Raw genomic sequence first — 57,671 nt, 5'->3', positions numbered from 1 at the left:
TGGTGGGGGTCAGCAGCGTGGCGCAGCTTGATGAAGCTTTGGACGCGGTTGACGTGGAGTTGACCGCTGAGCAGCGGTCCCGGCTCGACCACGCGGGGTGAGCTGCGGGGAGTTCTGTACTGCGGTGCGGGAGACGTCGTCCCCGGGGCCGGGCGGGTGTGTCGACTGGGCCCGGGGACGGGTGCACGGTGCAGACGAAAAAGGGAAAATCACACCGCTCCGTGGGCTCCCATGAACCGTGTGTTACACGCTACACTTCTGCGCATGCGACCGGCACTGACTTTCCAGCAGTGGTGGCGCCGCTGGTAGGCGGCGCTTCTGGTTCGCATTCCTGAGACCTGGCGACCGCCCGGACCGGCGGTCGTTTCTGTTGTCCGCGGTTCGGGCGCTGACAGCAACCAGACCAGCCCGAAAAGGACCAGCCCGTGGACGACAACTCCTACACCACCAGTGGTGGTATCACCGTGCACCGCACGGCAGTGCCGTGCGATCCCCGTGCGCTCGCCGATCTGACGGTCAACGTGGAACAGCGCCGAGGCGGCGTGCTCTCCTCCGGGATGGAGTATCCCGGCCGCTACAGCCGTTGGCATTTGGGATACGTGGACCCGTGCCTGGAAGTTGTCGCGCGCGGCCGCACGATCGGGGCGACGGCCCTCAACGACCGCGGCCGTGTCCTGCTGCCCGCGGTAGCCCGGGCGCTCACCGCGCACGGCGCGGTGGTGGAGCACACCGACGACACGGTCGCTGTCACGGTCCCTGAACCGGATCCCACCGAGTTCTTCACTGAGGAAGAGCGCAGCCGCCGGCCCAGTGTTTTTTCTGCGCTCCGCGCCCTCGTGGGCGTGTTCTTCCACGCGGAAGAACCCCACCTGGGGTTGTACGGGGCGTTCGGCTACGATCTGGCGTTCCAGTTCGAACCGATCGAGCAGGTGCTGCCGCGCGACCCGGAGGACCGGGACCTGGTGTTGCACCTGCCCGACGAGATCATCGTCCACGACCGGAAACGGGAGATCTGCCAGCGCTACTCCTACGACTTCACGCTGCCGGAGGAGTTGCGCGGCCCGGCAGGGGCGACCACGCGGGGCCTGCCACGCCGCACCGAGCCCACACCCCCGGTGACCCCGGCTGCCGAGGTGCCGCCGCAGCCGGAACCCGGGTCGTATGCGCGGATCGTGGCTGAGGCCAAGGAGCGGTTCCGCCGCGGCGACTTGTTCGAAGTGGTGCCCAGCCACCGCTTGTACGCGCCGTGTGCGTCGCCTGCGCGGTTCTACGAGCGGCTGCGGGAACGCAACCCTGCCCCGTACGAGTTCTTCCTCAACCTGGGGGAGGGCGAGTACCTGGTCGGCGCGTCCCCGGAAATGTTTGTGCGGGTCACGGGCCGTCCCGGAGAGGGGCAGCGGGTGGAGACCTGCCCGATCTCCGGCACGATCAAGCGTGGCGCGGACGCGGTCGGCGACGCGGAGAACATCAAGGAGCTGCTGTCGTCCGCGAAGGAAGAGTCGGAGCTGACCATGTGCACCGACGTGGACCGCAACGACAAGTCCCGGGTGTGCGTGCCAGGCAGTGTGCGGGTGATCGGCCGCCGGCAGATCGAAATGTACAGTCGGCTCATCCACACGGTCGACCACATTGAGGGGATTCTGCGCCCCGAGTTGGACGCTATTGACGCGTTCCTCACCCACATGTGGGCGGTGACCGTGACGGGGGCGCCGAAGACGTGGGCGATGCGGTTCATCGAACAGCATGAGAGTTCGCCGCGCCGCTGGTATGGGGGCGCGGTCGGTGTCATCAATTTTGATGGTTCGATGAACACCGGGTTGACGTTGCGGACCGCGCACATCCGGGACGGGGTGGCGACGGTGCGGGCGGGCGCCACACTACTGTACGACTCTGATCCGGAAGCTGAAGAGCGGGAGACTTTCCTCAAAGCCCGTGCCCTGTTGGAGACCCTCACCGACGAGGGTGAGGAAACCCCCAAGGCTGCGCCTGCGGTGGAGCAGGTGGGGGCGGGGATGCGGGTGCTGCTCGTCGACCACGAAGACTCGTTCGTCAACACGCTCGCGGACTACGTCCGGCGGCACGGCGCCGAGGTCACCACGGTGCGCTACGGGTTCGACCCGTCCCTGCTCGACCAGATGCGTCCCGACCTGGTGGTGCTCTCCCCGGGGCCGGGGCTGCCCGCCGATTTCGCGATGAGCGCGCTGTTGAAGGAGTTGGACGCGCGCGGCCTGCCTGTGTTCGGGGTGTGCCTGGGGCTGCAGGCGATGGTGGAGTACGCGGGCGGGGAGCTGCTCACTTTGGACACGCCGGTGCACGGTAAACCCGGCCGGGTCCGGGTCACCGGGGGCGCGCTGCTGGCTGGGCTGGGAGAGGACGGGGAGTTCACCGCGGCCCGCTACCACTCCGTGTACGCGACCCCGAACCGGGTGAAAGGGTTCGAGGTGACGGCGGTGACGGAGGACGACGGTTTCCCCGTGGTCATGGCGATCGAGAATGCTGAGGCGCGGCGGTGGGCGGTCCAGTTCCACCCTGAGTCGATCCTCACCGGCCGGGTGGGGGAGCAGATCGTGGCGAACGTGCTGCGCTTGGCCAGGGAGAGCAGCTGACCTCGGGGGTACGCCCGATTGTGCCCGGTCCGCTGCGTTGCGGGGGCGCGTCGTTGCGTAGCGGACCGTCCGGTTTCGGCCATTCAGCGGCCTGAGTGGGCGGAGATCCCTGCTGGCTGCTACGTTCTTCTGCGGCCCCGGGACGGGTTCGGAGTGTGCCGGGGCCGCAGACACGACACGAGCTGGGGGATGCAACCGGTGGTGAAGCACGTCGAGCCCGAGGTCCACCTGATCGCGCGGCCGCAGTTGGACTACGACGAAATCGCGCGCTACCTCGCCGACGTGGGCGGGAGCAGTTGGCTGGAGCGGCTGGATCGGGGGGAGCTCGACGAGGTTCTCAACGATCCGCAAAACCTTGCGGAGTTCGCTGGTCGGTTGTGCTACCGCTCGTGGGAGCCGGGGCTCAACCCCAACGTGACCCGGGTGCGCACCGACCAGACCGCGTATTTGACGAACATTCTGGCGAGCATGCACGGGTCCGTGTTGGAGCACGTGAGTTTCAGCTTCGTGTTGCACAACGTGTCCCGGGTGGCCACTCACGAGCTGGTCCGGCACCGGCCTGGCGTGGCGATCTCGCAAGAGTCGCTCCGGTTTGTCCGGTTGACGGACCTGCCGTTCTGGTTCCCCGAGTGGGCGCAGGAAGACCCCGAGCTGATGAAGCGCGCCACTGACCTGCTGGAACGCATGGAAGAGTTCCAGCGGTGGATGGCCGACCACTTCGGGTTGGACGAGGAGGGCGTGCCGTTCGCGGTGAAGAAGCACCGTACCTCTTTCATGCGGCGGTTCGCACCGGAGGGGGTGGCGACCGGACTGGTGTGGACGGCGAACGTGCGTACCCTCCGCCACACGCTGGAAACGCGGACGGCTCCCGGCGCGGAAGAGGAGATCCGGCTGATCTTCCACAAGATCGGCGAGATCATGGTGCAGGAAGCGCCCGCCTTGTTCGGGGACTACACGGTCACGGACGGCGCCTGGGTGCCGAAGTGGCGCAAGGTCTGATCCCGCGGGCCTAGGAGGACAGTCCGGCGCGGGTTTCCGCAGCGGTGATGCCCTGCTGGCAGGCGCGGACGAGGGACCGGTGGGCGTGGAGGCGCGCCCACAGTCCCAGCGGCCGCAGCCGCGGGGCGGGGGCACCGGACGCCTCAGCGACGGTGAGCGTGGCTGCGTGGAGGGGGCCGCGACGGTACCAGTGCTCCCACTGGTCGAAGTCGGGGCTGTGCTGGTGGGCGAACACGCAGCCGTCCCCGTCAGCCGTGGTGAGCGGGGTGCCGTCGAGGCTGCGCAGCGGGATGCGGGCGCCGGGGGTGTGCGGCCAGGCAGGGGCGGTGACCACGTTCACCGCGGGCCCGTGCGGGCGGGCGGTGAGGAGGAGGGCGTGGTCGGCGCTGGTGCGTGGCGGCAGAGTCCACTCTTCGACGGTGTCGCGGAGGGTGACGATGATGCGCGGCAGCCACCACCAGTTTTCTCGGCGGGCCAGCAGGCCGCCGGCGCGCTGCCGGGTCGGCGGGTGTTTGCGGATCTCCTGGGCGAGCAGCGCGTCGACGAAGACGTCACCGGACAGGTCGTGGGTGACGGTGACCCGGCCGGTGGCGGCGACGGCAGGAGAACCGGGTGGGAGGGCACGGGCGTCCGTGACACTGCACACGGCCTGCCCGTCGGTGAGCGTGTCGAGTAGGGCGAGGTGGGAGAAGGGCAGTGCGACGCAGGGGTGTCCTTCCCACATGAGGGGGACGGCGGGGACGCCGACGGGGCCTGACGGGCTGAGCCATGACAGTTCCGCGGTCGTCGAGTTCTCCCAGACTGTGGCAAAAGAAGACACTTCGCTCCTTTTTGTGACGTGGATCTCATGTTACGTTCAGTGAGTCCACTCAGTCGACAGGCGGCGTCACGGAACGTGTGGGGCAGCCCCTCAGTCTCGCGGACGCCGCCGCGACCGAAGGAGCGACATGCCTGCCGTTGTCGTACTGGTCGCTGTTCTCGCCCTCTTCGCTCTGGGATACCGCTACTACTCGTCGTATCTGGCCCGCCGCGTCTACGGGCTGGACCCCAACTATGTGACCCCCGCCCACCGCTACTCCGACGGGGTCGACTTCGTCCCCACCAACCGTTACGTCGTTTTCAGCCACCATTTCATCTCCGTGGCCGGAGCCGCCCCCATCGTCGGCCCCGCGGTCGCCGTGTTCTGGGGCTGGGGCCCGGCCCTGCTGTGGGTGGTGCTCGGCACGATCTTCGCTGCGGGCGTGCACGACTTCGGGGCGCTCGCGGTCTCGGTCCGCCACCGCGCGAAAAGCATCGGCACGCTCGCCGGTGAGGTGGTGAGCAGACGCGCCGGCACCCTCTTTCTGATCATCATCTTCTTCCTGCTGACCCTGGTGAACGCGGTCTTCTCCGTGGTCATCGCCAACCTGTTCGTTTCCACCCCTAGCGTGGTGCTGCCCACCTTGGTCACGATTCCCTTGGCGATCGGTGTGGGCCAGTACGTCTACCGCACGCGCAGCGCGGCACTGCTGCCGTCCCTGGTCGTGCTGCTGCTGGTGTACGCGTCCATCCCGCTGGGCCTGCTGTTCCCGATCACTATCGACCCGCTGGCTGCCGCGGTCGGCCTCACCCCGAAAACCCTGTGGATCATCCTGGTCTTCGGCTACGCTTTCGCGGCGTCCCGGCTGCCAGTGTGGCTGCTGCTGCAGCCGCGCGACTACATCAACCAGCAGCAGATGCTGGTGGCGTTGGCGGTGATCCTGCTGGGCGTGGCCGTAGGCTTCGACTGGATCGTGGCGCCTCTCATCAACGACGTGCCCGACGGATCCCCGCCCTGGTTCCCCCTGCTGTTCATTACCATCGCCTGCGGGGCGATCTCCGGGTTCCACAGCCTGGTCTCCTCGGGGACGACAGCGAAGCAGATCGACCGGGAAACCGACGCCCGTTTCGTCGGCTACCTGGGTGCTGTCGGGGAGGGCACGCTCGCGCTGTGCGCCATCCTGGCCTGCACGGCGGGCGTGGCGGCGACCCGCGCCGACTGGGATGCGCTCTACACGGACTATGCGACCGCGTCGGGCAGCGCCACCGACAACTTCGTCAACGGGGTGGCGAACTTCGCGTCCCACCTGGGCATTCCCGAAACCGTGGGTGTGGTGTTCGCCGCCGTGGTGATCATCAGTTTCGCGTCCACCACCATGGACACGGGGGTGCGGCTGCAACGCTACATCGTGCAGGAGATCGCGGAGACCGCCCGGATCCGGCCGCTGGCACGCAACCTCACCTTGGCGACCCTGGTGGCGGTGGCGGTGCCGTTGGCGTTGGCGCTCACCCCGGGCGACTTCGCGTTCGGCACCCTTTGGCAGCTGTTCGGCACCACCAACCAGCTCACCGCCGGACTGGCGTTGGCGGTGATCGCAGTATGGGTCACCAAGAGCAGCCGCAACCCGCTCGCGGTGCTCATCCCCCTGGTGTTCCTGCTCGTCATGACCTCGTGGGCGCTGGTCCTCAACCTGGTCCGGTTTGTGACCGCTGACGACCCCATGCAGGTGTTCCTGCTCGCCCCCTTGGACGCGGTCATCTTCGTGCTTGCACTGTGGCTGATCGTTGAAGCGTCGCTGGCGCTGCGGACCGCGTGGCGGGCCCGCACGGCTGCCGCCGGCACTCCAGCAGTCCCGGCAGCGGACCCGAAGACCGGTACGGATGCGGCCCCGCCCGCGGGGGACAGCCCGACGGATCCGGCGGAGCCTGCGGGAGCAGGGGAGCAGTGAGCACCGGGTTTGCGGGGCGTGCCGTGCGCGCCTGGCGGCGGCTGGAAGCGTTCCACGAAGAGTGGTTCGCTGCACGCTGGCGGCATGCGCTGCAGCGGGAGGACCGCCGCCAGGCCGACACGTTCCGCGCCATGCTGCTGTTGCACTCGCTCGGCGTGGACGTGCCCGTGGCCTACGAAACCCTGGACCTCATCCCGTACCTGGTTGCGGACGTGCACGACTGGCATCGCCGCATGGGGCGCGACCGGTGGGGTGATGCGGGGGTGTGCTGTTGACCAGGGCAGCGATCACGCTGTTCGGGGGTAAGGGCGGCGTCGGCAAGACCACGCTGGCCGCCGCCCACGCCCTCGCCTTAGCGGACAGCGGGCAGCGGACCCTGCTCGTCTCCACGGACCCCGCGCATTCGCTCGGCGACATCCTGGACGTGCGGTTAGGGGACCGGCCGCGTCGGGTGACCGGCTGCCTGTGGGCGGTGGAACCCGATGCGGAGGCGACCGTGCGCCGCAGGATCATCCAGGTAGCGGACGAGGCGCGCACCGTCGTGCCGGACGAGGTGATGCCCGCGGTGCGGCGGCACCTGCGGCACGCTGCCGCTGCACCCGGCATGGTCGAGTCCGCGCTCCACGACCGGCTGATCGACTATGTCGACCAGGTGCCGGAAACGTGGGACCGGCTGGTCGTGGACAGTGCGCCCACCGGACACCTGCTGCGGATGCTGGCCTTGCCCACCCTGCTCGCCCCCTGGGTGCACGGCCTGATCCAGCAGCGGGAACGTGCGAGAGCAGTGGACGGGTTCGCTGCCAGCGTGTTCGACCCGGAGCCGGGACGGGATCCCGTGGTGGAGAAGCTGCGGGCCCGGCAGCGCCGCTTGGCGGCGGCCGCGGCCCGACTGCGCACTGACGCGGCCGTGTGCCTGGTCACTGTGCCCCGTCGGGCAGTGGTCGCGGAGACGCGCCGCGCAGCAGCGGCACTGCGCGACGACGGGATCCCCCTGGGCGTGGGGGTGGTCAACCAGGTTCCTTCCCGCGTGGATACCGCGGTCCTGGCGGAGCTCCGCGCCTTGTTCGCCCCGGTCGGCTGGGTGGAGGTGCCGTTGCTTGACACGGAGCCCATCGGGGTGGCGGCACTGCGCGCCCTACCGCGCCTCACCGGGGCAGAACCCGGCCCGTGACGTGCCGCCTCGCCAGGGCGGCCCTGTGGCGGGCGGCACGGCGAGGCGGCATGTGTCCGACGCTACGGCGGGAGTGAGCGACAGCACGGCGAAATGTTGTTAACGTCAAGGAGAGTGTGAATTCCCGCACACTCGCGGGATTTCGCGCTGCTCCCAACTGCCCCTGCCATCCAGGAGGACGCATGCCCCGGCCGCTCATCGGTATCACCAGCTATCTCGGACCGGCACGCTGGGGACACTGGGTGCGTGAGGCGTCTGTTGTCGCCACCCCGTTCCTCCGCGAAGTGGACCGAGCGGGCGGCCTGCCCGTCGTGCTCGCTCCCGTCCACCCTCGGCGCATCCCCGACCTGCTGCACCGGATCGACGGCTTCGTCTTCACCACGGGGGCACCTGTGGGGGCCGACACGGAAGCGGAGAACGCTGATCCGCGGCGCGACCGTTTCGAAATCGAACTCATCCGTGCCGTGCTCGACGCGGGACGGCCGTTTCTCGCGGTCGAACGCGGACTGCAGGTTCTCAACGTCGCCGTGGGCGGCACGCTACTGCCCGCCGCCGACACCGGTCCGGGCCTCGCCGACGCCGAGGTGATCATCAACGTCAGCAGCATGCTGGGCAAGGTGCTGGGTGACCGTGCCCGGGTGCGCTGCGCGGCCAGCCCGGGCATCAACCGCATCGGGTCGGGCCTGATGCCGGTGGCGTGGGGCGCCACCCAGACCGTGGAAGCGGTGGAAGCGGTCGGCCACCCCTTCGGGGTGGGGGTGCGGTGGCGTCCCGAAGAGGGGACGGACCGTCGCCTGTTCTGCGCGCTCGTCGACTACGCGGCGGGGTGACCCCGTCCTCGCGGATATCCCCGCAGCCACGCGGGGATATGGCACGAAGAGAAGTCCGCGATGCCGGGTAGGCTCACCTCAAACGGGGAGGTGAGATGGCGACCGCGACGAACCAGGGGGAACGCGACGACACCGTAGACCGGATCTGGACGATCCCGAACATGATCAGCGTCCTGCGGCTGCTCGGTGTCCCGTTGTTCCTCTGGCTGGTCCTCGGCCCGCAGGCCGACCTTTGGGCACTGGGTGTACTCGCTGCCGCCGGGCTGTCGGACTGGCTGGACGGCAAGATCGCCCGGGCATGGAACCAGACCAGCCGGCTCGGCACACTGCTCGACCCGATGGCCGACCGGCTCTACATCTTCGCCGCACTGCTGGGACTGGTCGTCAGAGACATCATCCCCTGGTGGCTGATGGCGATCCTTGTCCTTCGTGACGTCCTCATCATCGGCGCGCTACCGGTGCTGCGCTACTACGGGTACGGGCCGCTTCCCGTGAACTTCGCTGGAAAAGCCGCGACGCTGTGCCTGCTCTACGCGTTCCCCCTGCTGTTCCTCGGCGGGTATTCCGGAGCCGTGGGATATGTGGCGCAAATCGTTGGTTGGGCTTTCGCAATATGGGGAACAGCCCTCTACTGGTGGGCCGGACTGCTGTACTCGGTCCAGGGCTCACAGTTGATCAGACAGAGTCGTGCCCTGGAACGCGAAGAGGACACGAACCCTGGGCGTGGACAGCGGACGGACCGGCCGGCACCGCAACGGCGGTGACACCCCAGACTCAGGCAGCGTCGCCTGAGCGGTCCGTAGCTGGTCACTCCGGGCCACCACGTCGTGACAATGAAGGGAGCAGCATCCCCACCATGAGACCCCGTGCTATGGCGGTTCGCCGAACGATTTCCGGGGCTTGGAGGTGGCCGCGATGAAGGCCGTCGTAATGGCTGGCGGGGAGGGCACCCGACTCCGCCCGATGACCGCTAACCAGCCCAAACCACTACTTCCCGTGGTCAACCGGCCGATCATGGAGCACGTGCTCCGGCTGCTGAAGCGACACGGGTTTGAGGACACGGTCGTCACCGTGCAGTTCCTCGCCACCCTGATCCGCAACTACTTCGGCGACGGTGAAGAACTCGGCATGAGCCTGCGCTACGTCGCCGAAGAAGTGCCGCTCGGGACCGCGGGCAGTGTCAAGAACGCCGAAGAGCACCTGCGGGGCGAGCCGTTCATCGTCATCTCCGGTGACGCGCTCACCGACATCGACCTGACCGACATGGTCCGGTTCCACCGGGAGAACGGTGCCCTGGTGACCATCGGTCTCAAACGGGTCGCCAACCCCCTCGAGTTCGGCATCATCATCGTCGACGACAACGGGCGCATCCAGCGGTTCTTGGAGAAACCCACCTGGGGCCAGGTGTTCTCCGACACCGTCAACACCGGCATCTACATCATGGAGCCCGAGGTCCTGGACCATGTCGCACCCGGCGAGAACGTCGACTGGTCCGGCGACGTCTTCCCTAAACTCCTCAAAGCCGGCGCCCCGCTCTACGGCTACATCGCCGACGGCTACTGGGAGGACGTGGGCACCCACGAAAGCTACCTGCGCGCCCAGGCCGACGTGCTCTCCGGCAAAGTCGACGTCGAAATCGACGGCTTTGAAGTGTCCCCCGGCATCTGGGTGGCGGAAGGCGCCGAAGTCGACCCTGAAGCGGTCCTCAAAGGCCCCCTCTACATCGGGGACTACGCCAAAGTCGAGCCGGGTGCGGAGCTGCGCGAGTTCACGGTGCTCGGCAGCAACGTGGTCGTGCGCTCCGAAGCGTTCCTGCACCGGGCCGTGGTGCACGACAACGTGTACGTGGGCACCCGCGCCAACCTGCGCGGCTGTGTCGTCGGGAAGAACACCGACATCATGGCCGGGGTGCGGATCGAGGAAGGCACGGTTGTCGGTGAGGAGTGCGTCCTCGAATCCGAGGCCTACCTCGCCAACAACATCAAGGTCTACCCGTTCAAGACGATCGAAGCCGGCGCGGTCGTCAACACCAACGTCATCTGGGAGTCCAAGGGGCAGCGGTCGCTGTTCGGGCCCCGCGGCGTGTCCGGGCTGATCAATGTGGAGATCACCCCGGAGTTGGCGGTCCGTTTGGCCAGCGCGTACGCCACCACGTTGAAGAAAGGCGCGGTGGTGACCACGGCACGGGACGCTTCCCGGGCCGCGCGCACCCTCAAACGGGCGGTGATCAGCGCGCTCACCGCGGCCGCCATCAACGTCCAGGACTTGGAGGCGACCCCGCTGCCGTTGGCGCGCTTCCACACCTCCCAGCCGGGGTTGAGCGGCGGTATCGCGCTGCGCACAACCCCGGGCGACCCGCAGTCGGTGGACATCGTCTTCCTCGACTCCAGTGGCGCCGACTTGTCCCCGGCCGCCCAGCGCAAACTGGAGCGGGTCTTCTCCCGGCAGGAGTACCGGCGGGCCTTCCCCGGTGAGATCGCGGAACTGTCCTTCCCCTCCCGCAGTGTGGAGGCCTACACCCGGGAGCTGTTGCAGAGCATCGACTTGAGCGGGGTGGCGGAGGCCAACCTCAAAGTCGTGGTGGACTGTGCGGGCGGTACCGGGTCGTTGATCCTGCCGGCCCTGCTCAGCCAGATCGACGCCGATGTTCTCACCGTCAACAACCGGCTCGATGAGGCGTCCCCCACAGACACGCCGGCCAAGCGCACCCGCGACTTGCAGCGTCTCGGGGAGCTGGTGGCGTCGGCGCGCGCCGACTTCGGGGTCCGCTTCGACCCGGTGGGCGAGCGGATCCAGCTCGTGGACGGCAGCGGGACACTGGTGGACGACGAGCGGGCCCTGCTTGTCGTGCTCGACCTGGTAGCCGCGGAACGTCAAGGCGGCCGGGTGGCGCTTCCGGTCACCACGACCCGGGTGGCGGAACAGGTCGCTAACCGTCACGGCGTCGACGTGCAGTGGACCCCCACGTCGCTCGACGCGTTGACCAAGGCTGCACTCGCTGACGACATCATCTTCGCTGCCGACGGCCGCGGCGGGTTCATCCTGCCCGAGTTCTCGCGGACCTGCGATGGAATCGCCGCATTCGTGCGACTGATCGGACTGGTGGCGCGCACTAAGATGTCGCTCAGCCAGATCGACCAGAGGATTCCGCAGGCGCACCTGCTGCGCCGTTCCGTACCGACTCCCTGGGCGGTCAAGGGCAGCGTCATGCGTGAAGTGGTGGAGGCCGCACAAGGCCGTGAGATCGACACCACTGACGGGGTGCGGGTCATTGAACCCGACGGCTCCTGGGCGCTGGTGCTTCCCGACACTGCCGAGGCGGTCACCCACCTGTGGGCCGAAGGCCCCGATGATGAGACCGCCCAGCGTCTGCTGGAGGAGTGGTCGGCCGTGGTCGAGCGAGCCGAGGGTTGATCCCGTGACCGGGCGCGCGGCCGGGGACACCCTCGACCGCGCGCCCGGCGTATGCGGAGTTTGAAATCGGTCTGGTTTCACGGAAGACTCCATCACTGCACGGTTCCACTGCCGTGCGGCTAAGGTTTAGAGCTGACTGCTCTTGGTGTAAGAGATGGTGAAAAAAGAGGTGATTATGGGGAAGAGATATGGAAAGGACCTGAACTGAAAACCAAGGTCCATGAACCACCATCTCCGTCCTCCGTCACCTGTAAGTCACCCAGCCGATTCAAGGACCGCCCCGTGCGGTAGGAGGCCGAGCCGACCTATGTCGAACTGCACGCAGTGCGGTCACGCCGTTGCGGATGATGCCCGCTTCTGCTCCAACTGCGGTTCCCCCGTCAACCGGTCGCGATGGGATCACTCGCAGTCGCGTGGCCGCGACCGCGTCGGCGAGACGACGTCCACGATTTCTCTCAGCGGCATCCAGGCGCTGGAGGCTGAAGCCGACGGCGTCGACCCCGTCGGCCCTGATACGGCCGCGGTGGAAGCCCTGCCCCCTGGGACTGCCTTGCTCGTCGTGAAACGCGGTCCGAACGCGGGGAGCCGTTTCCTGTTGGACAAGGACCTCACCACGGCGGGACGGCACCCTAACAGCGATATCTTCTTGGACGACGTGACGGTCTCCCGGCGGCACGTAGAGTTCTACCGGCGAGGCGGCTCTTTCGGTGTCCGCGATGTGGGTAGCCTCAACGGCACCTACGTCAACCGGGAACGCATCGACGAAGCGGAGCTCGGGGGCGGAGACGAGATCCAGATTGGCAAGTTCCGACTGGTGATCCTCACCAGCCCGCGCCGTGGCTGACCGGTAGTCGACGCTGACACGACTGTGCGGCGGGCGGGGTGCCCTACTCAAGAGGTCCCGTCCGCAAAAATAGAGGTTTGTCACGCCTCGGAGCGGAGAGCTTTAGAGGAGGACCCGCTTCGGATACGCCGCCCGCCCCTGACGCGGACATCCCCCGGCGGTGTACCGTGGGGAATGGAGCAGAGCGCACTTCGGCGTGTGCCCCTCCGAACGCGACAAGTCGTGGGACGGAGCCGCAGTGAAGCATATGGAGGTCGTCGGCGTCCGAGTCGAGATGCCGGCAAACCAACCGATTGTCCTGCTCAAGGAGACTGACGGGAAGCGCTACCTTCCCATTTGGATTGGCACGGTCGAGGCTACGGCCATCGCACTGGCCCAACAGGGTGTCAAGCCTGCGCGTCCGCTCACCCATGACCTTCTTCGCGACGTGATCGAGGCGTTGAACACCAGCCTGGCCACGGTGAACATCACCGCGCTGGAAGACGGTGTCTTCTACGCCGAACTGGTCTTCTCGAACGGGGTTCAGGTCAGCGCGCGCCCGTCGGACTCGATCGCGCTGGCGTTGCGCACGGGAGCGCCGATCTACGCGCGCGACGACATCCTGGACGAGGCCGGCGTAGCAATCCCGGACGAGCAGGAAGACGAAGTGGAGCGTTTCCGAGAGTTCCTCGACAACATCACTCCCGAGGACTTCGGACGCATGACCTGAACGATGGTGAACGGTGGTCGACGGGCGCGTTCACCGGCAGCAAACCAATGTTGTGCACGACGCGCCGACGGCTGTCGTTGACGCTGCCCACGCTCCGGCTTACCGTCGGGGGAGTGAGGCCGCCTGCGGTGTCGAAAACAAGTCGTGTTGTCTCCCCATAGTCCGGTATCGCCGCAGGCCAGGAAGCCGGAGGTTCGGCGTGGCGGGTATCAGCGGCAAGCAGAACGCCTCCGAGTATCGGCGGTCACCCGTGCGATGGACGGGTGAAGAATGCCTGCTGTGTGACGAGGACGTAGTGGGGCTGCCGATGAACGTCGGATACCGTGGTCCCACCGCCTGTATGGCAGCGGGAATCACGTATCGCCAGCTCGACTACTGGGCTCGTACTCAGTTGGTCGAGCCCAGTGTGACCGTGCCCGGCAGCTCGCCGGCGCATCGGCTGTACAGCTTCCGCGACATCCTCATCCTCAAAGTCGTTAAACGGCTGCTCGACACGGGGATCTCTCTGCAGCAGATCCGCACCGCGGTCGAGCACCTCCGACAGCGCGCCACTGCTGATCTCGCCCACATCACGTTGATGAGCGACGGGGTCAGCGTCTACGAATGCACCTCCCCCGACCAGGTCGTGGACCTGCTGCAGGGCGGCCAAGGCATGTTCGGGATCGCGCTGGGACGCGTGTGGCGGGAACTGGAGGGCAAGCTCAGCGAGCTGCAGGGGGAGCCGCTCACCGAGCAGGCCCGCATCGCCATGGAGGCGTATCCGAGGGACGAGCTGGCGCAGCGCCGCCGACAGCGCCGCACCGGCTAGTCGACCCGTGCACCGCGGTGCTCCCGGGGCAGGGGGCCCGGGGCCGGTAGCATGAGAACGACACGGTGGACCGGACACACCCGGCCGCCGACACGCGCCGTTGACACCACACGGGAGAGACTCCGCGCCGCGGAGCGCCGACGGGGCAACCCTCCCCAGCAACCTCTCAGGCACCAAGGACCGTGTGGGATAGGCACTCTGGAGCACGGCGGCACACCAGTCGCAGGCGACAGAGGGGGAGACCTAAAGGAAGCACACCGTTGATCGGCCCAGCGACCAGGAGGTCTCCATGTCGGACCGTTCTGTTTCCCGTCCCCCTGCGCTCACGTTCCCGGACCGGCACATCGGCCCTGACCCGGCGGAACGTGCCGCCATGCTGGAGACGGTGGGATACGCGTCCACCGCAGACCTCATGACCGCGGCCCTGCCCGCCGACATTCTCACCGCCCCTGATGCTCCCGCGCCTTTGCGCCTGCCGGAACCGGTGGGGGAGGCCGAGGTGCTCGCGGAACTGCGGGCTCTTGCCGCCCGCAACCGCCTGCTGGTCTCCATGATCGGCCAGGGCTACTACGGTACGGTCACCCCTCCGGTGATCCGCCGCAACATCCTGGAAAACCCTGCCTGGTACACCGCCTACACCCCCTACCAGCCGGAGATCTCCCAGGGGCGGCTTGAGGCGCTGCTGAACTTCCAGACCATGGTCGCCGACCTGACCGGGCTGCCCATTGCCGGAGCCTCCCTGCTGGACGAGGCCACCGCGGCGGCCGAGGCGATGACGTTGGCCCGCCGGGTGGACAAAGGGAAGCGGTCGGTGTTCGTGGTCGACGCCGACGTGTTCGGCCACACGCTGGCCGTGCTGCGGACCCGGGCCGAACCGTTGGGGATCGACCTGGTCGTCGCTGACCTGAGTGCAGGACTGCCGGATGTGGACGCGTTCGGGGTCCTCGTGCAGTATCCGGCGGCCAGCGGCCAGGTACGGGACCTGCGCCCGGTGGTGGACGCCGCCCACGAACGGGGCGCGCTCGTCGTCGTGGCCGCTGACCTGCTGGCGTTGACCGTGCTCCGCAGCCCTGGAGAGTTCGGCGCGGACGTGGCTGTGGGCTCCACCCAGCGGTTCGGGGTGCCCATGGGCTTCGGCGGCCCGCACGCCGCCTACATGGCAGTCCGGGACGGGCTGCAGCGGCAACTTCCGGGCCGCCTGGTCGGGGTTTCCGTGGACGCGGCAGGGAAACCCGCCTACCGGTTGGCCCTGCAAACCCGGGAACAGCACATCCGCCGCGAGAAAGCCACCAGCAACATTTGCACCGCCCAGGTGCTGCTCGCCGTGATGGCGGGCATGTACGCCGTCTACCACGGCCCGCACGGGCTCCGCGCGATCGCGGAACGGGTCCACCGCCGCACCGCGGAACTCGCCGCCGGACTGCGGAAGCTCGGGGTGGAGGTGCTCACCGACGCGTTCTTCGACACGCTGCGGGTGCGGGTGCCGTCCCAGGCCGCGGCCGTGGTGCGCGCCGCGCGTGACCTCGGCATCAACCTGTTCTTCGCCGACGAGGACACGGTCGGTGTCTCCTGCGATGAGACCACCACATCCGAGCATGTGGCGGCTGTGCTGCGCGCGTTCGGGGCCACCACCCCGCCGCAGACCGGGGACGTCCCGTCCGCGCTGCCGGAAGGGTTGCGCCGCGACGTCGACTACCTCACCCACCCCGTGTTCCACACCTACCGCAGCGAAACCGCGATGCTGCGCTACCTGCGGCGGCTCGCCGACCGGGACCTGGCGTTGGACCGCACCATGATCCCGTTGGGCTCGTGCACGATGAAGCTCAACGCCACCGCGGAAATGGAGGCGATCACCTGGCCCGAGTTCGCGGAACTGCACCCGTTCGCCCCCCTCGACCAGGCGGAAGGCCTGGTGCAGATCGTGCGGGACTTGGAGACGTGGCTCGCGGAGATCACCGGATACGACGCGGTCTCCCTGCAACCCAACGCGGGCTCCCAAGGCGAGTTCGCGGGCCTGCTCGCTATCCGCGGCTACCACCGCAGCCGCGGTGAAGAGCAGCGCGACATCTGCCTCATCCCGAGTTCCGCGCACGGCACTAACGCGGCCAGCGCCGTTATGGCGGGCATGCGGGTGTCTGTGGTGGCGTGCGACAGTGGCGGCAACATCGACCTGGCGGACCTGCGCGCCAAGATCGACGCTGCCGGGGACCGGCTGGCCGCGCTCATGGTCACCTACCCTTCCACCCACGGGGTGTACGAGGAGACCATTGCCGAAGTGTGCCGGCTCGTGCACGAGGCGGGCGGCCAGGTCTACGTGGACGGCGCCAACCTCAACGCGCTTGTCGGCTGGGCCAAGCCTGGGAAGTTCGGGGCAGACGTCAGCCACCTGAACCTGCACAAGACGTTCTGCATCCCGCACGGCGGCGGTGGCCCCGGCGTGGGACCGGTCGCGGTCCGCGCCCACCTCGCCCCGTTCCTGCCGAACCATCCGGCGCACACCGAGGCGGGGCCGCACACGAGCGCGGGCCCGGTGGCTGCGGCCCCGTTCGGTTCCGCGAGTATCCTGCCGATTTCGTGGGCCTACATCCGGCTGATGGGGGAGCAAGGGCTGCGTGCCGCCACCGAACAGGCGGTGCTTGCCGCCAACTATGTGGCCCGGCGGCTGGCCCCCTACTATCCGGTGCTGTACGCGGGACGCAACGGACTGGTGGCCCACGAATGCATCATCGACCTGCGCGGCCTGCAGAAACGCACTGGAATCAGCAACGAGGACGTTGCTAAACGGCTCATCGACTACGGCTTCCACGCGCCCACCATGTCCTTCCCGGTGCCGGGCACACTGATGATCGAACCGACGGAGAGCGAGGACCTCGCCGAACTGGACCGGTTCATCGACGCGATGATCGCGATCCGTGGCGAGATCGACCGGGTGGCGGAAGGCAGCTACGACCGGGCAGACAACCCGTTGAAGAACGCTCCGCACACGGCAGAAGAAGTCACCGCGGACGAGTGGAAGCACGCCTACTCGCGGTCGGAAGCCGCCTACCCGGTGCCGAGCCTGCGCGCCAGCAAATACTGGGCGCCGGTGGGCCGGATCGACCAGGCCTACGGGGACCGCAACCTCGTGTGCGCCTGCCCGCCCCCGGAGGCTTTCGCGCAGTAGCGGCCCGCGACAGAAGGCTCCGGTCGAGGCAGCCCGGCCCGTCCGTGAGGCTGCGCGGCCGCCCGCCGTTCCCGGCGTGGCCGGGAACGGCAAGACCGGTACAGGGGGCGGGGAGGAACCGCTAATCTCCGAAGGGTCCTTCATCCCCGGACGGAAAGCAGTGTGCGACCGTGCAGTCCTCCCGACCAGCCTCCCCGCCCCGGCTCGACGACCCTGCGGCAGCGACCCTGTGCAGCCAGGCCCGCGATTTAGCTGAGGCGGGGCACGCGGACCGGGCCGCTGAACTGTATGAGCGGGTCGTCGCCGACGCCGGGCCCCGCTACCGGGCCCAGGCCGCGCTCGGGCTCGCAGTGGTGCGCGACCACCTCGGGGACACTGCGGGCGCTCGGCAAGCAGACGAGACAGCGATTGCCGCCGCCGACCCGGAGTTCTCCCCACGCGCCGCCTACCACCTGGCGCTGCTGTGCGAAAAAGAAGGGGACAGCGACGCGGCCGCCCGTGCCTGGCAGACCGTGGTGGAATTCGGTAACCAGCGCTACCTGGGGGCGGCCCATCACGGGCTGGCGCGCCTCGCGGAAGCCCGCGGCGACGATGAGACCGCGCGCAGCCACTGGCAGTACGCGTTGGACGCTGCCGACCCGCAGACGGTAGCGGATGCGGCCCGCGACTATGCGCGACGGCTGTTGGAACGCGGCGCTGCCGCCGAGGCAGCGGAAGTCCTCGCCCGCGGGCTCGCCGCCCACGACACGCCGGACCTGCGGCTCCTGCTCGGCGCGGTCCGGGTGGAGCAGGCCATCGCCGAGTTCGACACGGCCCTCGCCCAGCAGCCGGCAGACCCCCACGACACTGCGGTGGCCCGGGAGCTTTTGGCCCGCCTGCTCGCCGTGCGCGGGGATTCCGCCATCGCGGAACGCGTGTGGTACGACGGTCTCACCCACGACGACCCCCAGACCGCTGCCGAGGTGCGCGCCCGCCTGCGGCGCGGCTTCCTCACCCCCGACCCGGACGTCGCCGCAGAAACCGGGGAGGCCACGTTCTGGTGGGACCCCTACCTGGAAGCAGCCGTGGCCTCCGACACCACGCCGATGCTCGCCGGGGAACTGTTCGCCGCCCTCAGCCGAATCTACGCCCTGCTCGCCCAGGCTGACGGTCCTGCCCGCGCGGACGATGCTCTTGCCGCGGCGCTGCAGGTTGTCGACGACTACGTGTGGGGTGCGGCCCTCCGCGACGATGTGCACGCCCAAACCGGCCGCACCACCACAGACCTCGACTGAAACCGGGTCGGGGGACTGGCGCGGTCACGCGCGGCCGGATGCGGCCAGTTCCCGGCGTGACAACTGGTCGGCGCGGCGGATCGGCTCACAGATCCGGTAGCGCGGCGACAGCCGTAGCACCAGCTCGCACGCGGAATCCAAGTCCACCCGGTGCCCCACCGACACGTACACCGGTTTGACCCCGTCGTGGACCCGCAGGCAGCGGCCCACCACTTCACCGCGGTCCACCAGGTCGGTGGCTGAGCCCCGCCGCGGGCCGGGTTCGGCGGCGTCACCCACAAACGCGGTCTTCGCCACCCCGAACACCGGCCGGTCCACCAAAACCCCCAGATGGCAGGCCAGCCCGAACCGGCGCGGATGCGCCAGCCCGTAACCGTCGCAGAGGTACACGTCCGGTTCGACAGGCAACTGTTCCAGTGCGGCGAGCAGCGGCGGCAGTTCCCGGAACGCGAACAGGCCCGGCACATACGGGAACGTCGGCGTTGCGCGCACCGTGGCCTGGGCGGTGACCTCCAACGTGGCGGCGTCCACGGCGACCGCGGCCGCCACCAGCTCGGTCGGACCGTAGCTCACATCCAGGCCTGCGACCAGGTGCACCGCATCCGGGTCGCAGGGGTGGACACGTACCCGGGACGCCAACCGGCTTTGGAGGGCACGTGCCGCATCAGGGTCGGTAGGCCACAGTTCCATGGCCGCCAACTCCGGGGTGATGTGGGGCATGGCACCTTCCCGTCGGGTGAGGCGAGGGCAGACCTGACTACCGTGCCACGCTTTCAGTGTCGGCGGTACCTCGGGAAGGCAGCACCGCTTCCACACACCCCCACACGAACACCACCGTGTTGATCACCGTGAACCCGGCAAGCGGCGGGAAGAACCCCTGCAGCTCCGCGGTGCGCGCCGGGTCCCCGACATACCAGATCAGTCCGGCGAGCACGGCCGCGCCCACGCCCGCGGCCACCAGGCCCCGCACCCATCCCACCGTCTCGTAGCGGAGTGCGGCCCAGCCGCGGCGGGGCCGCTGCGGCGGTGGCGGGCCGCCCATGAAGCGGTGCGCGAACCGCGCGTCCGCCCACGCGATCATGCTGTGCCCGTACGCCACGGTGAAGCCGAGGTAGAGGGCACCGAACCCGTGGCTGGCGTCAGCGTGGCCGCCCGACCGCAGATGCCAGGCGATGATCAGCAGCAGCGCCACGTCCAACACGGGGACGAGCAGGAGCAGCACCGTGCTCAACCAGCGCAGCCGCAGCAGGTAGCGGGCGCTCAACCCGCCGAGCAGCAGCACCCAGAACAGCACTTCGCAGGCGACGATTGCGGCCACCACCATGACGGTTTTCCCTTCCCGGCCCTTGTGTGACAGCTCCTGTCCCCACTGTGTCGCGCAGGCCCGCGGTGGCGCGTCCGCGGAAGGAACGAATCGATGTACTGCTTTCGGACGACGCTCTAGGCCCGGCATGCGTGCTGAGATGGGAATGTGCGACAGAAGTGGATGGAGTTCCTGGACCGCGACATCCTCGGCGGTTTCTCCCGCATGGGCAGCCTGCTGTGGGCGGCTGCGAACACCGCGGTGGGACTGCTGCTGTGGGCTTTGGGCGCGTTCGTGGACCGTCCCGGAGTCCACCGGTTGTGGCTGCTCGTTCCGCTGCTTTTCGTCTGCGCGGCACTGCTGCTGCGCCGCACCCGCCCCGGGGTGGGGCTGACGATCGGCACGATCGGTCTAGCTCTCGACCTTGTCGTGGTCGGCCCCTCGGTTTGGCCAGTAGCGGTCTACGGGGACCTGCTGTACGCGGTGACCGTGTGGGGCGGCAGCCGTCTCGCCTACGGGGTGGTCGCCGCGGTAGGTGCGCTCGGTGTCCTCGGCGTGGGCGGGGCCGTGCTGGTGTGGCCGGAGGAGCTCCTCGCTGAAGGGCTGCTGGGAGTGCTTTCGCTGGTCGGCCTCTACGTTCTGGTGTTCGTCACCCCGATGACCAGCGGGTTGAGTGTGCGCGCCCACCGGGCACGGGCCGAATTGGAACGCCAGCGGGCCGTGCAGGTCACGCGGATGGCGGAACTGGACCGGGCCAACGCGATCGCGGCCGAACGGGCTCGTATGGCCCGGGAACTGCACGATGTGGTCGCCAACCATTTGAGCGCGGTGGCGCTCCAGTCCACGGCGGCTCTCGCGCTCCGCGAGTTCGACCCGGAGCGGGTCCGCGGGGTGCTGCGCACTGTGCGGGACAACAGTGTGCGCGGGCTGGCGGAGATGCGCCGGATGATCGAAGTGCTGCGGGCCGGGGAGCAGTATGAGGCCGAACGGGTCGCTCTCTGCTTGAGAGATGTGGGCCAGTTGGCCGCCACCGCGCGGGACGCGGGCCTTGACGTGGTGCTCTCCGGGGTCGAGGAGGCCGGGGAACTGCCGGCGCGGGTGGACGCGGCAGCGTACCGGACCGTGCAGGAGTGCATGACGAACGCGTTGCGCTACGCTTCGCCGCCGCGGCTGCGGGTCACGGTGCGCCGCACAGCCGACGCCGAGGACGCAGGGGAGTGGCTGGTGATCGAGGCGGAGAACCCGGTCGCAGAGCCGGCGGAGCCGTCCCGGACCGGAGCTTGGGGGTCGGGGACTGGGCTGGCGGGGATGCGGGAGCGGACCGTGCTGCTTGGCGGTCGATTCCGCGCCGGACTCAACGGGGACGGGCAGTGGCGAGTACGGGTCGAGCTTCCCATCGAGTCGTAGCAGGACAGGGTGGAGGACACGTGGTCAGGGTCGTGGTGGCTGAAGACCAGGCGGCAGTGCGCGCCGGGCTGGTGATGATCTTGGAGACCGATCCCGGCATCACGGTGGTGGCCGAGGCAGCCGACGGGCAGGAAGCGGTGGACACGTGTCTGCGGCTGCGGCCTGACGTGGCGCTCATGGATGTGCGCATGCCGCGGCGGGACGGGATTTCCGCCACCCAGGAGCTTGCCGCGGCCGGGATCGATGTGCTGGTGTTGACCACTTTCGACTTGGACGAGTACGTGTTCGGGGCGCTGCGGGCGGGGGCCGCGGGTTTTCTGCTGAAAGACGTGGAGGCTGCGGACCTGCTGAAAGCGGTGCACACGGTGGCGCGGGGAGAGGGCATGATCGCGCCCGCGGTGACTCGACGGCTCATCAACGAGTTCGCCGCCACCCGGCCGCGGGAGCAGGAGAAAGCAGACCCCGCCATCCTGGAGCGGCTCACCCCCCGGGAGCGCGAAGTGCTGGCCTGTATCGGGGAAGGGCTGTCGAACCAGCAGATCGCGCGGCGCCTCTACATTACCGAGACCACGGCGAAAACCCACGTCAGCCGGATTCTGACCAAGCTGGACCTGCGTAGCCGGGTCCAGGCGGCCATTGTCGCCCGGGAGGTCGGCTTGGGCTGACCAGGGGTGGCCGACGGGGCCGGCCTCACCGCTCGCCGTGCTGGACCCGGGGGGCGGTGAGACCGGCCAGGAGCGCGTCCAAGCCGGTGCGGAAAACCCGGTCGTGGTCGACGTCGATCGAGCTCAACGCCATAACAGTGGGGAACCGCCCGTCGAGGACGGCAGGGTCGCTGCTGGGCAGTCCTTCGGAACGCACCTGGTGGATCACCGCGCCCAAGACATAGGAGGTCAACGCGGCTGCCGCCCCGGGAACCTCCTCCGGGGGCAGGCCTGCTTCGGTGAACGCCGCATAGTGCAGTTCCGTGGCGCGCAGGGCCGCCACCGTGTCGGGACGGCGGTGGATCATGAGAGGCAGCGCCCCCGAGTGGCGGAGCAGGGCGGCACGGTAGTCGCACGCCCAGTCGCGCAGCCGCTGGTCCCACGGCCGCGGCTCGGGTTCAGGATCGGTTTCGGGGGTAGCCTCATCCTCCGGGGCGGTTTCGGCTGCAGGGGAGGCGAGAGCCCGGGCAGGGTCGCTGATGTACTCCACGATCGCGCTGTAGAGCTGTTCCTTGCCCAGCGGGAAGTGGTGGTAGATGGCCATCGCTTCGACGTTGAGGGCGTCGCCGAGCCGGCGCATGGTGAGGCTGCGCAGGCCCATGCCGTCGATGATGCGGAGAGCCTCGGCGACGATCCGTTCCCGGCTGAGACCAGCGTTGTTGCGACTCACACCGCCATCCTAGACTTACTACGTAAAGTCAGGTGCGGATGGCGGTCGGGTGTCGGAAACCGGACCACTGCAGCCCTCTAAAGTGGGTGCTAACCATCCAAGACAAGGGAGCGAGCATGGTGCTGGGAGCCCGCAAAGTCGGAGCAGAGGCGCGTGCGCGATACGCAGAGGACACCGAGAAGGCGCAGCAGCTTCCCGAGCTGCTCGAAGCAGCCCGGAAAGCGGAGGAGGAGCTGCTGCGGGCCCGCCGGGAGGGCGCCGACGTGGTGGAGCTCAACCGGTTGGGGGTCGCCTACGATGCGGCTCTCACCGAGGCGATGCGCGCCGCCTACGCCCACCAGCGGGTACTGGTGGGCCTCCGCGGCTACGAGGACCGCATCTACCGGCGGCGTCGTCTGGCCCGCCCAGAGGTGAAGAAGGCCACGGAAGTCGCAGAACGGCTGTTGAGCCTGCGGGAGCAGCACCGCCTGCACGGTATTGAGCGGGTCCCGCGCAGCCCAGTGACAGCCTGAGGGGCGTGACACCATGGCGACGGACTTTGTGCGTATCGACCCGAATTCCAAAGTTCCGCCGTACGAGCAGATCCGCGCGGCCGTCGCCAACGCCGCTGCGAGCGGACGGCTGCCGGTCGGCTACAAACTGCCTACGGTGCGTGCCCTAGCCAGCGAACTGTCGGTGGCAGTGAACACGGCGGCGCGCGCCTACCGGGAGCTGGAACAGGCAGGCGTCGTGGAAACCCGGGGCAGGTCGGGCACGTTCATTGCGGCCGGCGGCGACCGGCAGCGCGCCGAAGCGCTGGCGGCGGCACGCCGCTACGCCGAAACAGTGTCCCGGTTGGGGATCTCCCAGCAGGAGGCTGTGGACATCGTGCGGGCGGCAGTAGAGAACCTCACCCGCTGACGGGGCACGAACCAGCAAGGCAGCCGTCCTCGCAACAGGCACAGAACGACCGTCAGCGCCCCGCCGGGTGCTGCCCCGCGTTCGCCGGGCAGGACGAGTCCCGTTCCCCAGACTGGGGGCGTGGCGGGCTCACAGCTCAGCGGCCACGCCGTGACAGGGCACGTGTCGACGCTGCCGGGGATGCCTGGACGAGCAGCGGCTTCTCCCGCGCGTCGCGGCGCCGCGCACCACCCGTCTGGTGCGGGAGCCGCGACGCGCGGCCCATACCGGATCAGCTAGCGAAGTCCAGCAGTTGCCGGGCGCGGCTGGGATGCCGCAGCTTGGACAGGGACTGCTTCTCCAACTGTCGGATCCGCTCCCGGGTCAGGCCCAGGTGCTTGCCGATCTCGTCCAGGGTGCGCGGACGCCCGTCAAATAGGCCGAACCGCAGCGACATGATGGTCGCTTCACGGGGCTCCAGGTCGTCGAGCGCGCGACGCAGTTGGTCGGCCATCAACTGGCGGTCCACCACCTCGGACGCCTCGGACGCGTCCACGTCCTCGATGAGGTCGCCGATCCGGGTCTCCCCGTCTTCGCCGATCGTCGAGTCGAGACTGATCGGCTGGCGGGTGATCCGCAGCAGCTCTTCGATCTGCGCCGGGGTCTTCCCGAGCTCCTGGGCCAGCTCGTCGGGGGTGGGTTCGCGGCCCAGCGTCTGGTGCATATCGCGCTCCAGACGGCTGAGCTTGCTCAGCAGCTCCAGCACGTGGACCGGCAGCCGGATCGTCCGCGCCGAGTCCGCGAAACCGCGCTGAATCGCCTGGCGGATCCACCACATGGCGTAGGTGGAGAACTTGTAGCCCTTGGCGTAGTCGAACTTCTCCACGGCGCGGATCAGCCCGAGGTTGCCTTCCTGCACCACGTCAAGCAGGGGCATGCCGCGGTCGCTGTACTTTTTCGCCACCGACACCACCAGGCGCAGGTTCGCTTCCAGCATGTGCGCCTTGGCGCGGCGGCCGTCCTCAGCGATCCACTCCAGCTCTTCGCGTTCGGTCTCGCTCATCTCCTGGGGGCCGGGAGACTCCTCCAGCCACCCCAGCTTGTATTCGGCGTACAGGCCAGCCTCGATTCGCTTGGCGAGCTCGACCTCCTGCTCCGCGGTGAGCAGTTCCCGGCGTCCGATAGCCTTGAGGTAGGTATGGACAGAGTCGCCCAGAGCCGGTGAATGGTCGTCAAGATCGGCCTCGGGGGCGTCAGTAGTCTCCGCCCCGGCCTGGGCTGGCTGCTTCTTCCAGCTTCTTTTCTTGGCAGAACGGCGTCGACCGCTCCCCTTCGAAGTCGTCTCCAGAACAGCTTCCAGCGTGTCGTCGTCACCGGGGTCCACCGGAGTATCCTCGTTGTTGGCGATCCGGACTCCGGTGTCGGACAGCTCCCGGAGAAGAGAACGGCCTTCGGCAGGGGTGATCCCGGCCTCGGAGAACGCAGTACGCAGCTCGGAGAGAGACACGTGTCCCCGGGCGCGTCCCCGTGCGATCAGCTCATCAAGCGTCGCCGAGGCGGCCTCGATCTCCGCCGTTACGGGAGAGGCGGCTTGGGCAGTGCGCGACATGAGAGCACCTCCCTCCCTTCAAGACAGTCGGGCACGCGGCGGAAGAGGAAAACCGCCGTCTTGGGCGCGCCACTATGTCCAACGTGTGAAAGAGTCAAATGTTCCCGAATCTCGATTGGATATCGACCTAAGTGACCGCGGTCACCAGCGTGGTAGGGGATGGCGAGGTTCCGGGCGGGGAAGAGAAAAAGACTTGGACGGCAAGGAGGGAGGGGTTAACGGCCCTCCCTGGCAACAGATATGACGCTGGGTGACGCCGGGAAGTTCCCGGTCATCCCTGGCTCAACTGGCGCACGTCCGGTTTTCCGGAGGGAAGCAGCGGCAGCTCCGCGCGAAGGTCCAGTTCCCGGGGCGCGGCATAGCGGGGCAAGTGGGCGCTCACCCACTCCCGGATCTCCGCCAGAGTCGGGGGATGCGTCGGATCGGCGGGAACCACGACCGCGGTGACCCGCTGCCCCCACTCCGGGTCGGGACGGCCCACCACGACAGCGTCCGCCACCGTGTCCAACCGGGTAAGGAGCGCCGCCACCTCCCCGGCTACCACCTTGTGGCCCCCCGTGTTGATGACATCGTCGGCACGCCCGCGGACCCGCAGCCGCCCGTCGTCCACCACGCCGAGGTCCGAGGTGCGGAACCAGTGGCGGCCCGCACGCTCCGCCCGATGGGCAGCGGTCAAGTCCGGGCGGAGCCGATAGCCGCGGTACAGCACAGGCCCCGCCAGCAGGATGCGGCCTTCCGCGTCAACGTCGACGGCGACCCCGTCCAACGGCAGGCCGTCGTACACACAGCCGCCGCAGGTTTCACTCATCCCATAGGTGGTGACGATGCGCCCGCCCGCGCGGCGGGCCTCCGCGAGCAGGCCGGGATCGGCGGCAGCACCCCCCAGCAGAATGGTGCGGAATTGCGACAAGTCCACGCCTGCGGCAAGCAGGCGGCGCAACTGAGTGGGCACGAGGGACACGTGCGGGCGCTGCCTGGCCGCGGCCTGCACCGCTTCAACCGTGAACGGGCGGAAGAGCACCGGCGCGTCCAGCAAGCGGGCCCGCAGCAGCACTTGCAGCCCGGCGATGTGCGCGGTGGGCAGCACGCACAGCCACGGCTCGCCCTGCTGCGCACCGATCCGCGCGGTCGAGGCCCGGGCGGACGCGAGGAGCGCGTCCGCGCTCAACTCCACTCCTTTAGGCTGGCCGGTCGACCCCGACGTGCTGACGACCACTGCCACGTCGTCGGCCACCGGGACCCCGTCGGCAAGCGCGACCACCCCCTGCGGGGTGCGCATACTGGTGGGGCGCAGCGTCTCAACCAGGCGCCGGAGGTGGGAATCGGGAACGTCCCCGGGGATCGGCAGGAGGGCGGGCCCGTGCCCGGCCACGGCGGCGTCGACAAGCTCGGCGAGACGCTCAGCGGCAAGGCCTACCACGGCCTGCAGGGGACGTCGGTTCCGCATGGTTGTCCAGGGTAGTGCGCAGCCGGTTCCACGGGGGGATTAGGGTTGACCCCCGAAAGTACAAGGTTGGACAGACCAGGAGAGGCAAGAACGTGGGCAGCGTGGTGGACTGGAAGCGGTCCGGGGACTACACCGACATCATCTACGAGACCGCGGAGGGCATCGCCAAGATCACCATCAACCGCCCGGAGGTACACAACGCTTTCCGCCCACAGACCCTGTTCGAGCTGCAACACGCCTTCAACGTGGCCCGAGACGACTCCTCCATCGGTGTGATCATCCTCACCGGGGCCGGGGACAAGGCGTTCTGCTCCGGCGGGGACCAGAAGATCCGCGGCGACGACGGCTACCTGGGCGACGACGAAGTGGCCCGTCAGGGGATCGGCCGGCTCAACGTGCTTGACCTGCAAGTGCAGATCCGGCGGCTGCCGAAACCGGTGATCGCTATGGTCGCGGGCTACTCCATTGGCGGCGGCAACGTGCTGCAGATCTGCTGCGACCTGACGATTGCCGCCGACAACGCCCGTTTCGGACAGACCGGCCCCAAGGTCGGCTCGTTCGACGGCGGCTACGGCTCCTGGCTGCTGGCGCAGACCGTGGGCCTGAAGAAAGCCCGGGAGATCTGGTACCTGTGCCGCCAGTACACCGCGCAGGAAGCCCTGGAAATGGGCATGGTTAACGCGGTGGTGCCGTTGGAGCGGCTCGAAGAGGAGACCGTCGCCTGGGCGCGGGAGCTGCTGGAGAAGTCGCCGCTGGCGATCCGCATGCTCAAGGGCGCGCTGAACGCGGTCACGGACGGGGCCGCGGGCATGCAGCAGTTCGCCGGGGACGCCACCATGCTCTACTACATGAGCGAAGAAGCGCAGGAAGGACGCGACGCGTTCAAGGAGAAGCGCCGTCCCCGGTTCGACAAGTTCCCGCGCCGCCCGTGACCGGCCGGGCATTCGCCATCCCGCTGCGCACCCGCTTCCGGGGGATCACCGTCCGCGAAGGAATGCTGGTGCGCGGCGCCGCAGGATGGGGAGAGTTTTCACCGTTCGCGGAGTACGGTCCCCGCGAATGCGCCCGCTGGTGGGCGGCCTGCTACGAGGCGGCGGAACTCGGCTGGCCAGCACCGGTGCGCGACACGGTTCCGGTCAACGCCACCGTCCCCGCAGTGGGCCCGGAGGAGGCCGCGCGTATCGTGGCCTCCTCCGGATGCACCACAGCCAAAGTGAAGGTGGCGGAACGCGGGCAGAGCGAAGCCGACGACGTGGCCCGGGTAGAGGCGGTGCGGGACGCGCTCGGCCCGCGCGGGCGGGTCCGTATCGACGTCAACGGTGCGTGGGACGTCGACACCGCGGTCCGCATGATCCGGCTGCTCGACCGCTTCGAGTTGGAGTACGTGGAGCAGCCGTGCGCCACGGTCGACGAGCTCGCCGAGGTACGGCGGCGCGTGTCGGTGCCGATCGCAGCAGACGAGTCGATCCGGCGTGCCGAAGACCCGCTGCGGGTGCGGGACGCGGAAGCTGCCGATGTGGTGGTGCTCAAAGTCCAACCCCTCGGCGGGGTGCGGGCCGCGCTGCGGCTCGCTGAAGAGTGCGGGCTGCCCGTCGTGGTCTCAAGCGCCGTGGAAACTTCGGTAGGGTTGGCCGCCGGAGTAGCGCTGGCCGCGGCACTCCCCGAACTACCGTACGCGTGCGGGCTGGCCACGCTGCGGCTGCTGCACGCCGACGTGTGCGACGACCCGCTCCTGCCCGTCCACGGGGTGTTGCCCGTGCGCCGGGTGGACGTGTCCGAGCAGCGGCTAGCGGAGGTGGAGATCGACCCTGCGGCGTGGCAGGCGCGGCTGGCAGCGGCACGCGCCGCCTGGGAGCAGGTCGAGCGAGAGCCGGGGCCGTGAACTACGGTGGGGCGCGCCTGTGACACGCGGCAGCAGCGGACACGAGAGCGGGTGACGGACCGGTACCGGTGACGAACCGGTCGACACGGGGGCATATTCTCGGGTTCGTCACGGTCGGCTCGTGGTGGCGTTCCGGGGAAAGCCGACCAGAACACCTAGGCGCGGTGTCAAGGTGTTCGCGGATACGACTGGCAAGTAGGTCTTGCGGTGAGAGAGTACGCATGAATCCGTCTACCGCACTGGCGCGTGTCCTTGTCGACGAGCTGGCTCGGCTGGGGCTGACCGAGGCAGTGATCGCGCCGGGCTCCCGTTCCACGCCGCTGGCCTTGGCCCTGGTGGCCGACACCCGGATCCGCACCCACGTCCGCATCGACGAACGTTCCGCGTCCTTCCTGGCTGTCGGTCTGGCCCGCGCCTCGCGCCGCCCGGTTGCGCTCGTGTGCACCTCCGGTACGGCCGCAGCGAACTTCCACCCCGCCGTGCTGGAAGCTGACCAGAGCGGGGTCAGTCTCATCGTGCTCACCGCGGACCGGCCTCCCGAACTGCGGGGGACCGGCGCCAACCAGACAGTGAACCAGATCGGCCTGTACGGTTCCGCGGTCCGGTTCTTCGCGGAAGTGGGCGTGCCGGAACGCGAAGCAGGCATGGTCGCCTACTGGCGGTCCCTGGTCTGCCGGGCCTGGGCTGCCGCCCAGGCGAACAAGCCGGGTCCCGTCCACCTCAACCTGGCGTTCCGGGAGCCGCTGGTTCCGGAACCGGGAGGGCAGCCCTGGCCGGAACCGGTGACGGGGCGGCCCGACGGGAAACCGTGGATCACCGTCGACCTCCAGCGGAACGAACCCGAACCGGTGGAACTGCCGTGGGTGGAGCGGGGCGTCATCGTCTGCGGTGACGGTGACTACGACCCGATCCCCCTGCTCGCCCTGTCCGCCCAGACCGGCTGGCCGCTGCTGGCCGAACCCACCTCGAACGCCCGCAGGGCGGAAGCCCTCTCCAGCTACCGGCAACTGCTCGCTGTCCCCGAGTTCGTCGCCGCCCACGAACCGGAACTGGTGGTGAGCGTGGGACGGCCGGGCCTGTCCCGGCAACTGCTCGCCTACCTGCGCCGCGCCCCGCGGCACGTAGTCGTGGGGGACCCGGTGGCATTCGCCGACCCGGTGCGGACCGCCACCGATGTGGTCGGCGCGGTCACCGCCCCGCCGTCCGCCACCCCCGACACGGCGTGGGCCGCATCCTGGGCCGCAGCGGAAGCAGCCGCCCGGGCCGCCGCCGACCGGCTGCTCGACAGCGACGAGACGCTCTCCGAGCTGCGGCTGGCCCGCGACCTGGCCGCCCACCTGCCCGCAGGGTCTCTCCTGTTCGCTGGGGCCAGCATGCCGATCCGGGACTTGGACGCGGTGATGCGGCCGCGGTGCGGGCTGCGGCTGATCGGCAATCGAGGCGTCAGCGGGATCGACGGCACCGTCTCCACCGCGGTGGGTGCAGCCCTCGCCCACCAGGCCGACGGCGGAGGGGAAGCGTTTGCCCTGCTCGGCGACCTGGCGCTGCTCCACGACCAGAACGGGCTCCTGCTGGGCCCGGACGAGCCCCGCCCCAACCTGACGATCGTGGTGGTCAACAACGACGGAGGCGGGATCTTCTCCGAACTGGAGCAGGCCGGGCACCCCGACTTCGAACGGGTTTTCGGCACCCCCCACGGCGTGGCCGTGGAACAGGTCGCCGCCACCGCGGGACTGCCCTACACGCGCGTGGAGTGGGCCACCGACCTGCCCAAAGCCCTCATCGGGGACGGGCTGCGCCTCGTGGAGGTTCGCACAGACCGCGCTGCTTCAGCCCGCCTGCGCCGCGCTCTGCAGGAAGCAGTCGCCGCCGCGGTGCGGTAACCCCGCGGACCGGACAGGACCCGGAGAGCTTTCGCGGGAACCACGCCGTCCCGGCCGCACAGGTCCGGCTCCTGGGGTGACGCACAGTAGTGTGCTGCTGGCCCGGCCACCATTGTCGCGGCGGGACACGCGCGGCCTGCCGGGCCCGGAGCCGCCACGGAGCAGCCGGGTAGAAAAGGCGAGACGCCGACCAGGGAAGGAGAGCGCATGTCGGACCGAGAAACCGTGCCGGGCACGGTCGTGGTCGGAGTGGACGGCTCGGAAGGCAGCCTGCACGCCTTGGACTGGGCGATTGACGCTGCCGCGGGGCGCGGGGCCACGCTGCGCCTGGTGTATGCGATGGGGCTGCCGCTCGTCACCGTCCCGCTGGGAGGACCGATCCGCACCGCCCCTTCCCCGGAAGTCTCTCAAGCAGCAAAAGCGCTCCTTGAAGAAGCGCTGCGGCGCGTCCAGGAGGCCGCACCCAGCTTGCGGGCCGTCACCGAAGTGTCCCGGGCCGAAGCCCACCACGCCCTGCTGAAATCCGCGCAGGACGCGGAACTGCTCGTCGTCGGCTCCCGCGGGTACAGCGGGGTCGCGTCGCTCTTCCTCGGCTCGGTAGCGCAGCGTGTCGCCTCCCACGCCACCTGCCCGGTCGTGGTGGTGCCGCCGACCAGCCAGGAGGCCGCGGCCCGCCGCGGCCGTGTCGTCGTGGGCGTGGACGGCTCCGAGCATGCCGCTGCCGCGCTGCGGTTCGCGCTGGTCGAAGCGGAACGGCTGCGCGCCGAACTCGTCGCTGTATACGCGTGGCAGGCGCCGGACGCCCCCGTCGACCCGTTCACCGTGCTGCAGGCCGACGTGGCAGTCGACCGGGAGCAGCAGGTCGCTCGGGCCCGCGAATGGCTGCTCCGCACCGTGGATGAAGCCCGGACCCCGCTCACCCAGCGGGTCCCGGTCCGTGTAGAAACCCCCGAGAAGCATCCCGCGGCAGCGCTGCTGGACGAAGGCGCCGACGCCGACCTGATCGTCGTCGGGTCGCGGGGCCGCGGCGGGTTCACCGGGCTGCTGCTCGGCTCGGTCAGCCAGCAAGTCCTGAACCACGCCGTCGTGCCCGTCGCTGTCGTGCGCGTCTCCTCGGCTGGTTGAGCCCGAGGCGCCCCGCTGCGGGGCGCCTCGCAGCGTTACCGTCCGGTGAGGGCGGCGCGCACCGCGCGGAACTTCGCCACGGTTTCCGCGAGCTCCGCCTGCGGGTCAGAGTCGGCGACGATCCCTGCCCCAGCGAAGAGGCGGGCCCGCGGCCCGGTGATCTGAGCGCAGCGCAGCGCGATCCCCCACTCCCCGTCGCCGCGCGCATCAATCCACCCCACCGGCCCGGCGTAGCGGTCGCGGCGCATTCCTTCCAATTCGCCGATGACGTCCATCGCTACCCGGGTCGGGGTGCCGCCCACCGCGGCAGTGGGATGCAGGGCCGCCAGCACTGGCAGGGTCGCCGTCTTTGCGGGGAGTACGGCCCGCACCGGGGTGGCCAAATGCTGCACGTTGGCAAGACGCAGCAGTTCGGGGTGGCGGGGCACGTCCAGTTCCGTGCAGAACGGGGCCAGCGACTCGCGCAGCGACTCCACCGCATAGGCGTGCTCTTCGACATCTTTCGCGGAAGTGAGCAGCGTTTTCGCGAGCACAGCGTCGTCGTCCGCGGTGGCCCCCCGCGGCGCGGTCCCCGCCAGCACCAGCGACTCCAGGCGGGTGCCGGTACGGCGCAGCAACAGTTCCGGGGTAGCCCCGGTCAGTCCCACCACCGAGTAGACGTAGCAGTCCGGATAGTCGGCGGCCAGCCGCTGCAGCGGGGTGCGGACATCAATGGGATGGTCCGCTTCCGCGACAAGGTCGCGCGCCAGGACCACTTTCGCTAGCCCGGTGGTGTGGATGCGGTCCACGGCCTGGCTCACCACTGCGCACCACTCTGCTTCGCTGAGCGTGCCCGGCCGCCACCGCAGTGCCCCCACCGGGCGGGGTGGCGGCACGGCCGGCAGCGGGTCGGCTTCGTCACCCACCACGGTGAGCCACGTCTGCCCGTCCCGCCGTCCCACGACGACTCGCGGCAGGATGAGCGTGGATCCGGCGTCGCGGCCGTCGAACGTGAACGAGCCGAACACCACAGGTCCGCTACCCGGCACCCCCACGTCGTCGTCCACCACGATCGTCGAGAACAGCGATTCAAGCCATTCATCTGCCGCCGTGAACCGTTGAATGCCGGACCGCTCCGGCTCGGCGGGCAGTTCCAAGCGCGCCGCGACTCCCCACGCCACCAGTCCCTCACCCCGCCGAACCCACGCCAGCGGTGCGGCGGGAGGCAGCAGGTCGAGCAGAGCGCGCTGGTCACGCAAGGCAACGGTGCGTGCGGTCACACGTGCACCGGAGGTCGGAGAAATCACGAGGATGGAGTCTATGCTGCCGCCCTCTCCGGCCGACGCCGCCCCGCTGCCTCGCCCGGCTGTCCCGGCATGGGAGGGGGCGAAAGCCGTCTAGGCTTGCCAACGTTTACCCCTCTTCTACCGAAACGTGTCGTGGAGAACACCCCATGGGATGGTTGACCCGTGCCACTGCTGCCGTGATGCTGCTGTCTATGACGGCCGCATGCGGACCAGTCCCCGAGGGGGCCGTCCCCCGCGTGACTACTCCGACCACTGAAACAGGCGACGCCGCCGCATCTCCCGCACCGAGTGCCGCGGCAGAGCTCACGCCGATCCCCGAGGACTGCGCAACAGACCCGGCCTATCCGAAACGGCAGATGCGCGGCGTATGGCTCACCACCGTCCGCAACATCGACTGGCCTTCCGAGCCCGGGCTGAGCCCCCAACAGCAGCAGGAGGAGCTCACCGCTTTTCTGGACCGCGCTGTCGAACTCGGGTTGAACGCGGTGTTCTTCCACATTCGCCCCACAGCGGACGCGGTCTACGCCTCAGACAAGGAACCGTGGGCCCGCTACCTGACCGGCACCCAGGGCGGCGACCCCGGCTACGATCCGCTGGAATTCGCGGTCGCAGAAGCCCACACACGCGGCCTGGAACTGCACGCCTGGTTCAACCCCTACCGGGTGGGGTGGCGGGAAGCCGACCTGGAGCACCTTGCCGACGACCATCCAGTGCGCCGCAACCCGGAGTGGATGATCGTCTACGACGACCAGGGCTACCTCGACCCCGGCAACCCCGAAGTCCGCGAATGGGTGGTCGACGTGGTCGCGGATGTCGTGGAACGCTACGACGTCGACGGGGTGCATTTCGACGACTACTTCTACCCGTACCCTGCCTCAGGGGAGACGTTCGACGACGACGCCAGTTGGCAGGCCCACGGCGACGGTTTCCCCGACCGGGACGCGTGGCGGCGCGACAACGTCAACCAGCTCATCCGGCAGGTGCACGAACGCGTCCACGACATCAAACCGTGGGTGCGGTTCGGGGTGAGCCCGTTCGGGATCTGGCGCAACCGCAGCAGCGACCCTTCCGGGTCGGCCACCAGCGGCCTGCAGTCGTACGACGCGCTGCACGCCGACACCCGCACGTGGATCCGCGAAGGCTGGATCGACTACGTGGTCCCGCAACTGTACTGGCCGCAAGGGTTCGCCGCCGCTGACTACGCGGTCCTCGCGCCGTGGTGGGCCGAGGAAGTGGCGGGCACGGGAGTGGACTTGTACATCGGCCAGGCCGCCTACCGGGTGGGGGAGGACGGCTGGAAAGGTGCGGACGCCCTCGCAAAACAGCTCGACTTCAACACGCAGCACCCGGAGATCACCGGCGACATCTATTTTTCGATGAAGGACCTCAACGGCCGGGCCCGCACAGCCATAGAGCAGGTGGCTGCCAACCACTATGCGCGCCCTGCGCTGCCCCCCGTCGCGAGCGGCGCGTCAGGACAGCCCGCCCCGGTGCGCGACCTCGTCGCCGACACCGGTGAAGACGGGGTGACCTTGCGGTGGGAAGGCGACGCAGACCACCGGTGGTACGCGGTCTACCGGGTGCCCGCAGACACGGACGCGTGCGCCCTCGCCGACGCCAAGCACCTGGTCGCGGTGCTCGGCGGCGACCAGCACACCTACCGCGATCCGGCACCGGGAAATGAAGCAGTGCGCTACCACGTGACAGCGGTGGACGCGTTCCGCGTGGAAAGTGTCCCCTCCGCGGGGGTGGTCGTGAACCCGAGGTGAGCGAAGACCAACCTTTCAGTTAGGTCTGGGCGGCCTAGGCCTGGTATCGCCCCGTCGCCGAACGGATAAGAAACTGGGTAACACCGCACACACGCGCAGACGCGCACCGGTGCTGGTCCCCAGTCGGTGAAGGAGGGCGCCATGTCGTTGCGGGAGAACGAGAGACGCATCCTGGCGGAGATCGAACACCAGCTCAGTACCGACGATCCGGAGCTCGCTGAGGCACTGGCCTCTTTCGACGGGGGCGACCGCTTCTCATCAGAAGAGATCGCGGAGACGTGGAAGCCGTGGGCGATCTGCGCGGCGATCGCGTCCGTGGTGGCAGGGCTGCTCGTCGTCCTGTTCCTCGCGATCCCCGGCCCGCAGCCCAGCGGGGAGGATGCGCCGTCGCCGCGCCCCAACGGGATGGTGATGCAGATGCGCGTCCGGTAACCGGGAAGCAGGCCCGTGACGGTGCCGGCCTGCCGTGCCTCCCGGTCACAGCCCTTCCAAGAAGCGCCGGGCCACCGGAGCGGCGGCTTTCGCCCCGCTACCACCGTCCTCGACGAGTACCGCGAAGGCCACGTCGCCTTCGAAACCGACGAACCAGCCGTGCGCGGACATTTCCTCGTCTTCCACGTATTCACCGTATTCGGCGGTGCCGGTCTTCCCGTGCACGTCCCCGGAAAAGCCGACGTTCTTAGCGGTGCCGTCAGTGACGACCGCACGCATCAAGGTGCGCAGCTGCTCGGCAGCGGGCACCGGGACCGGGTCGGGAAGGCCCGCCGGGGCCGGGTCGGTGACCAGCACCGGGGGACGCCAGTGCCCGTCGGCCACCGCCGCGGGAATCGTCGCCATGTGCAGCGGCGAGGTCAGGATCTGTCCTTGCCCGATGCTCGCGGCAGCCAGCAGGGTGTCGCTGTCCGGGGTCGGGAACGACGGCGTCAACGCGGGCACCCCGAGGCTCAGGTCGCGGTTGAACCCGTACCGTTCGGCCGCGGCAGTCAAGGAGCCGCCGTCCAACCGGTGGACCACCTCGGAGATCAGCGCGGTGTTGCAGGAGGTGGCGAACGCTTCCGTGACGCTCTGCTCACCGTAGGCGGCGTCTCCCGCGTTCTTGAACGGCCACCCTCCCACGGTGACGGTCTCCGCGCAGTCCAGGGTGGCGTCCATGCCCATCCCGGCGTCCAGCAGTGCGTCGTAGGAGACGATCTTGAACGTGGAGCCAGGAGCGTACTGGCCTTCCAAAGCCCGGTTGAACCCGCCTGGAACATTCGCCACGGCCAGCACTTCCCCCGTCGACGGCCGGACCGCTACCAGGGCAGTGGCTTTACGCTGTCCGATCACGGCGTCGACCGCGGCCTGCTGCACCGCCATGTCGATGGAGAGGGTGACGTCCTGGCCGGGACTGCCTTCGATAGTGCCGACCACCGCCGCATCCTCCGGCTCCCCTTCAGGCGGCGCCCCCTGGTCGACGACGTGGATCACCGTGGTCGGCGTCCCCGCGAGCCGATCCTGCTGCGACCGCTGGATGCCGCTCTTCCCCACCGGGTCGCCCTCCTGGTAGGCGGGGCCGAGCTCCGCCGCGTCCTCAGCGGTGGCGGGGCCGACCTCCCCGACGATCATCTGGATTGACCCGGACACGTCAGAGGTGTCCACGGGGGTGCCGTCGGCGGCCCGCACCCGGCCGCGCTCCCCCCACGCGTTGGTGCGCGCCAACGTCTGGCCGGGACCCAGCTCCGGGTGCAGCACTGCGGGACTGAAGTCGACCTTCCACTGGCCGTCGATCCGCTGGAGCGGCAGCTCCCCGTCGTAGGTCCACGTCCCGCTGTGGCTCAAGGTGAACGTGGCAGTAAAGGGAACAGTGGCTGTGTCCCCGTCCACCACCGCTTCCCCCGTGGTCACCTCGACCGACTCCACTCCCAGGTTCTCTGCCACCTCGGTGTAGAACGCGGACGCCTCCGAGGAGGTCGCCCACTGGTCGAGCGTGGAGTAGTCCCCCGACGTCCAGGCCGCCACATACGCGTCAGCGGTCTCTTCGGGGACCGGGCGGGAGGACAGGTACCAGTAGACGCCGCCGCCCAGCAGCGCCGCCACGAGGACCGCGGCGAGCACGGAGAACAGGAGGCCGCGCCGGGACCGCCGCGGAGCTGGGGCGGGACGCGCACTCCCTGGGAGAGGTCCCTCCCCGCGAGCGGGCCCGGCGCTCTGAACGTGCCAGGAAGCGGGAGTCTCCCTAGGGAGGCGGTACGGGCTGTGAGGGAAACCGTGTGAGGGTGCGCCCCCCGGCGCAGGACGGTGCCCGCTGCCCGGGGCAGGGGGCGAGGGCTGCGGCTGGTAGGGACGTTCCCGGAAGATCCCTTCGTCGTCCACGCTCAAAAGTAGTGTCCTTAAGATCGGGGTCGGTATGGGGAGCAGGCCCCGCGGGGAAGGACATACGGGGCGGAAGAGCGCACTGGTGCGGCTGCTGCGCAGCAGAGAGCACGGCGCCGTCCCCTGGGACCGTGCGGACCGCGCCCGGAGTTTCCGCGTCAGAGCCCGGGCACGCCACGACCCGGAGTACCACACCAGTCAAGCAGAGATTAACCCATGGCCCAGGCGGGGTGCGGCCCCGCCGTCCCACTGCAGGGCGCGGGCAGGGGAGTGGCGCCGGGCTATGCGGCCAGGCCCCGCTGCTGGGCGAGCTCCGCTTTGACCGAGGCGGCGAACCGCGGCACCTGCTCTTGTCCGGAGAGTTTCTGGATCGCGGCCATCACCGCATCAGTGGCTTCCCGCCGGGCCCGAGCCCGGCCCGCCTGGCCTGCCCACGGCGACAGGTCCACCGGCTCCCCGAACCGCACCCCGATCCGGCGGAACGAGGGGATGCGGCGCCCCGCGGGCAGGATACGGTTCGTGCCCACGAGGGCCGCCGGGACCACCGGGGCGCCGGAGGTCAGCGCCAGCCACGCCAGCCCGGTCTGCCCCTTGTAGAGGCGGCCGTCAGGCGAGCGGGTCCCCTCAGGGAAAATTCCGAAAACTCTGCCTTCGGCGAGCACGGCGAGACTGCGGTCCATTGCCTCCTGGGCGCTCTGCCCGGGGCGGCGGTCGACGGACACGTGCCCGACGGCACGCAGGGCACGGGTGAAGAGCCGCTGGGCCAGGTTGCCTTCGGCGAACAGCTCCTTTTTCGCGATGAAGACGACGGGGCGTGGCACGACCACGCTCAAGAAGAGCGGGTCGAGGTTGGACAAGTGGTTGCTGGCGAGGATCACGGGGCCGTGCGCGGGAATGTGGTGCAGGCCCTCCACGTGCAGGGGCCACAGGGCCCGGGTGGTCGGGGCTACAACGGCTTTCGCGGCATCGTAGAGCGTCAGCGGCACGGCCGGTCCCCTTCTGTTGTCACGTGCGCCACCGCGGAGAGCCGCGGGGGATTGACCTCGGCTTGGGCGGCACTTTACCGGGTGGGGGCAACAGCGCGGTCACGGGCAGCGGGGAAAGCCGGAGGTTCCTTCGCGCTACAGTGGTCTAGACCTATCGGGAAGAGACGAGGATCCACACCATGGCGCGTCTGATCGATGTCAGCCACCAGATCGTGGCTGGTATGACCACCTATCCGGGGCTTCCCGGCCCGGTCATCGACGACCACTTGTCGTTCGAGGACTCTCACGAGAACTACGCCCCAGGCACAGAATTCGAGATCCGCCGCATCTCGATGGTCGGCAACACGGGCACCTACCTGGACACTCCCTCCCACCGCTACCGCGACGGCTCCGACCTGGCCGACCTGCCCCTGGAGAAGGTCGCCGCGCTGCCGGGGAGGGTGATCGACGCCCCGGGCCGCGCCATCGGCCCCGAGGCTTTCGCCGGAGTGGACCTGGCCGGCCGGGCCGTGCTGCTGCGCACCGGATGGGACCGGTACTGGCGCACGGAAACCTACGGCTCCCCGGACCACCCCTACCTCACCGCGGAGGGAGCCAAGGCACTGGTGGATGCCGGAGCCACCCTGGTGGGGATCGACTCGGTCAACATCGACGACACCTCGGAGGCCAGTGGGGGAGCCCGCCCCGCGCATTCGATCCTCCTGGCTGCGGGAATCCCCGTGGTGGAGCACTTGTGCCTGCTCAACCAGCTTCCCGAGGAGGGATTCCAGTTCTTCGCGGTCCCGGTGAAAGTCCGCGGCATGGGCACCATGCCGGTCCGCGCCTTCGCTCTCGTCCCCTCCCCGTAGGAGGCCTCGGCCGGCTTCCGCGACAGCATACGGGCCGCGGCATCCTGCCCTGCGGGGGAGCAGCGCCACAGGTCACGGCTGTGCTGGCTGCCCCCCGTGGGGGTCGTCGGCCGCGGGCGCGGCCGGTACCGCGGCCCGCAGGCGGCGGAGCTCCGCCAGCGCCTCGTCGAGCTGCGCTTCGGCGCGTTCGGCGCGCCGCAGGGTCTGGGTCCGCGCCTCCTCCAACGCGGCCAGGCGTTCCGCGGCGGCCTGGCGTGCTTCGGCCAGCGAGGCGGTGAAGGCTTCGCGTTCGGCGCGGGCGCTGTCCCTGATGTGCGCGACTTCGTCGGTGAGCCGGTCGCGTTCCGCGCTCACCCGGGCGAGTTCCGCCGACAGGCGCTCCACCCGCTCTTCGGCCTGCCGGGCCTGCTCCGCAGCCCGATCGGCGTGCTCCTGCGCCGCTTGGCGGGCGGCCACGGCTTCGGTCAACTGCTCTTGCAACCGGTCCAACCGGGCCACGAGCTGCGCCCGCTCGGCCGCGGCTCGCTGTTCGACGTCGGCGATACGCTGCTGGGCCTGCTTGCGCTCCTGGGCGACGAGTGCTTCGGCTTCCGCGCGCGCCGCTGCCACCTGCTCCCGGGCTTCGATGCGGGCCGCCTCCCGGTCGGCGAGGGCAGCGTCGCGTTCCTCGGCACAGGACTGGGCCTCCGCGAGCGCCGCATCACGTTCCGCGACCGCGGCATCGCGTGCGGCTATCGCCTCGTCTGCCATGCGTTCCGCTGCCCCCGCCGCAGCCATCGCTGAGGCGGCAGCCTCCCGGGCCTGCTGGGCGTCGGCTTCCGCGGCGCGACGGGCCCGCTCTGCTGCCCGCCGCTTCTCCTCGGCGGCCAGGCGGGCCGCTTCCGCGTCGGCGACCTGGCGGGCCGCGGCAATACGCGCCGCCTCCACCTGGGCCTCAGCCGCGGCAGGATCCGTCATCGTGGTGAACGCCGCGGTGGCTTCCTGCAAGGTTGCGGTGAGCTGCTCGGCTTGGACCGCGAAACGCGTCAGGAGGTCTTCGGCGCGCAGCCGTGCTGCGGTGACCGGGGCGGCCTCGGCGTGGGCGGGTGCGGCCGCGGCCGCAGCGGCCCCGTCGGCCGGTCGCTGGGATACGGTCTGCTCACGCCGCTCCTGTGCGGCCTGCGCCTCCTGCTGGAGGCGCTGCCGCTCCCGCCAGGCACGCCACCGCGTGTGTTCGGGAAGGTCGCAGTACTGCGGGGGGCGTCCCGGGGAGGAGGAGCGCATGACGGGACGGGTACAACCGGGGAAGTTACACAGGGCGGAGTCGGTTTCGGCCACGCCGACGAGCCTAACGGCTGCGGGGGGACTGCGGGGGCCAGCCACACCGGGCAGCACAGCCAGGCGCGGGGGAGCAGCGGGGAAGCAGCCCGGCGGTGCTCCTGGGATTCCTGTAGACAGGCCGCGGCGGCCGAAGCCAGCCTGGTCTTCGGCCGCCGCACACAGCTCACTGCGTGCTGTTTAGTCGTGGGGGCCCACTCCGATACGCGACACCATCGTGGTCACAAACGGGCGGAAGCCTTGGCTTTCGTAGAAGCGGATGGCCGCCGAGTTCCCGGACACGGCAGGCAGCTCCAGGTCCCGCACACCGGTCTCGGCGAGCTGCCGACGGACCTCGTCAAGGAGGCCGCTGCCCACCAACTCCAAGGAGTAGTCAGGGTGCACCGCCAGGGTCTGGACGACCGCGACCCGGTCCCCGCGGTCCCACGAGCCGTGGTGCTCGTCGCGGATGGTCACCATCGCGTAGCCGACGTCGACCCCGTCGCTCTCCGCGATCACGGCGATCGTCTCCGGCTCGGACAGCCACTCCACATACCGCCGGCTGCGGCGACGCCACGATTCTTCCGCGCTCACCGTGCCGAGCAGGTCCTCCAGGTGCGAGGCGATCGTCGTGTGCTGCTGATGGAGGGGTTTCCACAGCTCGGCCAGCTCGTCTACCTCAAAGGGACCGATGTAGCGGAAACGCAGCACGCCCGAAAACCCGGAACGGGTTTTGGTGTCCAACGAAGTTTGCATTTTTTCTCACCTGCTCCTGATGGGGTGATGCGTGTCGCGCAGCGGCGATCGTCCCTTTCAATGCCTGTATGAGCGCTGGTTATGAGCCTACTTGCTTGTTTCTGCAAGAGTGGCGACGGGGCTTGGAAAAGGATGCTCCTCGTACCTAAAAGAAAAATTTTGTCATTTTTAACAGATGGTTGGGTGTGAGGGGGATCTCTTCGGGCTCTCTCCGTCGCCGCGCAGGAACGGAACGTTGCGGTGGGCGTGCAGTGGATCACGTCTGCACTGCTCAGCGGGAAAACGCGAGCTCCTCAGACGGCTGGCCGTCTGCCGGAAAACCCGCCCAGCCAGCAGACCGGGGCGGGGTGCAACCTTTCCGGCAGTCGCGGGGTTACCCGGATGTGAGCACTATCGCAGCGACCGTCGTCGGTGTCGCCACGGAGCTACCGAGCTGGCCGCCCTGCCTCGCCCTCGCTGCCCGTGGTGGCCAAATCCTCCCGGAGGAGCATGCGGATGTGGCCGTGCTGAGCAGGCCTGCGACGGCGCCCGGCGCCGCGCAGGGGCAGGAGTGCACCACCGCAGCGGTGCGCCACTGTGCACCGCGCACGGTACGCCCGGCGGAGCGCCGTGCACGGCGCACGGAAACCACCAGCAGGAAATTTCATAGGATGAGCCCATGATTGACGTCCGGCGGTTGCAGGTGCTGCGCGCCTTCGCCGAGCACCACACCGTGGCGGCGACCGCGGAAGCGCTGGGGGTCACTCCCTCAGCGGTCTCCCAACAGCTCGCCGCATTGGCCAAGGAAACCGAAGTCCCCCTGGTGGAGCGGAGTAACCGCCGATTCGTGCTCACCGGGGCGGGGCGCGTCCTGCTGGAACGCGCTCAGGTCATCTTCGCTGAACTGGAGCGCGCCCAAGCCGACCTCGCCCGGTACGCCGAAGGATCACTCGGATCCGTGCGGGTAGGCGCTTTCGCCACCGGCATCTCCAACCTCGTCGCCCCCGCCGTGGCCCGGCTGCGCCACACCCATCCGGGTTGGGACTTCTCTGTCATCCAGGCCGAACCCGAACACAGCACCGAACTGCTGTGCACCGGCGAGATCGACATCGCTGTCACCATGTCCTCGCCGCATCTGCCCGCGACCGGAAGCCCCGGGTTCCAGTTCCACCCGGTGATGGTGGAACCCCTGGACGTGGTCCTGCCCTACGAGCACCCGCTGGCGACCAAGATGGAACTCGACCTGGCCACCGACCTCAACGACGCCGACTGGATCATGTCCGCCCCCGGCACCGTCTGGTTCGACACCGTGGCCGCCGCCTGCCACCAGGCCGGATTCCATCCCCGCAGCACCCACGTCGTCACCGACTTCAGTGCGGCGTTCGCTCTCGTCGCCGCAGGACTGGGCGTGTCCATGGTGCCCCGGCTGGCCTGGCACGGGATGGCGATCGCCCACATGGTGGTGCGTCCGGTCCGCAACGGTCCGCGCCGCCACGTCCTGGCCGTCACCCGCAGCGGGGCGAACCCCGAGCCGCTACTCACCGCGATGCGGGAAGCCGCGCACCGGATCACTGTCCCCGCGGGCCGGTTCGTCCTCAGCGCCTGACCCGTCCGCAGCCGCCCCCTCGGAAAACCCACTCGCCACCGGGTCCAGCACGTGGCGGGCAGCCCGGTGGATCGCGTGGGCGACGACGTGCAGCGGCCGCCACGCCCACGCCCCGGTACGGGCCACCAGGGAGATGCGGCGCTCTCCCGCCAGCTCGCCCAGCGGGGTATGCACCACCCCGGGGTGGGGCGGGGACGCAGCCAGCTTCGGCAGGAGCCCCACCCCCCATCCAGCGGCCACCACCGCGCTGAGCGCCTCCAACGTGTCGATGCGATGCCGGATCTGCGGTCGGAAGCCCGCGTCCGCGCACATCCGGAGCACAAGCTCGTCGTCGTCGCTTCCGCGCGAGTTGGCGATCCACGACGCGTCGGCCAAGGCACGCAGCCGCTCCCGCGTCATGGTCGCCCCGCTCGGGTTGCTCGCCGTCGGCTCGGCGAGGAACAAGGGTTCCCGCCCCACCGGGTGCACGGTGAGCCCTTCCGGAATGCGGCGGGGGACCAGCGTGTACTCGTAGATCAGCCCAAGGTCGGCCTCCCCGCTCAGCAGGAGGTCCAACGCCTGGTCCGGTTCGTGCTCGATCAGGCGCACCTCGAGTCCCGGGTGCTGCTGGCGCAACTGCTCCATGGCGGGCAGGATCACGGGGACCGTCATGCTGACGAACGTCACCAGGTTGATGCGGCCCACCGGCGGCCCTTCACCTGCCATTTCGGCTCGCGCCGCCTCGACGCGCTCCAGGATGTCCCGCGCATGCTCGGCGAGCCGGCGCCCCGCGGGGGTCAACCGGACCCGACGGCCGTCCGGAACGAGGAGGCGCACCCCTGCTTCCCGCTCCAATACGGCCAAATGCTTGGACACCGCCGAGGTGCCCATGCCCGTGACCTCGGAGACCGCCGTCATCGTCCCCAGCCGCCGCAGTTCTACCAGCAGTCTCAGCCGTGTCAGGTCCATCCTTCAACCGTAGAAGAAGGCGTGCGCAAGGCGGAATGTTTCGACCCCGCGCACGCCTTCTTCTACGGATGAAAGACCTCAGGCAGCGAGCTGGAAGAAACGCGCCCGCAACAGGTTCGACAGCGCCTCGTCGAGCCGGCTGAGGAGCGCCGTGTCATCGAGGCGGCGGAACGCCCGGACATCGGGGTGGGTGGGGTGGGAAGTGAGCCAGTCCTCACCCACCAGGTCAACCACGGCAGTGCGGAGGGCGTCCAGTTTCTCCCGCAGGGTGCCGGGAGCTTGGGAGAGCGCGGTCTCGCACGCAGCGAGCGCGTGGAACAGGGAGAGCAGTCGCAGATGAGTGACGTCGTCCTTGGCCTCGCGCAGGGTGTGCTCGGCGATCGCGCGCGTCCGGCGGAAAGGGTTCAGCGTTCGCGTCGCCGATGGCTCAACCTGGGTCAGCACCATTCTCCTCTCTCATCGTGGTGGGGCAGCCGTCCCGCGGTCGCGTGGCCGAAACAGCCGTGCGCGCCGCGTCCGAGGCGCTGGCACCTCCGGATCCGAGAGGTTTGCGGTCCGCAAGGGGGCCTCCCGCGGCGGACCGGCCATCGAGTGGACATCGAAGGGGTGTGTCGGTCGGTCCGCGCGGTGCGCGGAGCCGCCTCCCGGTAGCTGCTCACCAAAGTTGATGTCCACCAACTCAATTTTTTACCGCCTCTTAAGTACGGCTAAACCTGGCACAGAGGTCAACACAATCCGCTGCACGACGTTCTGTTGCGTTCCGTTGCGCTGAGTGGGGGTGAAGCGCGGGTGTGGACGCTAGATCTTCCGCTAAAGAGAAACGATTCATCAACTAACGGTGCCTGGACGGAAACAGAGAACAGGAGACACAGTGGTGGGATGATCCTCTCTTTTGTCTCGTTGGTTCGGCATGCCCACCTGAGGGTCCCAGCCCCGCTGCTCACCGTCCTCAGCCTGGTCCTGCTGCACATGGGCAGCGCGGGAGCCGTGCACCTGTTCGCCATCGCGGGACCGCTCGAAGTCACCTGGCTGCGGCTGAGCTGGGCTGCGCTCCTCCTCTTCGCCGTCGGCGGGCGCCCCCTGCTCCGCGCGGCACGGGCCGCAACCTGGTCGGATCTCGCCGCTACCGCCGCCCTCGGCGTAGTCAGCGCGGGGATGACCCTCCTGTTCTCCCTCGCCCTCGACCGCATCCCGCTCGGCACCGCAGCCGCGATCGAGTTCCTCGGCCCCCTCACCGTCTCCGTGCTCGCCCTGCGCCGCCGCCGCGACCTGCTGTGGATCGTCCTCGCCGTAGCCGGAGTGCTCCTGCTCACCCGCCCGTGGCACGGGGAAGCCGACCTGCTCGGCATCGCCTTCGGCCTAGGCGGGGCCGTCTGCGTGGCGCTCTACATCGTCTTCTCCCAGACCGTCGGCTCCCGGCTGGGCGTCCTCCCCGGCCTCACCCTCGCAATGACCGTGTCCGCCCTGGTCACCGCCCCGCTGGGTCTGCCGGGGGCGATGGCGGCCGCCGACCGGCACCTGGTGGCAGCCACCCTAGGGCTCGCACTGATCTACCCCCTGCTGCCCCTCCTGCTGGAGATGGTGAGCCTGCAACGGATGAACCGCGGCACCTTCGGCATTCTCGTCTCCGTCGACCCCGCCATCGGGCTGCTCATCGGCCTGCTCCTGATCGGCCAGGTCCCCGTCCCCCTCCAAGTGGCGGGCATGGCCCTGGTGGTCGCCGCCGGGCTGGGCGCCACCAGAGGCACCAGCGGACGCACACGCGGAGGCGCAGACCCGCACGCCACCGACGGGGAGCCGGAAGACCGCACCCCGGACCGCCCTGCTCCCGACGACGCCGGACACCACACCACCGACCCCGTCACAGTGTGACCATCATTACATCCCGGTGCGGGGCGGGGTGTGCCGCCCGGGTAACCGCAGTGTGTGCTGCAGCGGTACCAGGCCACCGAGGCGAAAACAGCCCGTAGCGGGCAGGGGAGCACGGAGTCAAGGCCCGATACGTCCGCGGACACCCCACACATCCGTTAGGGTCAGGCGCGACCATGAGCGCTAAAACTGACCTGGAACTGCTGCGCGCCTACGAACCCGTGCTGATGTTCACCCGGGGGGAGCTGTTCTTCCCCACGGACGTCGAAGCCTACGTGCGCTGCTGCAGTCTGTGGCTGGACCTTCCCGAAGGCGGGGAACGCGAAGTCGTCCCCGCCGGGGAACTCACCCTCGACCGGCTCGCCCGCGCCGACGCCGAATGGCCGGGCTACCGCCAGCACCTGCGATTCGTCCAAGAATCGTCGCTGCGGGCCGAAGCACGCCGCTTCCGCAGACGCGAACGGCCCGTCATCCCGAAAAGCGGACGCCTCGCCGCGGTCGGGGTCCTCGGCCGGATCGTGGACGTGCTGATGCGGCTCTCCCTCCTCATCCGAGGAGCCGTCCCCGGCGGGGTCGCAGCAGCCGCAGCCACCCGCTACCGCGACCGCATCGACACCGGCACCACCGCCACCTACTACGGCCGTGTCGTGCGGGAAGGCGGTTACGTCGTCCTGCAGTACTGGTTCTTCTACGCCATGAACGACTGGCGGTCGGTCTACGGCGGCGTCAACGACCACGAGGCCGACTGGGAGAAAGTCACCGTCTACCTGGTCGAAGAAGAGAACGGGGAGTACCGCCCCGTGTGGGTGGGCGCCTCCTCTCACGAATACCTCGGCGACGACCTGCGACGCCGCTGGGATGACCCGGAACTGCACCGCGACGGCAACCACCCGATCATCTACGTCGGGGCCGGATCCCACTCCCACCAGATGCTCCCCGGGGACTACCTCATCCAAGTCGACCCCGCCTTCCTCCGGGGAGTGCTGCGCGCCTGGCGGCGCTTCACCGCCCGCTTCCTGCCTTCCTCCAGCCGCCTCCGCGGCATCGGCGTGCCCTTCGTTGACTACGCGCGCGGCGACGGCGTCCGCGTCGGCCCCGGTGGAGAACGCACCTGGACCCCGGTCCTCATCGACGACACCACTCCCTGGGTCCGGGGCTACCGCGGACTGTGGGGCCGCAACACCCGGGACTGGTTCGACGGCGAACGCGCTCCCAGCGGCCCCCGATACGAACGCGACGGCACCGTCCGCCGCTCCTGGGCCGACCCCCTGTGGTGGGTCGGGCTCCACAAAGTCCCGCCGACCCCCGAGGATACGCGGGCCAGCCTCCAAGCCCACCTGGACGATCTCGACGCCCGCATCGCCGAAGCCGACGCCAAGATCGAAGAAGAGCGGGCTGCCCTGCGCCGCCTGGCCGCAGCCGAAATGGTGCTGAGTCGCCACGCCAGCGCTAAAGCGCGCGCCAAGGAGTACCGCGCCCGGATCGCCGAACTGGAACGCTCCCTCGCCGCCCGCTACCGGGAACGCACCCACCTCGTGGACGAGCGGGAAATGCACCGCGCCGCACTGGCCAACGGCGACGTCCTCGAACCCCCGCCGCAGGCCCACCTCCGCTCCCCCCACCTGCCGTACGCCTCCGGCCGGCAGCACACCACCCGGTTCCTCCACGTGTGGGCGGCGATGAGCACACCGTTGCTGCTCACCGCGCTGGGCGTGGTCATGGTGGTACTGCGCGGCAGCCTGGCACTGCTGGCCGCGGTCGGCGTCGTCGTGCTGTTCGCCGCCTTCGACGCGCTCGCCCGCCGCCGCTTCCTCACCTTCCTGATCGGCTCGGCCTTCCTCGCCCTCGCGCTCGGCGTCGTGGGCGCGGTGATCGCGGCCTTCCTCATCAACTGGCGGATCACCGTCCTCGTGCCGATGACTTTGGCGGTCGTCAGCCTGCTCTACCTCAACGTGCGCGACCTGCTCCGCCGGTGAGCAGCCCTCAAACCGCTTCCGAGGACGACGCCCCGGCTGGGCCCCGCTCAGCCGGGGGCAGCCCGGAAGCACGCACGGTGATGTTGATCCGCCCCGACTCCAATCCGAGTGCCGGGTTGGCTGTGCCAGCGAAGACACGCGGCACGCCGTGGTAAGCCCAGCGGGACGGGCCGCCGAAGACGAAAAGGTCGCCGCTGCGCAGCTCCACGTCGGTGTACGGGCGGGTGCGGGTAGCGGTGTTCCCGAACCGGAACACGCAGGTGTCCCCCAGGCTCACCGAAACCACCGGGGCATCGGTGCGTTCGTCCGTGTCCCGGTGCATCCCCATCGTGGCTGTGGCCGCATAGAAGTTCACCAGCGCAACATCGTAGGCGGGAGCCGGGGCAGGGACCGTGCCGTAGGCGGCGGCCAGACCCCGCAACGCCAGCGTGGACAGCACCGGGGGCAGCGGGGGCACCGGTCGGCCGTCCGGCAGGGTCGCCGAATAGCGGTAGGGGCGCCAATACCAGCCCAGCGAGGTCATCGCGACACTCATGGTCCTGCCCCGGGTGCGGTGCCGGGTCATACCGCCGGGGCCGCGCATCCACTCGCGGCACAAGTCCACTAAAGCGCGCTGCTCCTCCAGGTCCAGCCATCCGGGAACGTGGACGGCACCCGGGGCGACCTCGACCCGGCCCGGGGAGAAGAGCGGTTCGTCCATAGCGAGCGGCCTCCTCAACCACCAAAACAAAATTGTGACGCATATCACTTCATTGCTGGGTGGCGTGGCGAATTCCACACCGCAGCGCAGAAAGGCCGGACCCCTCCACCGGAGGAGGAAGCACACGGCCCCGCTCGCCGCGCCGCGCACCGGCCCGCCACAGCCCGCATCCTTCCTGGTGGGCACGGGGACCGGTCCCGGAAACGTCGCGCAGCGCGGCCCCCGGCACCCTACTGCCCGCCACTGACGATCACGCCGCGGCGCCGGGCCGCTGTCCCGCACGCTGCTGCGGACCATCCCTCACGGAAGCGAATCCGCGCAGCTCCCATTACCACAGGGGCCGTATTAAGGTTGGGCATAGCGAGACTCGAGGCCGTCGGCCGTGGACTGTAGGAGGTGAGGCCAACCATGAGCCAACCTCCTAGTACCAACTAGTGCGGTGCCCCATTTCTCACGTTCCGCGCTGGTTCTCTCCAGCCCACACAGACTTCCGCTGTGATATCCGCCCCCGTCTCCGGAGGGCGTCGCAGGGCACGGCACTAGTTCCCTAGCCCTTTTCTCCAACTCTCTCTTTGTGGCGTGCGTCCCGTTTGCTGCGGTGGAGACGCACCCCACCGGTTGTCCCGAACCGTCGAACTCATCCGGGAGCTCCCATGTCGCAACGTCGTATGCGTTCGTGGCTGCCCAGCCTGCGTCCCGTTGCCTCGGTAAGCAAAGCGCACACCGACACGCCCGAATACGTCATGGACCCTCGAAGGGACCACGAAGCGACCACCCCGCCAGTCGAAGCCAGCGTCGTCGACGCCGCGATCTACATCGACGGCCGCCGCCAACCCTGCGAAGTCGAACTGGCCCGGCTGCGCGACCAGGTCGCCCAGCAGCCAGGAGCGATGGCCTGGCTGGGACTGCACCAGCCCTCCGAAGCCCAACTGCTCGCTCTTGCCGACCAGTTCGGTCTGCACGAGCTCGCCGTCGAAGACGCCATCGTCGCCCACCAGCGGCCCAAGCTCGAACGCTACGGCGACACCCTGTTCGTCGTGCTACGGGCAGCCCGCTACCTCGACACCACCGAAGAGGTGAGCTTCGGGGAGATCTACCTGTTCGTCGGCACCGACTTCGTCATCACCGTGCGCCACGGTCAGGCCCCCGACCTGTCCGCGGTACGCCGCCGTCTCGAAGACGACCCTGACCTGTTGAAGCTGGGCCCCGAAGCGGTGCTGTACGCGGTGATGGACGCGGTCGTCGACGGCTATGCACCGGTCATTGCCGGACTGCAGAACGACATCGACGAAATCGAAACCCAGGTGTTCAACCGGGACCCCCGGGTGTCCCGGCGCATCTACGAACTGTCCCGCGAAGTCATCGAATTCCAGCGGGCGGCCCGCCCTCTGCTGGGCATCCTCTCCGACCTGGAAGCCGGATTCGACAAGTACGGCACCAGCGAAGAACTCCAGCGCTACTTGCGTGACGTCGCCGACCACGCCACCACGGTCGCGGAACGGGTCGACGGTTTCCGTCAACTGCTCAACTCCATTCTCGCGGTCAACGCCACCCTGGTCAGCCAGGCCCAGAACGAGGAGATGAAACACCTCACCGAAGCCAGTTACGCCCAAAGTGAGGAAGTGAAGAAGATCTCCTCCTGGGCGGCTATCCTGTTCGCTCCTACCGTGGTCGGCGGTATCTACGGCATGAATTTCGACGTGATGCCGGAAACCCACTGGAAGTACGGCTACCCGATGGCGATCGGCCTGATGGTGGCGGTCAGCGTCGCCCTGTACGCGATCTTCAAACGCCGAGGCTGGCTATGAGGCCCGCCCTTGTCCCGGTGCGGCGACCCTACGCGCCGCACCGGGACAAGGGCGCCGTTTGCAGGAGAACACGGCTGAAGAGAGCGGCGGCAGCCGCGCTGCCCCTTCCCCTGGCCACGAACCCCAGGCGGGCTCCCGCAGCCCGGAGCTGCCGGCCCCGGCAAAGACTTTCCGGATGCGAGATAAGGGACTGGTCCGTTCCGCAATCCTCCCCTTGCCCTGCTGTGCTCTCCCGTCACTGAAACGGTCCGCAGGTAATGCGCCATTCCGCGAGTAACCATGGCGCAATAGGTGAGCAAAGCCTCGAAGGGGCGATCCTTGTCCTCCGAATAACAGGACCGAAAACCACCTCTGAAGAGCGTTAATGCAGAATTCTCCGGGCAGGAAGACGCCGCAGAAACGCAAGATAGCGGACGAAACAGACAAAATTCTGTGCTCGAGTGTGTGAAAGCCGCACATATTCCTTCAGTTTCGTGCTTCTTCCTGTGCACCGTCCTCCAGCCAGATACGATCATGGGGCACGGGGGGAGGGAATACGTTGTTACAAGGGAGGACGCGGCGGCGTGTCCGGACACACCCAGGAGTCTTTTCCGTGTGGTGAGGCGGTCGTATTCACCGTGCGCGGTGAGATCGACATTGCCAACGCCACTCAACTGTGCGCGGCACTGCTGCACGCCACCGACCGGTCCGAGTGCCAGTGTCTGATCGTTGACCTGTCCAAAGTCCAGTTCATCGACCTCAGCGGCGTGCGTGCGCTCTACGAGTGCTGCCGGGTACTGACATGGGAGGGGCGTCACATGGTGCTGGCCGAACCCTCGGCAGCAGCCCAACGGGTACTCACCGCGCTACGGATGGACCGGGACTTCGAGATCTACCCGATCGTGGAGGCGGCACTCGTCCATACCGCTCGACAGCGCTACGAAGAAGGGCCCATCACCGGGGTCTGCGGTTGTGACTGACCGCCGCTGGACCGGTGACGAGCAGCAAGCAGAAAAGAGAGATCCTCGCGGCGCGGCTCCCCGAACAGTGCCACCACTGTCGTGGCGGCCGCGCCGCCCCCACTCACGCTCGGGACAGTTCCAGCTCCAGCACGTGGGAAACGAGCTCCACCATGACCCGCTTGACCGATTCCCGTTCCCGTGCATCGCACAACAGAACCGGAACGTGCGGTTCCACGTCCAGGGCGATACGCACATCAGCGGGCATGTGGGTGCGCACCCCGTTGAAGCAGTTCACCGCCACGACAAACGGAATGTCGCGCTGCTCGAAGAAGTCGATGGTGTCGAAGCAGTCCTCCAAACGTCGGGTGTCAGCCAGCACAATGGCGCCGAGCGCCCCCTCGGCCAACTCCTCCCACATGAACGAGAAACGCTTCTGGCCGGGGGTGCCGAACATGTAGATCACGGTGCGCTCGTCCAAGGTGATACGACCGAAGTCCAGCGCCACGGTCGTCGTCGTCTTGGACTCCACCCCGTCCAGATCGTCCACGCCCACGCTTTCAGCGGTCATCACCTCCTCGGTGTGGAGCGACTCCACCTCGCTGAGCGCGGACACCAGGGTGGTTTTCCCAGCGCCGAACCCGCCGGCGACCAGGATCTTCAGCGCGTCGGGAACGGGCCCGACACTGTCGGACATGCAGAAGTCTCCTTTCACAGCGCACGGATGCGGTCGAGGACCGTTCGCAGAGTATGGACATCCGGTCGCCTACGCTGCCACTGCGATTCGTGCACCATGACGTATCCGCCATCAAGCAGGTCGGACAGCAGGATACGCAGCACACCAAGCGGCAGTTTGGTACGTGAGGCCAGCTCAGCTACTGAGACGGGTGCGGCGCACACCTCCAGGATCGCGTGGTGCTCCGGTTCCAGCTCGGCGGGCTGACCCACCTGCGGCACCGCCACCACCTGGGAGGTCATCGCGAAGTCCGAACGCGAAGGGCGGGTGCGTCCGCGAGTCAAGGAATACGGCCGAATAAGGCGGCCGCTGTCGTCAGGAGAGCTGGACATGGCGCTCACAGCCCTTCAGCGGACCGACCTTGCATGGGACGACGGTTGCGCGGCAGCGTGGACAGGTGCGGACCGACCTGGCGCACCAGTCGGTTGATCTCATAGGCGACCAACCCGACATCGCAGGAGGAGTCGGCCACCAAGGCCAGGCAGGCGCCGTGCCCGGCGGAGAGGACGAACAGGAAAACATTGTCCATCTCCACAACGGTCTGCCGGACCTCTGCCGCGCCCAACTGCTTGCTCGCACCTCGGGCCAGGCTGGAGAAGCCCGAAGCGATCGCGCTGATCCGCTCGGCGCGTTCCCGATCCATGCCGTCGGAAGCCGACAGCAGCAAGCCGTCTGCGGACAGCAGTACCGCCTCGCGGGCTCCCTCAGTGCGGGAAACCAGGTCGCTCAGCAGCCAGTTCAGTTCAGAGGAGGTGGAACGGGGCGTGGAAGTTGTCTGCTCGGTCATCGTGTCTCCCTGGTGGGGTAATCAGTGTTGCCTTCGGCGCGTCCACTCCGGGTGCCTCGCTGGAAGGCACTCATCATCTGCCGGATTTCCTCCAGCGATCGGTCAGGGTTGACGGGCCGGGAGATGGACGGTGCGGGCGCCTGCGGTGCTTGCTGGGAACGTCGCTGGGACCGTCTCCGGCGCGGCAAGCCCTTGTACGTGTCGGCCGTGTCCCCCGACGCGGCAGCTGGGAGCGGAGATCCAGGCTCGGTGGGCTGGGAGGATGCCAGCGCCGGCTCAGGTGCGCTGGGAGTGGAAGGCACCGAAGGAGGAGGTGCGGGGGCGGCCGGTGCGGGAGTGGCGGAGACCGCCGCGGAAGGCGCCTCCAGCTCCGCGGGGGCCGGCGCTGGCTTGGCTGCGACCGCGCGTGGGGCGGTCAGAGTCGTGTCGATAGCCTCGGGCGGGAACACAATGATCGCCTGGGTCCCGTTGTAGGGGGAGGGACGCAAGGTCACCTTGAGGTTGTGTCGCTGAGCGATGGTGGCCACCACGATAAGCCCCAGTTGGGAGTCCTCCCGCATGTCCGCGAGGTTGAACCGCTGGGAATTGCCGCTGAGCAGCTCGTTGGCCTGCTGGTACGCCTCAGGGAGCATGCCCAAGCCGCGGTCTTCGATCTCCAAAGCGTAGCTGCCGTGAGGCAGGGCCTCACCACGCACGGTCACCACAGTACTGGGCGGGGAGAACGAGGTGGCGTTCTCCAGCAGCTCCGCCAGCATCCGCACACTGTCGTTGGCGACCGAGCCTTTGATGTGCACCATGGGCATCGGCAGCAGCTTGATCCGCGAGTAGTCCTCGATCTCGCTGGAGGCGGCGCGCACGGCCTGGGCCAGCGACAGCGGTTCGCCTGCCTTGCGGGACGGGCGGTCGTCGGTGAGCAGCATCAGGTTCTCCGCGTTGCGCCGCATCTGGGTGCTCAGGTGGTCGATACGGAACAGCGACTCCAGCACCTTCGGGTCGGTTTCGGCCTGTTCCAGCGAGTCCAGGAGGCTGAGCTGGCGGTGGACCAGCGTCTGGGCGCGCCGCGCGATGTTGCGGAAGATGTTGCGCACACCTTCACGCAGCTTCGCCTCCTGGGTGGCTGACTCCACGGCCGCGCGTTGGGCCGTGTTGAACGCCTCGGTGACCTGGCCGAGCTCGTCGTTGATGTCCACCGGGATGGGGGGAGCGTCGGTGGCCACGTCCACTTTTTCTCCGGCGCGCAGCCGGGCAGTGATCTCCGGCAGGCGGCGGTGCGCGTAGTCCAGAGTGGCTTCGCGGAGCGTGCCAAGCCGGCGGTTGAGCCAGGTGACGGTCCGCGTGCTGAAGAACACGGACGCCACCACCACGGCCAGGGTGGCCACGCTGAACAGGGTGAGGAGGGCGGTGAGCTGCAGCGCTTCGGACCGGGCCTGCTCAGTCAGCGCCTCGATCTGGCTGTCCGTCACCTCACTCAAGGACTCGTCCAGCTTCGACCAGGCAGCGCTCCACTGCTCGATGTCGATCGGAGGGTCGCCCGAAATAGCGCCCGCCCGGATCACCTCGTTTTCCAGCGCTTGGATGGTGCGGAACTCTGCGCTTCCGATGACCTTGTCGTATCCGATCCGCTCTTGCCCAGAGAGTTCAGGGGCGATCTGCTCGTACAGGTAGCGCTGGGCGCCGACCGCGGCAGCGAAGTCGATATGGTCGGCGGTGTTGAACATCCCGGCGAGATTGCTGTAGGACAGCATTCCGTCTTCCTGGGAGAGCAGCTCGTCAGCACGGAGCAGTGCGGCGAGGCTGCGCATCTGGTGCGCCTGTTCCTCGGCGACCAGTTTCTCCTGAATGTCCCACAGCTGCAGGCCGGCTTCGATGGCCTCGTTGTAGGTGGAGGCCGCGCCTTCTCGCACCGGGGAGGAGGTGTCCAGGACTTCCCGGTGCATGGGAAGCACCTCCAGCGTGTCCAGGAAGCGTTCGATACGCTCGCGGGTCTCCTCCGGGAAGCTGGTGAGACCGGCGTCCTCGATTCCGGTGCGGAAGTTCTCGATGGCCGCGTCCGTGGCGGCCCGGTCCTCGCGGAGTGTGGACGTCAACGAGCCCTTGCGGTTCTTCTCTGACTGGGCCAGGTGCTCCATCGCGGCCTGGCGCTCCGCTTGCAAGGCGGAGATGACGTCCAGGGCGGGAAGGCCTGCCTGCTCCAGGAACGTGGTGCTTCGGTTGATAGAGAGCAGGGTGCCCACTGGTGTGACGGTGGCACCGATCCAGAGGATCAGCAGAGCGGTGCTCGGAATGAGGGCTAACGCGAGGAGTCGCACACGGATCGTTCCGCGCTGCTCCGCGGACAGATGGCGCAACCAGCGGAGGAAGGGACGGCGCTGCTCTTTGGTCATGGACTCGCTCTGAGTGCGGACGGGGGGATAGCTCTGTGGTGGGCAGACGGGAGGTGCGGTCCTGTCCGCCCGGGAAACGGAGAGTCCGTCTGGGTCTTTGAGCTAACCGCGATCGGTGGAATTAGGCAAGCCCAATTTGAGACACAGAGCACTACATACAGTGATCTGGGTCGCGGACTCTCTGTTGGACATGTTGCCGCGGAAAAATAGTTGGTGTTCTGGCTGTTCCGCCAGAGTTACCGTCAAGTTGTCACCAAGCCGTGCTCGTTAGTGCAGGCTTGGGTAAGGAAGAGGCACTGGGGGTGAGAGAGCCGCACGGACACCGCGCAAGGCGCGCAACCAGGGAGGGGGTATGCGGGCCACGGGAGAGCGTTCCACCCCGGCAGGGGTGGTGTGCGCTGCCGCGTTGAGTGTCCTGCTATGCGTCGTGGGATGCGGGCCCGAGCCGCCACCCGTGGACGGCTCGGAGTACGGGGCGGCAGCGGCCGCCACCACAGCCGCGGACCTGGGCGGAATGGCGGAGCTCATCACCGCAGCGCAGGCTGAAGGAGAGCTCAACATCGTCGCTGCCGCTTCGCCGGAGGCGGATCACCGCGAGCTGATCTCTGCTTTCGAAACCGCATACAACATCCGCGTCAACGTGGCCGCCCCGCACGCTTCAGACGAGGAGCAGATCGCGGCCGCGGTCCGCTATGCGGGAACCGACCGCGCCCCCGACGTCTTCATGGTGGGGCAGGACACGGCAGCGGCCCATGCCGCCGAGCATTTTGCGGAATACCGGGTGCGCACCTGGGAGGAGGTCCCAGCCGACAGCAGGGATCCGAAAGCCCGGTATGTCGGCGGGGCGGCTGCCCGCTTGTCGCTCGGGTTCGCCGCCGACACCGGACAAGCCCTCCGAACCGTGTCCGACCTGGGGGAAGGACAGGGGGAAGTGGCCTTGGCCGGCGACCCCCAAAAGGAAGAGGCTGCCCTGCTCGGAGTGGTGTTGACCGCACTCGCAGCCGGGGGTGGGCCCGCAGACCTCGCCCCTGGCGCGGCGCTGCTCGACGAACTGGACCGGGCCGGTCAGCTCCGGTGGGGCACTCCCCGCCGCGCTGATTTGGCCTCCGGGGCGACCACCGCGGTCATCGACTGGGAGCACGCCAACCTGCAGCGGGCAGCAGATCTGCGTGGCGTGCGCGAATGGGAGGTGGTCGTCCCCTCACCCACGGTCGGCGGACTGGTCTGCCAGGCGGTCAACCAGGAGGCCCCGCACCCGGCAGCGGCCCGGTTGTGGGTGGAATTCGTGCTCTCCGACGAAGGCCAGAACCTGCAGTTCCGCAACGCCTCCTACCCGGTGCGGTTTGCCGCGATGCACCAGGACGGCACGGTCGATACGGGGGAGCGGGCAGCGGGGGCCGCAGAACCCCCGCTGCTGTTGACCCCGCAGCAGGTGGCGCAGGCGCGTGACACGCTCCGCGCCTATGGGATCGGTCCCGGGGACGAGTGACTCCGGCGGCGGTGCGTGCCCGGGACCGCCGCCGGAGTAGTCAGACGTCGGTGCGGTGCAGCGTCCGCAAGGCCGCACCCCAGCAGAGGGCGAGCCAGCCCGTGAGGACCGCGAGCGCCGCCCACGGGTCCATGTGGAGCGGGGATTCTGCTGCGGTGGCGCCCACCACGTTGTCCCAGGCGCCGGTCGGCAGGTAGCGGAGCACGTGCCGCTGCACCGAGTCGGGAAGCAGCGTGCTGACCATCGGGGGGAGCAGCAGTGCCGCCAGGACGGCGGCGGTTGTGCCCGCCACACTGCGCAGCATGGTCCCCAGGCCCAAGGCGAGCAGGGGGAAGACCGGCAGGGTCACCCCCAAGGCCAGCGTGGTGCGCCACTGCTCAGCAAGGCTGACCGTGGGCATGGCGAAGGATTCGAGGATGGCCTGCGAGGCAGCGAAAGCAGCCGCCACGGTCACCGCCCCCACGGCGAGGACGGTGCCGACGAGGACCACGGTCTTGGCGAGCAGGACACGTCCGCGGCGCGGGTGGACGGCGAAGGTGAGCCTGAGCTGGCTGGGGTACTCCCGGGCCGAGAACTGGGCGGCGAGGACGACGAGCGGGATCACCCCGAACACTGGGCCGACGTGGGCGAGCGCGGCAGCCTGCTCGACCGGGTCCACTCCGGGAGGAAGGGCTTCGGTACCGGCTGCGCCGATACCCAACGCGGCGAGGGAGCTCAAGCCGACGCCGAGCAGCAGTGTGACCGCGAGGCAGACGTAGGTGGCGCGCACCGAGGTGAGCTTGGTCCACTCGGCGAGCACAGCTGCCCCTAGGCCAGGGGAGGCCGGGGGACGGGCAGGGCTGGAAACAGCAGTGGCGGATGCGGTCATGCCTGGCTCCTTTCCGAGGCGGGGATGCTGCCGGAACGGTGGGGTGTGGCGGCGGCAGTGAGTTCCATGAAGACCTCTTCCAGGCTGGTGTGCTGGGGGGTGAGTTCCCGCAATGCGATGCCGCAGCGCAGCGCGATCTCCCCGACGTGCGCGGCTTCCAGCCCGCTGACGAGGAGGGCGCCGTCCGCGGAGCGGACTTCGGCACCCGCGGAGACGAGTGCCGCGGTCAGAGGGGTGGTGTCCGAGGCGACCACCCGGATGCCGCCGGTGTAGCGGGCGGCTAGCTCAGCCATGCTCATGTCGGCGAGCAGCCGGCCGCGGCCGATGACGATCACGTGGTCTGCGACGGTTTGGATCTCGTGCATGAGGTGGCTGGAGACCAGCACCGTGCGGCCTTCGGCGGCTAGTTGGCTCAGCAGGCCGCGGAACCATCGGATGCCCTCGGGGTCGAGGCCGTTGACGGGTTCGTCGAACAGCAGCACGGCGGGATCGCCGCGGCACCCCGCCACCGGCAGTTCGACCAGTTCGCTGACCCGCATGCCGGTTGCGTAAAGCAGTTCGATCATCAGGCGGTTGCGGACCTTGTCGGCCTCGGTCCGGCCAAGCGTCGGGGCGGCGGTCAGCATCGCGTCGATCTCGGCCCGGTCCAGCGTTGTGGGCAACCGCTTGGCGCGGCCCGGACCGGCGATGCGAATGGCGGGGTCGTCGTCGCGCCAACCCTCTTCCAGGGCGAAGCGGCTGAATTGCCGGATCGAGGACAGTCGCCGTGCCCGAGTCGCCCGTGAAAAGCCCTGCGCGTCGCAATGGGTCAGATAA

The 57,671-nt window shown here is 68.8% G+C and carries 51 protein-coding genes and 1 riboswitch (1 of these 52 running past the window's edge); of the genes, 31 read left to right on the top strand and 20 right to left on the bottom strand.

From position 1 onward, the window contains the following. From CW348_RS13945 to thyX, 3 genes are all read left to right on the top strand, one after another. Positions 1-101, top strand: the 3' portion of a protein-coding gene (locus CW348_RS13945; RefSeq protein ID WP_104613059.1) for an aldo/keto reductase. The gene continues 883 nt to the left of window position 1, outside the view; 101 of the gene's 984 nt are visible here — the last part of the coding sequence; the start codon falls outside the window, past its left edge; it ends in the stop codon at positions 99-101. 324 nt (positions 102-425) lie between these two features. Then, entirely contained in the window at positions 426-2,606 is a 2,181-nt protein-coding gene (locus tag CW348_RS13940; RefSeq protein WP_104613058.1) for an anthranilate synthase component I, read from the top strand. Between the two features lie 201 nt (positions 2,607-2,807). After that, positions 2,808-3,605 carry an FAD-dependent thymidylate synthase gene (gene thyX / locus CW348_RS13935; protein ID WP_038043668.1) on the top strand — a complete coding sequence of 266 codons (798 nt, stop codon included), beginning with the start codon at positions 2,808-2,810 and terminating at the stop codon, positions 3,603-3,605. Positions 3,606-3,615: 10 nt separating this feature from the next. Here thyX and CW348_RS13930 read toward each other — a convergent pair whose 3' ends face one another. Continuing rightward, on the bottom strand, positions 3,616-4,425 hold the full coding sequence (locus CW348_RS13930; protein ID WP_011291822.1) for a hypothetical protein: 810 nt from the start codon (positions 4,423-4,425) through the stop codon (positions 3,616-3,618). Between the two features lie 127 nt (positions 4,426-4,552). On the opposite strand from CW348_RS13930, the gene CW348_RS13925 reads away from it, so the two are divergent. From CW348_RS13925 to CW348_RS13875, 11 genes are all read left to right on the top strand, one after another. Next, the gene (locus tag CW348_RS13925; RefSeq protein ID WP_011291823.1) at positions 4,553-6,352 is read left to right on the top strand and encodes a carbon starvation protein A; all 1,800 of its coding nucleotides are present in this window, start codon (positions 4,553-4,555) and stop codon (positions 6,350-6,352) included. Beyond that, positions 6,349-6,627, top strand: a complete 279-nt coding sequence (locus CW348_RS13920) for a cory-CC-star protein (RefSeq protein ID WP_011291824.1) — start codon at positions 6,349-6,351, stop codon at positions 6,625-6,627. Before CW348_RS13925 ends, CW348_RS13920 begins: the two co-directional genes overlap by 4 nt. Then, the gene (locus tag CW348_RS13915) at positions 6,618-7,523 is read left to right on the top strand and encodes an ArsA family ATPase (RefSeq protein ID WP_104613057.1); all 906 of its coding nucleotides are present in this window, start codon (positions 6,618-6,620) and stop codon (positions 7,521-7,523) included. The genes CW348_RS13920 and CW348_RS13915 overlap by 10 nt, the downstream gene beginning before the upstream one ends. A gap of 182 nt (positions 7,524-7,705) precedes the next feature. Continuing rightward, positions 7,706-8,353: a gamma-glutamyl-gamma-aminobutyrate hydrolase family protein gene (locus CW348_RS13910; protein ID WP_011291826.1), complete on the top strand. Its 648-nt coding sequence runs from the start codon at positions 7,706-7,708 to the stop codon at positions 8,351-8,353. 95 nt (positions 8,354-8,448) lie between these two features. Further along, positions 8,449-9,117, top strand: coding sequence for a CDP-alcohol phosphatidyltransferase family protein (locus CW348_RS13905; RefSeq protein ID WP_011291827.1), 669 nt, complete (start codon positions 8,449-8,451; stop codon positions 9,115-9,117). A gap of 151 nt (positions 9,118-9,268) precedes the next feature. Beyond that, the gene (locus tag CW348_RS13900; protein ID WP_011291828.1) at positions 9,269-11,767 is read left to right on the top strand and encodes a mannose-1-phosphate guanyltransferase; all 2,499 of its coding nucleotides are present in this window, start codon (positions 9,269-9,271) and stop codon (positions 11,765-11,767) included. A gap of 307 nt (positions 11,768-12,074) precedes the next feature. Beyond that, positions 12,075-12,611 carry an FHA domain-containing protein gene (locus CW348_RS13895; protein WP_287463981.1) on the top strand — a complete coding sequence of 179 codons (537 nt, stop codon included), beginning with the start codon at positions 12,075-12,077 and terminating at the stop codon, positions 12,609-12,611. A gap of 238 nt (positions 12,612-12,849) precedes the next feature. After that, positions 12,850-13,320: a bifunctional nuclease family protein gene (locus CW348_RS13890; RefSeq protein WP_011291830.1), complete on the top strand. Its 471-nt coding sequence runs from the start codon at positions 12,850-12,852 to the stop codon at positions 13,318-13,320. A gap of 199 nt (positions 13,321-13,519) precedes the next feature. Then, positions 13,520-14,128, top strand: coding sequence for a MerR family transcriptional regulator (locus CW348_RS13885; protein WP_016188631.1), 609 nt, complete (start codon positions 13,520-13,522; stop codon positions 14,126-14,128). A gap of 101 nt (positions 14,129-14,229) precedes the next feature. After that, positions 14,230-14,321: riboswitch (glycine riboswitch) on the top strand. 96 nt (positions 14,322-14,417) lie between these two features. Then, positions 14,418-17,291, top strand: coding sequence for an aminomethyl-transferring glycine dehydrogenase (gcvP, locus tag CW348_RS13880; RefSeq protein WP_016188632.1), 2,874 nt, complete (start codon positions 14,418-14,420; stop codon positions 17,289-17,291). A gap of 170 nt (positions 17,292-17,461) precedes the next feature. Then, a complete protein-coding gene (locus CW348_RS13875; RefSeq protein ID WP_287463978.1) occupies positions 17,462-18,565 on the top strand; it encodes a hypothetical protein in 1,104 nt (367 codons plus the stop codon). A gap of 24 nt (positions 18,566-18,589) precedes the next feature. On the opposite strand, the gene CW348_RS13870 is transcribed toward CW348_RS13875, so the two are convergent. Next, complete coding sequence (locus CW348_RS13870; RefSeq protein WP_104613056.1) at positions 18,590-19,285, bottom strand: endonuclease V; 696 nt, start codon at positions 19,283-19,285, stop codon at positions 18,590-18,592. A 37-nt stretch (positions 19,286-19,322) separates the two neighbouring features. Continuing rightward, positions 19,323-19,889 carry a hypothetical protein gene (locus tag CW348_RS13865; RefSeq protein ID WP_011291835.1) on the bottom strand — a complete coding sequence of 189 codons (567 nt, stop codon included), beginning with the start codon at positions 19,887-19,889 and terminating at the stop codon, positions 19,323-19,325. Positions 19,890-20,036: 147 nt separating this feature from the next. Between CW348_RS13865 and CW348_RS13860 the strand changes: the two genes are divergently transcribed. Together CW348_RS13860 and CW348_RS13855 are read left to right on the top strand one after the other, a co-directional pair. Next, on the top strand, positions 20,037-21,275 hold the full coding sequence (locus CW348_RS13860) for a sensor histidine kinase (protein WP_238569729.1): 1,239 nt from the start codon (positions 20,037-20,039) through the stop codon (positions 21,273-21,275). Between the two features lie 20 nt (positions 21,276-21,295). Beyond that, positions 21,296-21,940: a response regulator transcription factor gene (locus CW348_RS13855; RefSeq protein ID WP_011291837.1), complete on the top strand. Its 645-nt coding sequence runs from the start codon at positions 21,296-21,298 to the stop codon at positions 21,938-21,940. 25 nt (positions 21,941-21,965) lie between these two features. On the opposite strand, the gene CW348_RS13850 is transcribed toward CW348_RS13855, so the two are convergent. Then, positions 21,966-22,649, bottom strand: a complete 684-nt coding sequence (locus CW348_RS13850) for a TetR/AcrR family transcriptional regulator C-terminal domain-containing protein (protein ID WP_011291838.1) — start codon at positions 22,647-22,649, stop codon at positions 21,966-21,968. 116 nt (positions 22,650-22,765) lie between these two features. Here CW348_RS13850 and CW348_RS13845 point away from each other — a divergent pair, with 116 nt between their 5' ends. Further along, on the top strand, positions 22,766-23,161 hold the full coding sequence (locus CW348_RS13845; protein ID WP_011291839.1) for a hypothetical protein: 396 nt from the start codon (positions 22,766-22,768) through the stop codon (positions 23,159-23,161). Between the two features lie 13 nt (positions 23,162-23,174). Beyond that, positions 23,175-23,549 carry a GntR family transcriptional regulator gene (locus CW348_RS13840; RefSeq protein WP_011291840.1) on the top strand — a complete coding sequence of 125 codons (375 nt, stop codon included), beginning with the start codon at positions 23,175-23,177 and terminating at the stop codon, positions 23,547-23,549. Positions 23,550-23,820: 271 nt separating this feature from the next. Here CW348_RS13840 and CW348_RS13835 read toward each other — a convergent pair whose 3' ends face one another. Next, positions 23,821-25,137 (bottom strand): sigma-70 family RNA polymerase sigma factor, encoded by a 1,317-nt coding sequence (locus tag CW348_RS13835; protein ID WP_287463973.1) that lies wholly within the window; start codon positions 25,135-25,137, stop codon positions 23,821-23,823. A gap of 271 nt (positions 25,138-25,408) precedes the next feature. After that, positions 25,409-26,584: an AMP-binding protein gene (locus CW348_RS13830; protein WP_011291842.1), complete on the bottom strand. Its 1,176-nt coding sequence runs from the start codon at positions 26,582-26,584 to the stop codon at positions 25,409-25,411. Between the two features lie 92 nt (positions 26,585-26,676). On the opposite strand from CW348_RS13830, the gene menB reads away from it, so the two are divergent. The 4 genes from menB to CW348_RS13810 all read left to right on the top strand — a co-directional run bounded on the left by menB (position 26,677) and on the right by CW348_RS13810 (position 31,474). Beyond that, positions 26,677-27,516, top strand: coding sequence for a 1,4-dihydroxy-2-naphthoyl-CoA synthase (gene menB, locus CW348_RS13825; RefSeq protein ID WP_011291843.1), 840 nt, complete (start codon positions 26,677-26,679; stop codon positions 27,514-27,516). Then, entirely contained in the window at positions 27,513-28,466 is a 954-nt protein-coding gene (locus CW348_RS13820; RefSeq protein WP_016188638.1) for an o-succinylbenzoate synthase, read from the top strand. The genes menB and CW348_RS13820 overlap by 4 nt, the downstream gene beginning before the upstream one ends. A 221-nt stretch (positions 28,467-28,687) precedes the next feature. Beyond that, the gene (gene menD, locus CW348_RS13815; RefSeq protein WP_011291845.1) at positions 28,688-30,349 is read left to right on the top strand and encodes a 2-succinyl-5-enolpyruvyl-6-hydroxy-3-cyclohexene-1-carboxylic-acid synthase; all 1,662 of its coding nucleotides are present in this window, start codon (positions 28,688-28,690) and stop codon (positions 30,347-30,349) included. Positions 30,350-30,556: 207 nt separating this feature from the next. Next, positions 30,557-31,474, top strand: coding sequence for a universal stress protein (locus CW348_RS13810; RefSeq protein WP_011291846.1), 918 nt, complete (start codon positions 30,557-30,559; stop codon positions 31,472-31,474). 35 nt (positions 31,475-31,509) lie between these two features. On the opposite strand, the gene CW348_RS13805 is transcribed toward CW348_RS13810, so the two are convergent. Further along, positions 31,510-32,733 carry an isochorismate synthase MenF gene (locus tag CW348_RS13805; RefSeq protein ID WP_011291847.1) on the bottom strand — a complete coding sequence of 408 codons (1,224 nt, stop codon included), beginning with the start codon at positions 32,731-32,733 and terminating at the stop codon, positions 31,510-31,512. Positions 32,734-32,906: 173 nt separating this feature from the next. On the opposite strand from CW348_RS13805, the gene CW348_RS13800 reads away from it, so the two are divergent. Both CW348_RS13800 and CW348_RS13795 read left to right on the top strand, forming a co-directional pair. Continuing rightward, positions 32,907-34,529, top strand: coding sequence for a glycoside hydrolase family 10 protein (locus CW348_RS13800; RefSeq protein WP_011291848.1), 1,623 nt, complete (start codon positions 32,907-32,909; stop codon positions 34,527-34,529). 141 nt (positions 34,530-34,670) lie between these two features. Then, on the top strand, positions 34,671-34,961 hold the full coding sequence (locus tag CW348_RS13795) for a DUF3040 domain-containing protein (protein WP_011291849.1): 291 nt from the start codon (positions 34,671-34,673) through the stop codon (positions 34,959-34,961). Positions 34,962-35,006: 45 nt separating this feature from the next. Here CW348_RS13795 and CW348_RS13790 read toward each other — a convergent pair whose 3' ends face one another. Together CW348_RS13790 and CW348_RS13785 are read right to left on the bottom strand one after the other, a co-directional pair. Beyond that, positions 35,007-36,623: a penicillin-binding transpeptidase domain-containing protein gene (locus CW348_RS13790; protein ID WP_016188640.1), complete on the bottom strand. Its 1,617-nt coding sequence runs from the start codon at positions 36,621-36,623 to the stop codon at positions 35,007-35,009. 539 nt (positions 36,624-37,162) lie between these two features. Then, the gene (locus tag CW348_RS13785; RefSeq protein WP_038043670.1) at positions 37,163-37,861 is read right to left on the bottom strand and encodes a 1-acyl-sn-glycerol-3-phosphate acyltransferase; all 699 of its coding nucleotides are present in this window, start codon (positions 37,859-37,861) and stop codon (positions 37,163-37,165) included. 185 nt (positions 37,862-38,046) lie between these two features. Between CW348_RS13785 and CW348_RS13780 the strand changes: the two genes are divergently transcribed. Further along, positions 38,047-38,715: a cyclase family protein gene (locus CW348_RS13780; protein ID WP_011291852.1), complete on the top strand. Its 669-nt coding sequence runs from the start codon at positions 38,047-38,049 to the stop codon at positions 38,713-38,715. 72 nt (positions 38,716-38,787) lie between these two features. Here the strand turns inward: CW348_RS13780 and CW348_RS13775 are convergent, their stop codons facing one another. Further along, positions 38,788-39,978: a hypothetical protein gene (locus CW348_RS13775; protein ID WP_049754934.1), complete on the bottom strand. Its 1,191-nt coding sequence runs from the start codon at positions 39,976-39,978 to the stop codon at positions 38,788-38,790. A 234-nt stretch (positions 39,979-40,212) separates the two neighbouring features. Further along, complete coding sequence (locus tag CW348_RS13770; RefSeq protein ID WP_011291854.1) at positions 40,213-40,767, bottom strand: N-acetyltransferase; 555 nt, start codon at positions 40,765-40,767, stop codon at positions 40,213-40,215. Between the two features lie 658 nt (positions 40,768-41,425). Here CW348_RS13770 and CW348_RS13765 point away from each other — a divergent pair. Beyond that, a complete protein-coding gene (locus tag CW348_RS13765; protein ID WP_016188643.1) occupies positions 41,426-42,352 on the top strand; it encodes a LysR family transcriptional regulator in 927 nt (308 codons plus the stop codon). Here CW348_RS13765 and CW348_RS13760 read toward each other — a convergent pair. Then, entirely contained in the window at positions 42,281-43,300 is a 1,020-nt protein-coding gene (locus tag CW348_RS13760; RefSeq protein ID WP_011291857.1) for a LysR substrate-binding domain-containing protein, read from the bottom strand. The genes CW348_RS13765 and CW348_RS13760 overlap by 72 nt on opposite strands. A gap of 78 nt (positions 43,301-43,378) precedes the next feature. After that, positions 43,379-43,747, bottom strand: a complete 369-nt coding sequence (locus CW348_RS13755; RefSeq protein ID WP_016188644.1) for a hypothetical protein — start codon at positions 43,745-43,747, stop codon at positions 43,379-43,381. A gap of 432 nt (positions 43,748-44,179) precedes the next feature. Between CW348_RS13755 and CW348_RS13750 the strand changes: the two genes are divergently transcribed. Together CW348_RS13750 and CW348_RS13745 are read left to right on the top strand one after the other, a co-directional pair. Then, entirely contained in the window at positions 44,180-45,172 is a 993-nt protein-coding gene (locus CW348_RS13750; RefSeq protein ID WP_011291859.1) for a DMT family transporter, read from the top strand. A gap of 173 nt (positions 45,173-45,345) precedes the next feature. Beyond that, on the top strand, positions 45,346-47,145 hold the full coding sequence (locus CW348_RS13745) for a hypothetical protein (RefSeq protein ID WP_016188645.1): 1,800 nt from the start codon (positions 45,346-45,348) through the stop codon (positions 47,143-47,145). Between the two features lie 7 nt (positions 47,146-47,152). Here CW348_RS13745 and CW348_RS13740 read toward each other — a convergent pair whose 3' ends face one another. Then, on the bottom strand, positions 47,153-47,845 hold the full coding sequence (locus CW348_RS13740) for an alpha-ketoglutarate-dependent dioxygenase AlkB (protein WP_104613009.1): 693 nt from the start codon (positions 47,843-47,845) through the stop codon (positions 47,153-47,155). A 653-nt stretch (positions 47,846-48,498) separates the two neighbouring features. Here CW348_RS13740 and CW348_RS13735 point away from each other — a divergent pair. Together CW348_RS13735 and CW348_RS13730 are read left to right on the top strand one after the other, a co-directional pair. Further along, the gene (locus CW348_RS13735; protein ID WP_011291862.1) at positions 48,499-49,653 is read left to right on the top strand and encodes a magnesium and cobalt transport protein CorA; all 1,155 of its coding nucleotides are present in this window, start codon (positions 48,499-48,501) and stop codon (positions 49,651-49,653) included. Positions 49,654-50,216: 563 nt separating this feature from the next. Further along, entirely contained in the window at positions 50,217-50,612 is a 396-nt protein-coding gene (locus tag CW348_RS13730) for an STAS domain-containing protein (RefSeq protein WP_011291863.1), read from the top strand. A gap of 103 nt (positions 50,613-50,715) precedes the next feature. On the opposite strand, the gene CW348_RS13725 is transcribed toward CW348_RS13730, so the two are convergent. Genes CW348_RS13725 through CW348_RS13710 form a run of 4 tightly spaced genes read right to left on the bottom strand, consistent with a single transcriptional unit; the run spans position 50,716 to position 54,498 of the window. Beyond that, positions 50,716-51,288 carry an ATP/GTP-binding protein gene (locus CW348_RS13725; RefSeq protein ID WP_011291864.1) on the bottom strand — a complete coding sequence of 191 codons (573 nt, stop codon included), beginning with the start codon at positions 51,286-51,288 and terminating at the stop codon, positions 50,716-50,718. 14 nt (positions 51,289-51,302) lie between these two features. After that, positions 51,303-51,659, bottom strand: a complete 357-nt coding sequence (locus CW348_RS13720) for a DUF742 domain-containing protein (RefSeq protein WP_011291865.1) — start codon at positions 51,657-51,659, stop codon at positions 51,303-51,305. A 5-nt stretch (positions 51,660-51,664) separates the two neighbouring features. After that, positions 51,665-52,114 carry a roadblock/LC7 domain-containing protein gene (locus tag CW348_RS13715; protein WP_011291866.1) on the bottom strand — a complete coding sequence of 150 codons (450 nt, stop codon included), beginning with the start codon at positions 52,112-52,114 and terminating at the stop codon, positions 51,665-51,667. Continuing rightward, complete coding sequence (locus CW348_RS13710) at positions 52,111-54,498, bottom strand: nitrate- and nitrite sensing domain-containing protein (protein ID WP_061783514.1); 2,388 nt, start codon at positions 54,496-54,498, stop codon at positions 52,111-52,113. The genes CW348_RS13715 and CW348_RS13710 overlap by 4 nt, the downstream gene beginning before the upstream one ends. A 352-nt stretch (positions 54,499-54,850) precedes the next feature. Here CW348_RS13710 and CW348_RS13705 point away from each other — a divergent pair, with 352 nt between their 5' ends. Then, complete coding sequence (locus CW348_RS13705) at positions 54,851-55,987, top strand: ABC transporter substrate-binding protein (RefSeq protein WP_011291868.1); 1,137 nt, start codon at positions 54,851-54,853, stop codon at positions 55,985-55,987. 40 nt (positions 55,988-56,027) lie between these two features. On the opposite strand, the gene CW348_RS13700 is transcribed toward CW348_RS13705, so the two are convergent. Together CW348_RS13700 and CW348_RS13695 are read right to left on the bottom strand one after the other, a co-directional pair. Then, entirely contained in the window at positions 56,028-56,855 is an 828-nt protein-coding gene (locus tag CW348_RS13700) for a hypothetical protein (protein WP_061783513.1), read from the bottom strand. Next, a partial coding sequence (locus CW348_RS13695) for a tyrosine-type recombinase/integrase (protein ID WP_287463963.1) occupies positions 56,852-57,671 on the bottom strand: 820 nt, incomplete at its 5' end. The genes CW348_RS13700 and CW348_RS13695, both read right to left, overlap by 4 nt.

The organism is Thermobifida sp., assembly GCF_017577275.1.
In the GTDB taxonomy this organism is placed as follows: Bacteria; Actinomycetota; Actinomycetes; order Streptosporangiales; family Streptosporangiaceae; genus Thermobifida; species Thermobifida fusca.
Note: the sequence above shows the minus strand (reverse complement) of the source record. Positions and strands in the feature narration are given on the sequence as shown.

Coding starts and splice junctions, on each gene's coding strand:
- CW348_RS13925 (WP_011291823.1), top strand. CDS start 4,553: ATGCCTGCCGTTGTCGTACTGGTCGCTGTTCTCGCCCTCTTCGCTCTG.
- CW348_RS13910 (WP_011291826.1), top strand. CDS start 7,706: ATGCCCCGGCCGCTCATCGGTATCACCAGCTATCTCGGACCGGCACGC.
- CW348_RS13905 (WP_011291827.1), top strand. CDS start 8,449: ATGGCGACCGCGACGAACCAGGGGGAACGCGACGACACCGTAGACCGG.
- CW348_RS13900 (WP_011291828.1), top strand. CDS start 9,269: ATGAAGGCCGTCGTAATGGCTGGCGGGGAGGGCACCCGACTCCGCCCG.
- CW348_RS13895 (WP_287463981.1), top strand. CDS start 12,075: ATGTCGAACTGCACGCAGTGCGGTCACGCCGTTGCGGATGATGCCCGC.
- gcvP (WP_016188632.1), top strand. CDS start 14,418: ATGTCGGACCGTTCTGTTTCCCGTCCCCCTGCGCTCACGTTCCCGGAC.
- CW348_RS13870 (WP_104613056.1), bottom strand. CDS start 19,285: ATGCCCCACATCACCCCGGAGTTGGCGGCCATGGAACTGTGGCCTACC.
- CW348_RS13865 (WP_011291835.1), bottom strand. CDS start 19,889: ATGGTGGTGGCCGCAATCGTCGCCTGCGAAGTGCTGTTCTGGGTGCTG.
- CW348_RS13845 (WP_011291839.1), top strand. CDS start 22,766: ATGGTGCTGGGAGCCCGCAAAGTCGGAGCAGAGGCGCGTGCGCGATAC.
- CW348_RS13840 (WP_011291840.1), top strand. CDS start 23,175: ATGGCGACGGACTTTGTGCGTATCGACCCGAATTCCAAAGTTCCGCCG.
- CW348_RS13835 (WP_287463973.1), bottom strand. CDS start 25,137: ATGTCGCGCACTGCCCAAGCCGCCTCTCCCGTAACGGCGGAGATCGAG.
- CW348_RS13830 (WP_011291842.1), bottom strand. CDS start 26,584: ATGCGGAACCGACGTCCCCTGCAGGCCGTGGTAGGCCTTGCCGCTGAG.
- menD (WP_011291845.1), top strand. CDS start 28,688: ATGAATCCGTCTACCGCACTGGCGCGTGTCCTTGTCGACGAGCTGGCT.
- CW348_RS13810 (WP_011291846.1), top strand. CDS start 30,557: ATGTCGGACCGAGAAACCGTGCCGGGCACGGTCGTGGTCGGAGTGGAC.
- CW348_RS13800 (WP_011291848.1), top strand. CDS start 32,907: ATGGGATGGTTGACCCGTGCCACTGCTGCCGTGATGCTGCTGTCTATG.
- CW348_RS13795 (WP_011291849.1), top strand. CDS start 34,671: ATGTCGTTGCGGGAGAACGAGAGACGCATCCTGGCGGAGATCGAACAC.
- CW348_RS13780 (WP_011291852.1), top strand. CDS start 38,047: ATGGCGCGTCTGATCGATGTCAGCCACCAGATCGTGGCTGGTATGACC.
- CW348_RS13775 (WP_049754934.1), bottom strand. CDS start 39,978: ATGCGCTCCTCCTCCCCGGGACGCCCCCCGCAGTACTGCGACCTTCCC.
- CW348_RS13770 (WP_011291854.1), bottom strand. CDS start 40,767: ATGCAAACTTCGTTGGACACCAAAACCCGTTCCGGGTTTTCGGGCGTG.
- CW348_RS13765 (WP_016188643.1), top strand. CDS start 41,426: ATGATTGACGTCCGGCGGTTGCAGGTGCTGCGCGCCTTCGCCGAGCAC.
- CW348_RS13760 (WP_011291857.1), bottom strand. CDS start 43,300: ATGGACCTGACACGGCTGAGACTGCTGGTAGAACTGCGGCGGCTGGGG.
- CW348_RS13755 (WP_016188644.1), bottom strand. CDS start 43,747: ATGGTGCTGACCCAGGTTGAGCCATCGGCGACGCGAACGCTGAACCCT.
- CW348_RS13750 (WP_011291859.1), top strand. CDS start 44,180: ATGATCCTCTCTTTTGTCTCGTTGGTTCGGCATGCCCACCTGAGGGTC.
- CW348_RS13745 (WP_016188645.1), top strand. CDS start 45,346: ATGAGCGCTAAAACTGACCTGGAACTGCTGCGCGCCTACGAACCCGTG.
- CW348_RS13740 (WP_104613009.1), bottom strand. CDS start 47,845: ATGGACGAACCGCTCTTCTCCCCGGGCCGGGTCGAGGTCGCCCCGGGT.
- CW348_RS13735 (WP_011291862.1), top strand. CDS start 48,499: ATGTCGCAACGTCGTATGCGTTCGTGGCTGCCCAGCCTGCGTCCCGTT.
- CW348_RS13725 (WP_011291864.1), bottom strand. CDS start 51,288: ATGTCCGACAGTGTCGGGCCCGTTCCCGACGCGCTGAAGATCCTGGTC.
- CW348_RS13720 (WP_011291865.1), bottom strand. CDS start 51,659: ATGTCCAGCTCTCCTGACGACAGCGGCCGCCTTATTCGGCCGTATTCC.
- CW348_RS13715 (WP_011291866.1), bottom strand. CDS start 52,114: ATGACCGAGCAGACAACTTCCACGCCCCGTTCCACCTCCTCTGAACTG.
- CW348_RS13710 (WP_061783514.1), bottom strand. CDS start 54,498: ATGACCAAAGAGCAGCGCCGTCCCTTCCTCCGCTGGTTGCGCCATCTG.
- CW348_RS13705 (WP_011291868.1), top strand. CDS start 54,851: ATGCGGGCCACGGGAGAGCGTTCCACCCCGGCAGGGGTGGTGTGCGCT.
- CW348_RS13700 (WP_061783513.1), bottom strand. CDS start 56,855: ATGACCGCATCCGCCACTGCTGTTTCCAGCCCTGCCCGTCCCCCGGCC.